Below are 50186 nucleotides of genomic sequence, written 5' to 3' on the forward strand. Positions count from 1 at the left end.
AAAAACTCCATCTAACCAAATTGCTTCTCCATACTGTGTATCCACTGCCATGTGTTTTCCTCCTCTTCGACGTCAATCAGAGTGAACGTAAATCATCCACCAATTGCGTCTTCTCTTCTGTTTTCGCATCTTTCTGTTTGATGACACGTGCAGGTGTTCCAGCAACGACACTTCCAGCAGGTACGTCTTCTGTGACGACACTACCAGCAGCGACGACGGCATCTTTACCGACTTTGACGCCTTCAAGAATGACTGCATTTGCACCAATCAAGACACCGTCTTCAATGATGACAGGTGTTTTTGAAGGTGGTTCGAGGACACCCGCGACCACGGCACCTGCGCCAACATGAACGTTTTTCCCAATCGTCCCACGTGCACCGACGACAGCGTTCATATCAATCATTGTACCATCTCCGATTGATGCACCGATATTGATGATGGCGCCCATCATGACGACCGCGTTATCACCGATAACGACATGATCGCGAATCCAAGAGCCTGGCTCGATGCGTGCATTCAGGTGACGTGTATCAAGCATTGGTACCGCACTGTTGCGACGATCATACTCCACGTGAACATCCGTGATGCGATCTGAATACTTTTCTAAGAAAGTAGCCGCAAGTCCTGCATCTGCGAAGAAAATCTTTGATTCATCTGATCCGAATGCTGTTGCACCTTCGATCGTCAAGCCAGCCAAATCGCCGTTGACGTAAAGTTTAACCGGTGTTTGTTTTTTAGCATCTTTAATGAATTTAGCAATTTCGTAAGCATCAGTGAGTAACATGTGAATCCTCCTGTGTGTAGAGCGTCTCTAATGTATAGAGTCCCGCTGTTTTTTGAATGAGTGCTTCAGCTGCTTTGATTGCACCAGAAGCAAATACTTTTTTCGATAACGCCGTATGTTTGATTTCAATCAATTCGTCGACACCGGCGAATAAGACTTCGTGTTCTCCAAAGATCGTTCCGCCGCGCATCGCGTGCATCCCAATTTCGTTCGTCTCCCGCTTCTGCCGCGTTTGCGACCGGTCATACACCGGTGTCACGTCACGCGCTGTCTGAATCGTTTGCAACAGCAACTCGGCCGTTCCGCTTGGCGCATCGACTTTTTGATTATGGTGTTTCTCGAGCAATTCGATGTCATACGCCCCTGCTAATGGTACGAGTGTCTTTAACAGTTGCTGCACCATCGCGATACCGTAAGACATGTTGTACGACTGAAAAATCGGGATTTCTTTCGCAGCATCTTGGATCGACGCAAGTTCTGCTTCAGAAAAGCCAGTCGTCGCGATGACGAGTGGCGTTTTTGTCGCCAACCCGTAAGCGAGTAAATCCGGTAACAAACTCGGATGTGAAAAGTCGATGATCGCATCAACTTTCTCTGACATCTCTGTTAGCTCCGCGTATGAAGAAATCGTATCGGATGACTTCGTCCGGTCAACGATTGCAACAATACTTTGTGGCGCTAGTTCGACGACATACTGTCCTGTCGCACCATAACCGTGTAACGCGAGTTTCATCGAACCACTCCTTTGTAAGCATGCATCGTTTCGAGTAAATGCGCGTGACCCGCTTCCGATTGACGGACGAGCGGCAAGCGAGGCGCACCAACTGCAAAACCAAGTTCTTCAAGCGATGCTTTGACTGGAATCGGATTGACGTCACTGAACAAAGCACCGATGACCGGTAACAAGTCGGCTTGAATCCGACGCGCCGTCACGAGATCTTGTGCGAGTAACGCCTCAGCCAGCGCTTGTGTCTCTGCCGGGTACGGATTCGAGAGGACTGAGATGACACCTTGTGCGCCCCATGCCATGTACGGCAGGATTTGATCGTCATTTCCACAGAAGACCGCGAAGTCTTCCGGAATCGCTGCCATCAGTTCTCCCATGAAGCTGACGTCTCCACTTGCTTCCTTAAAGGCTTGAATCCGTGGATGACGTGCTAACGTCACCGCTGTATCGACAGCGATTGCGACGCCAGTTCGTGATGGAACGTTGTATAGCATAATCGGCAATTCTGTTGCATCGGCGACTGCCGTGAAGTGCGCGACGAGACCGGCTTGTGATGTTTTATTGTAGTAAGGTGTGACGAGCATCGCTGCGTCCGCACCGAGACGTTCTGCAAGTAATGTCTTCTCGATCGTTGCTGCCGTGTTGTTCGAACCCGTTCCAGCAATGACCGGTACGCGTCCTGCCGTGATTTGAACGGCAGTCGTCAGAAGTTGCTCGAATTCAGCATTCGTTAAGGTCGACCCTTCTCCTGTCGTACCCCCGACGACAAGCGCCTGAATACCTGCTGCGAGTTGTTGCTCGATCAAGCGTTTAAATACGTGTAGATCTAACTCGCCTGCTTCATTAAATGGTGTAACGAGCGCTGTACCTGCTCCTTTGAACATGAAGAACTCCTCCTTTGTTATGAATGAATCGACTGTTCGATCGCTTGACGTGCGACTTGCACGGCATTTGACGCAGCACCTTTTCGGATGTTGTCAGCCACACACCAGAGATGGAATGTGTTCGCAAGACTATCATCTTGTCGAATCCGTCCGACGTAGACATCGTCCGTTCCACTTGCATCGAGTGGCATCGGGTAACGCGTGTTTGCGACATCATCAACGAGGACGACGCCTGGTGCACCTTCTAACGCTTCACGGATGGCTTCAACCGTCGTCGGTTGCGTAAACGTAACGTTAATCGCAACCGAGTGAGAATTCGTGACTGGAACACGAACACACGTCGCACTGACCGGTAATGCTGGAAGATTGAAGATTTTCCGTGTTTCGTCAATCATCTTCTGCTCTTCTTTCGTATAACCGTTTTCTAGGAACACATCGATATGCGGCAAGATGTTATCGTGAATCGGGTGCGGATAATTGACGGGTTCTTCTCCGCGTGCCCCGCGTGCCAAGTCCTCGATCCCTTTTTGACCTGAACCAGATACAGCCTGGTACGTCGTATAGTTAACACGCTCGAATCCCAGTGACTGGAGCGGCGCTAATGCGACGACCGATTGAATCGTCGAACAGTTCGGATTCGCGATCAAACGGTCCGTTGCTTGAATCGCTTGTGGATTAACTTCTGGTACGACGAGTGGAATCGTTTCCTGCATCCGGAAGGCACTCGAGTTATCGACGACGAGCGTTCCGTTTTCAGCTAATAACGGTGCATATTGCTCACTGATCGTCCCGCCCGCCGCGAACAACGCGACGTCGATCCCGTCTTCCGTGATACTTGGTGTCAATGCTTGGATCGTAATGTCTTCTCCTTTGTACTGTACCGTGCTCCCTGCTGAACGAGCAGAAGCGTAAGCGGATAAGCGGCTGACCGGGAAGTCCAGTTCTGCTAGTACTTGTAACATTTTTTGACCGACCGCGCCGGTTGCTCCAATGACTGCTACATGATACATCCTGTTCTCCTCCTTATAACTCGAACGCGTTTGCAATCGCTGCAACCGTTCGTTCAATGTCTGCTTGTGCAATCGTGTATGAGATACTAATTTCTGAAGTCGTAACTTGATAGAATGGAATGTTCTCTGCTCGGAAAATTGCGAACAACTTCGAAGCAACACCTGTTGCATCCCGCATCCCGATTCCGACGACAGATAATTTTGCGTGTTGGTTATGGCGGTCGACCTTCACTGTCGTAAAGCGATCCATGATGTCTTTTAAGGCTTCATCGAGGAATTCTTCTTCATCGAGTGGACATGAGAACGATAAGAAAATGTCACTGTCGAACGTCGTTTGACTGATCATGTCGATGTTGACGTGGCGATTGGATAACAGTTCGAAGATATCAGCTACTGCTGCATTTGTTTGCGGTACGTGTTTGATTGACACCGTCAAGACGTTCTTCGTGACGCTGACACTCGTTACCGCTTTTTGTTCCATTGTTTCCGTCGCTTCCATGATCCATGTTCCCCTTTTCGATTCAAGTGTTTTCCCGACGAAGATGTGTACGCCGTATTTTTTTCCTAACTCGACACTCCGCATTTCCATAACCTTCGACCCGAGGGCGCTCATCTCCATCATCTCGTCATATGAGATGTGGGGGATCGGCTGAGCCGCGGCATGGATTCGTGGATCAGCCGTGTAGACACCGTCGACATCGGTATAGATTTCGCACCGTTTATCGAGCACTGCCGCAAGAGCAACTGCCGTCGTATCCGATCCGCCTCGTCCGAGTGTCGTCACGTCACCGAGTTCGTTGACACCTTGGAACCCAGCAACGATGACAACATCGTACGTTTCGAGTTTTTGTCGTAACAGATCTCCATCGATCTGTTTGATCTTACTTTTCGTATGCACGCCCATCGTGCTGATTCCTGCTTGTGCGCCAGTTTGCGATAACGCTTTGACGCCGAGCGAGTTAAGGGCGATGCTGAGTAATGAAATCGTCTGTTCTTCTCCGATGGCAAGCAGACGATCGAGTTCTCGCCGCTCGGGGCGATCCGTAATGGCTTGCGCCTGAGCGATTAAAGAATCTGTCATCTTGCCCATCGCCGAAACGACGACGACGAGTTTTTCACCTTCGGCTGCGCGACTCTTCAAATAATTCGCAATAGACTGAATCTGTTCGACAGTCGCAACCGAGCTTCCACCAAATTTAAGTACAGTTGTCACAATCCTATCTCCTTTGTCCCGATACAGAAAAAAACGACGGGCCGGTAGGAGCGTTCCTACGGCCCGTCGTTATCACGATCGGACAAACGAAGACAAAGTCATTCGTTCTTTTACGTAAGATAGCGCTCCGAAACATCGGTTTCGGCAGTACAACGGATCTTAACCGTTGTACCAGCAAACAAGAGTAAGCATCTTCTCGTTCACTTCGGCGGACTTCCCCTTTCACATCATTCGGCATGCTTGCCTTCAAGAATGATGCTACTCATGTCATCCGCGCCTCTATCTGTCGGTTGTTAGTTACAGTTATAGCAGACATCTTTTGTTAAATCCAGTCATTTGGCTGATTTTTTTCAAAATTCGTCAATTTGCAAGATGTTGTTTCGCGAGTTCGAGTTGCTCTGAAACGGCAGCAAACCCTGTACCGCCGTAGCTAGTCCGGCGCGCTACTGCTTGAACCGGATCGAGAAGCGGATAGACGTCGTCTGTGATATCAGGATGGAATGTTTGATACGTCTCAAGGTTCAAATCTTTTAGGAAACAGTCATTCTGTACACAATAAAGGACGGCTTTTCCCACGATCTCATGCGCTTCCCGGAATGGTATGCCTTTCGTCACAAGGTAGTCAGCGAGTTCCGTTGCATTCGAGAAATCTTGCATTGTCGCCTTCTTGAGCGCTTCTGTCTTAAACGTCGCAGATTCAATCATTCCGGTGAAGATTTGAACGGACTGAAGGACGGTATCTGCTGTATCGAAGACCCCTTCCTTATCCTCTTGCATGTCTTTGTTGTAAGCGAGTGGTAATGCCTTCATCGTCGTCAAGAAGCCCATTAGATTGCCATAGACACGCCCTGTTTTCCCACGAATCAATTCCGCGAAATCAGGATTTTTCTTTTGTGGCATCATGCTCGACCCTGTCGAGAAGGCATCGGACAACTCGATGAAGCCGAATTCTTGCGACGCCCAGATGATGATCTCTTCACAAAAACGAGATAGATGCATCATGACGGTCGAGGCGATCCCGAGGTATTCGATGACGAAGTCCCGGTCAGAGACCGCATCGAGGCTGTTCGGATAGATCGACTCAAACCCGAGCAACTCCGCAGACCGGAAACGATCAATCGGAAATGTCGTCCCAGCGAGCGCTCCTGCTCCAAGCGGTGATTTCCGAATCCGTTTTTGGTTGTCCGTCAACCGTTCGACGTCCCGTTCAAACATCCAGAAGTACGCAAGCAAGTGATGGGCAAGAGAGATCGGTTGCGCCCGTTGCAAATGGGTATAGCCCGGCATGACCGTCTCAATATGTTGCTCAGCTTGTTCCGTGATGACCAATTGAAGCTCACGTAATGCCGTCGTCAATGCTTCGACATGTTGCTCCATCCATAAATGCAAATCGGTCGCGACCTGGTCGTTTCGACTCCGTGCCGTGTGCAGTTTGCCTGCGACTGGACCAATCTGTTCCGTCAATAGACGCTCAAGATTCATGTGAATGTCTTCATCCGCTAGCGTATACACATGATCCGCTACTGTCGCTTCCAGTTGCTTTAATCCTTGCTCGATTTGCGTCCATTCGTCTTGAGCGAGGATTCCTTGTTCAAATAACATCTGCGCGTGAGCAAGACTCCCTTTCAAGTCGACACTCGCTAACTTTTGATCGAACGTGATCGATGCTCCGAAGGCTTCCGCTTGAGCGGAAGCACTTTCCGTAAAACGTCCACCCCAGAGTTTGGTCATTTCGTCACACCCGCCTGACGATGAACGCTCGCATGCGTCGAAACGGCAAGACCGTGTAATTTGATGAATCCTTTTGCAGCTTCATGATCGAACGCATCTTCTTTCGTGTACGTGGCAAGCTTCTCATCATAAAGTGAGACCGCAGACTGACGACCTGTCACGGTTGCATTTCCTTTGAACAACTTGACCCGAACTTCTCCTGTGACGTCCTGCTGTGTTGCTGTCAAGAACGCTTTCAGACCTTTCGTCAATGGAGCGTGGAAGAGACCGTTGTAAATCGTTTCTGCATATTGTTTGCTGAGCAACGGTTTAAAATGCGCGACGTCTTTCGTCAATGTGATCGTCTCGAGTGCGGCATGTGCTTTCAGTAGAACAGTTGCGCCAGGGCACTCGTACACTTCACGTGATTTGATACCAACGAGACGGTTCTCGACGTGGTCAATCCGTCCGACACCGTGCGCTCCAGCGATGATGTTCAGTTCCGTGATCAGTTTCGCGAGTGGGTACGTCGTGCCGTTAATGGAGACTGGAACTCCTGCTTCGAAGCCGATGATGACTTCTTCCGCCTGATCTGGAGCGTCTTGTGGTGCTACCGTCAACGCGTAAGCGTCTTGCGGTGGTTCTGTCCAAGGGTTTTCTAGGACGCCACATTCATTACTCCGTCCCCAAAGATTCATATCAATCGAGTATGGGCTGTCAAGGTTGATTGGAATCGGCACATTGTTTTCTTTCGCATAGGCGATCTCTTCTTCCCGTGACCACTTCCACTCCCGAACTGGTGCGATGACTTCGAGTGATGGATCAAGTGCTGCGACCGAAACTTCGAACCGGACTTGGTCGTTCCCTTTTCCGGTACATCCGTGTGCGACAGCCGTTGCACCATATTCATGCGCGACTTCGACGAGCTTTTCTGCGATCAACGGACGCGAAAGCGCTGAAATCAACGGATAGGCATTTTCATAATGCGCACCATATTGAAGGGCTGGTAAGACGAAATCTTTTGCAAATTCTTCTTTCACATCGAGAACGATCGATTCAATCGCACCGACGAGAAGTGCCTTTTCCTTGATAACGGTTAAATCTTTTCCTTCACCGACATCCATACATAATGCAATGACGTCATAGTCCTTGCTCAACCATTTGATGGCTACCGATGTATCGAGTCCCCCAGAGTACGCTAAGATTAATTTTTGTTTCGACATGTATAATTCCCTCCTGGTTTTAAATTCATCTGTCTGTATAAAAATTCATTATGAATTATATATATACATAGAAAACAAAAAAAAGAAACCCTTTTTGCAGGATTTCTTTCAAAATTGATTACATTTTCTTCTCCATCGTCCGGTGCGGGATGCCTGCATCGTCGAATTCATCGGAGACGATTGTATAGCCAAGCCCTTGATAGAACGGGATCGCTTGGACTTGCGCACCGAGTGTTAGTAATTGTTTGCCTTCACGACGTGCGACACGTTCCATCGCCTGCATCAACTCGCCACCGTATCCTTTTCCTCGTGCTGTCGACAGCGTCGCGACACGCTCTACCTTCATGCGTTGGTCGTCATATGGACGTGTGCGACCCGTCGCGACTGGACGGCTCTGCTCATCTAAGACAAGCAGATGAATCGCTGTCTCATCGTGTGTATCGTATTCAAGATGGCGTGGTACACCTTGTTCCTCAACGAAGACACGTTCACGAATCATCCGAACGGCTTGATGTTGTTCTGCTGTACGTACTTGAATAACTGTCATAACTGATATTCCTCCCGTAATCGATCGACATATGCCATCGCATCATCCCGATTCGTAAATTGTGCTTGTGCTTGGATCGCACTTCCACCGCCACGTCCATTAAATGATTGGACATGTGCTTTGGCGAATTTTCCGAGATGTGGTTCGCCCGGACTACTCATTAATAACTTATTCGACGTTTCGTTCCAGACGACACCAATGCGTCCCGCCTCTTGAATCGCTTTAGCGAGTTGCTCAGAAACCTTGATCTCTTCATCCAGATGTTCAAACACAAGAATCCCTTCTTGTTGTTCTAGAGCGTTCGCAAGTGTGAGCGCAGCGAGCTGCTCTTGCGCTTGTTCGACTTGTTTCGTTAATCGTTTCTGATCGTCCTGTAACGCTTGGACGGCTTCTACGATCTGAACTGGTTTAATAGATAAGGCTTGCGCCGCTTCCCGCAAGGCATGGCGTTCTGCCTGCAGAAGTTGATAAGCCCGTTCCTTTGCAACATAAGAAAGACGAATGTTCCCACGAATCCGTTCGACTCCAGTAAAGAGAATTAACTCGAGCTGTGCCGTTGAATCAAGATGCGTCCCACCACAGGCACTATAATCGAGTGTGCCGATTTGAACAACTCGAATCCGCCCCTCGACTTGTGGTGTCTTCCGTAATGGTAATTGAAGTGCTTCCGCCTCATCATACTCTGTCGCCGTGATCGGTAACCCTTGTTCAATCACTTGACGTAATCGTTGATCTAACTGTTCTTGTTGCACAGTTGTCCATTCGGGTGTCTTGATATCAAGCGTTGAGACCTCACTTCCCGTCCGAAAGCTGAGTGTTTTGATCTGAGACTCATCTTGTAAAATCGCAGAGATGACATGCTGTGCTGTATGCTGAGCTGCATGGTCGATCCGAGTGGCATCATCCACGATCCCTGTGACGTCACCTGTAAGTGGAGTCGCCAGTTGATGCCAGACGATACCATCTTCGATTTGAACGTCAAGGATAGGCTGATCGTTTAAGGTACCACGATCCGCTGGTTGTCCACCACTCTCCGGATAAAAGTAACTTTTCTCTAAAGCAACCCAATATCCATCTACTTGTTTTGTTGCGCGAATGGATGTCTGAAAGGTCCGGACATCGGATTCTATTTGTTCGGGGCGCATGCCTCGACCACCTTTCTCTGTCAGTTTCACTCTGTATTATGCCATATTTCATCCAGAATCGTTTGTCGGCTTGGCTTTTTCCTAGTACACTAGATGAAAGACTACCGATCGCGAAGGGACGAAATGCCGTGATTCAGCATATCAATAAAAATTCACCACTCCCCATTTACTATCAAATCGAAGCAGCCTTAAAACAACAAATCGAAAGCGGCGCCCTTCAACCTGGCGATTTGATTCCGTCCGAACGCGAATTTGCCGAGGCGCATCAAATCAGCCGAATGACGGTTCGCCAAGCCATTTCGAACTTAGTCAATGCGGGTTACTTGATTCGTCAAAAAGGACGAGGAACATTTGTCGCGAATAAAAAAATCGTCATGCAACTATCGGGATTAACGAGTTTTTCAGAAGAGATGGAACACCTCGGACTTGAGCCGACAAGTGTGCTCCTATCGTATCAAATCATCGACGCCTCGATGACGATCGCGAATAAGCTCCGGATTCGCGAAGGCGCATCCGTATATGAATTGAAACGTTTACGAATCGCCGATGAGCAAGCGCTTGCTCTTGAAACCGTCTACATTCCAGAACAACTCTTACCTGGACTCGATCAAGACGTTGCGACCGCTTCGTTATATGCATTTGCTGAAGCAAGCGGATTAAACCTTGGACGCGCAAGTCAAACGTTCGAATCACGCCTTGCTACGAAAGAAGAAGCTGGTCATCTTGGCTTATCGACAGCTTCGCCTGTTCTATCTGTTGAACAACTGACCTATCTTGCAACGGAGCAACCATTCGAATACGTCATCTCTGCTTATCGGGGAGATCGTTATACCTTCACCGTCGAAATGGAACGACAACGCTAAAAATCCCTTTGTATCGTCGTACAGTGACGATGATACAAAGGGATTTTTAACGTTAATTACCGTGCAGGAACCGCTTCTGTCTCCGTCACCGGTTCTTCTGTCGTACTTTGTGCAGGATCCGTCTCTTCCTTGATTGGTTCGACTTCTTGACCTTGCATTGCTTTTGCTAAGTTACTCTTCACTTGCTCTAGTTGATTCGGTTCGAGATGATATTCCCATTTCCCACTAATTCCGATATACCCTTCTCCAGCAAGTTGATATTCTGTCGTATTCCGTAGGGCTGCCGTGAAGTCTGCTAAACGTGTATAATCATTTGGACCTAAGTTCGTTTCGACGTTATCGCCAACAGCATCTAAGATATCACGGTACGCACTAAGTGAACGGAAGCTTGCCGCTTCTTTTGCGACCGCTTGAATAACTTGCATCTGTTTTTGACCGCGACCGATATCACCGAGCGGATCGTCATGGCGATTCCGGACATAAGCGAGCGCCTGTTCACCTGTCAGATGTTGCATGCCTTTATCCACAGTGACAGTACCTGCTTTACGTTTGGAGTCTTGTTCCTTAAACGCATATCGTACATCAATATCCACACCATTCAATGCATCGATCAATTGAACGAATCCTTGGAAGTTGACTTTGACGACGTGATCGATTTGAATCCCGAGCAAATTCTCTGTCGTTTCACGTGCTAATTTAATCCCATTGTAAGAATTTGATTTATCCATCGAACCGAAATAATGGGCATGGGTGATTTTATCTTGCTCTACCCCTGTTTTACCGTACGGTACATCGTATTTCGAATAATCAATGTTGACAAGTGAATCGCGTGGAATACTCGTCAGTACCAATTGTTCCGTTTTTTTATTCAAAATTCCGACGATCATGACGTCTGATCGCGCCGGTTCATTGCGTTCTTTACTTTTTTTCGTTTCATCCGTTCCAAGAATCAAGAATGATTCGGACGGTACATCATCATATTTAGAGCTCACTTTTGAGCCAGGAATCTTAATCTGCGTCTTTGCCAATGTTTCTTGCGTTTTAATAAAAACAGCTCCAGCGTAACCAGAACCGATGATTGTGACAAGCAGGACGAGTGCAGCGACGACTTTCATGAACATCTTGCCAGCACTTGGCTGTCTCTTTCGTGCGGATCGCGTTTCCATCATGTAAACCCTCATTTTCATGTAAATTTTCCGTAAAGTTCGCTAATCTCCATTATCCGGACATTTAATGAAATGTCAATTTACGTTTCTATTAAAGAAATCGAATAGAATCGCTACATCAAAAAAATCGTGAATTGCGTGTTCTTCGCAACATGAGAATGAGTGAACCCGGTAAACGTCTCATTCATGCCTCTCTGTCCAAATAACAAATCGCATGAGACTAGGCTCAACAGAATCAAAAAAAAGGATCGAGTCAATCCGCTGATTGTCTCGATCCCTTTTGATCCATCACTTTTTCATCGTCATACTTTCATGAAATTCAGATAAGCTGCTCGTCCTGTACGTTTAGCGTCATCTGACAATAAAGAAGCGGCTTCTTCATCTAGGATCACCATGACATCCGCATGACGTTTGAGAACGGTCGCCGGACAATCCGTTGTGGCGATGCCTTCCATCATATCGCGGACAGCTTCTGCCTTTCGTTCGCTTGAGGCGACGAGAAGGATCTTTTTCGCCTCCATGATCGTACCAATTCCCATCGTGATGGCTTTTGTCGGTACTTCTTCGAGTCGATCAAAGAAACGTTTGTTCGCTTCTCGCGTCGATTCCGTTAACTCCGTTACGTGTGTTTTAGCATCAAAGGGTGTTCCCGGTTCATTAAAGGCGATATGTCCATTCGCGCCGATTCCAAGCAATTGAATATCAATTCCCCGCTCTCGGACGAGTGCTTCATAACGTTTACTTTCTTGGGCAGAATCTTCCGTATTCCCGATTGGTACGAACGACTCCTTAAACGCAACATCCTTAAATAGATGCTCTTGCATAAACGTATGATAACTTTGAGGATGCTCTGGGCTGAGACCGACATACTCGTCTAGATTGACCGTCGTCACATGCCGACAGTCAAGAGAATCCTTCCGCCATTCTTCATAAACACCAACTGGTGAACTACCTGTTGCCAGTCCTACTGTTAAACCTTCCGGGTGCCGCTCAATTTCCTGTTTTAAAAATTGATATGCCACCTGCGCTAATTCTTCTCCTTTTTCTACAATCATCCATTTCATGAGGTAGACTCCTTTCCGTTCGTGATCCGATGACGCGTACCACGATGAATCGTTTCTTGAATCTGTAATGCTTCGTTGAGCAAGACAATATCTGCATCTTTGCCTACTGCAAGACTTCCCTTTTGATTCAATTGAAGCTCTTTTGCCGCATTGACCGATGTCATACGAACGGCGTCTTCAAGCGAACAGCCGGTATAGGCGATGATATTTCGTAATGCGGCGTCCATCGTCAAAACACTTCCAGCTAAACTACCGTTTTCAAGACGTGCCGCACCATCTTGAACGAATACAGCCTGACCACCTAACTCATACTCACCATCAGCTAATCCTTTTGCACGCATCGCATCCGTGATGACGATCAATCGGTCTGCACCTTTCATTCGGTAGGCGAAATCTACCATCTCCGGAGCACTATGAATTCCATCCGGAATGATTTCTGCATAAACATCCGGTGTTAGGAGACAGTACCCGACCGTTCCCGGTTCTCGATGATGTAACGCCCGCATTTGATTATAGAGATGAGTACCATGAGTGACGTGACCGGCTTGATTTTGTGCATACGTCGCGTCGGTATGTCCGGCTGACGGAATCGCACCCGTCAATCGCACTGCTTCCTCAAACGCACGCGCTCCCGGACGCTCCGGAGCGTAAGTCACGAGCTTGATCGTGCTTCCAGAAGCTTGTTGCCATTTTAAGAACTGCTCGACATCCGGTTCGACGATATGTTCATGCGGCTGCGCGCCCGCATAATCTGGATTGATGAACGGTCCCTCGAGATGAACACCAACGATCGTTGTATCGTCTTGCGCTACGACTTCTCGGACCGTCTCAAGCGCTTGCGTAATGTTTTCCCAGTCCTGTGTAATTGTCGTCGCTAAAAACGAGGTCACGCCTTCTTGTAACATCTGCTGGCTGAAATGACGCAAGCTCTTGGCATCCCCATCCATGACATCGACATCATATCCGCCATGAATATGCACATCAATCATTCCGGGAATGAGCGATTGATGGTGCGCATCAATCGTCTCCTCTCCTGCAACTTCTTCGAATGCAGTCATCGGACCAATCGCCTCAATCGTCCGTCCGAAACGAATGAATCCATCTTCGATCGTCTGCTCTCCCGTATAAATTCGGGCATTGATGATTACTGTCATCTGTCATCATCCTTTCTCTGACCGTACCATTACTTGCTTCCGTATTTAGTATAACGCGATTAATTCTAGTTGTATAGACCTTTGTACATTTCATCATAGAATATAAAAGGACGACCTCACTCGTCTCTAGACAAGTGGTCGCCCTTTGTATACCCGTCGACTGTCATCTTTATGCGTCAGTCGATCACGGTAATAAAATCCGGTCTTTTTTTCGGGAAATCAGACGCGTTGCTTTTAAGATCGCCATCGGTAAAGATTGACGCTTCCGGTACGCCAGGTATCGTCCTTCCCATTTTGGATCATACTTTTCTTTGTAACGTCGTAGACCCGTAAAACTGTACATGTAGCGAATATTATTGAAGACATCCGCTGCCACACGCTCTTGCCAGAAGGAAGTCTCATCCTCACCGACGGACGAGAGTGGCGCCATTCCCATGTTGAATGTCCGGTATCCTTCTTCCTTCGCATACTCAAACAATCGAATGAACATCGCATCCATGATTCCGTTCGGTCCGTCTGGTCGAAAACGCATTAAGTCGATCGATAGAACACCTTCTTGGTAAGCAGGCATGAATGTCATGAACCCAATCAATCGTCCTTCCGCTTCACGCATGACGCCAATCGGTGCCCGGTTTAAGTACGGCTCATGAAAATAACCGAGCGAGAAGCCTTTTTCCGACTTATCCCCCAACCACTCATCAGAGACTTCCTGAAGCTCTGCTAACAATACATTCGAGAAAGGTGGCTCGATCACTTCAAACGTCATGCCTTCTCGTTCAAAACGATTTTTGATTGATCGAAGTCCAGCCCGCTTCTTTCCTGAAACGGTGAATGATGGAATATCAACAATCGCCTCTTCTCCGAGTTTAAAGAAGTTGAAACCGAAATCATGATAGAGCGACATGTTTTGCGCTTGAATCTGGTAGATGTTCGGAATATAGCCGAGATCTTCAACTCGACGCAAGAAAGACGCAATGACTTGCGAGTGTTCCTTTGGATCTCCACTTGGATCACCAAGCATCATAATTCGATTACCGGTCTGACTAAACTGGATGAACGAACGACCTGTCTCTGAAAAGAAGAAGCGCTTATCTCCGAGAAACGCCAAATGGCTCAAATAGTTTCCACCTTGTTCGGTTAAGACGGATTGAATTTTTTCACCATCGAACAACTCCCCGAGTACCGGTTGATTGAATGTATTAAATAAACGAATGAATACTAGTCCGTAAACGAGCGCAAAGATAGACGCACTCGCAGCGAACATGAAAATCTCATGAGCCGGGTAAACTTTTGTTCCGTCTGCTGATCCCAGTGTGTAGAACGCATATCCGAAAAAGACGAAACCACCGATGTAGAGGAGTCCAACGAATGCAACACGAATGAAACGTGTCGTTGTAATGAGCGTCCGTTCTCGGTGAAATGCCTTGCGTGACATGAGTAACAAGATGAGAACAATCACAACTGCAAGGAACGAAATCAGGTTAAATCCGCGAAGTACCATCCCGACCAATGCAAAGAAAGATGCGCCATACATCATGTATAACGAACGTTTTGTTCGACGATAGAGAGCCGTCGATAAGAGGACGAATAATAAGCCACCCATTAAGAAGAAACTGTTCGCAAGTAACAGCGCTTCATGTGGTAATTTCGATTCCAGATATTCATATTGCGTAGAGACGGGTGGTAAAATAGCGATTCCCCAAATCGTGATACCGGCAACAAGCGTGATCAATGCTAAGGTGAAGTGACGAATTTTACTGAGGAATCGCAGTTGTAAGCGCCAAATGACACCCCCAACCTCAACAGACGGACCGACAATCGGTTTGTCTTCAATCATCTTAACGACCGGACCACTGAATTCTCGTGCTGAGAAGATAACCCCGATCAAGAATGGAATCAAGTAGTAGACGAGGCGATAGATCAGTAGGCCTGTCAAGACAATACCTTCCTCAACACCCGCACGTTGCATACCAATTAAAAATACTAAGTCAAATGAACCGAATCCGCCAGGTACCATTGAAATCAATCCTGCCGTGGCAGCAATGATGAAGACACCGATGACTTTTGCAAAACTAACATCTGTCCCAAGTGATGCCAAAATGAAATAAACGACAACACCGGCACTGAACCATTCTGCTAGCGATACGATGGAGTACAAAGCAATCGATTTCGGATGAATACTGCTGTTCCCACGCCGAAACGAGAACAATAAGTACAGTGGGAAGAATAAAGCGACGCCGATGATGACCGGCCATAGCCATTTCTTCATTTCAAGCACTTCAAATGCCGGGAAGATGTGCAGGAGTGACAATGTCGACAAGATTGATAAACCACTAATCAATGTCGGTGCCATCCAGCCGATCGCCTTCAACAAACGACCACCTTCGACGAATGGTCGATAGAGGGCAGACCGGATAGCCATTCCTGCGAGACCTCCAAAGCCGATGATCCCGTTAAAGGAGTTTGCAATCCAGGACGCCCGGAAAATCAGTCCGACCGGTGCTTTTGCTTCTAGCGAGCGCAACAGGAAGAAGTCATAAAAGAACATCGTCGAGACTGCCGCGAGACCTGAAAGAATCAACAGGATGAACTGCCAAGAAGGCACTTGACGGATGGCTTGAATCGATTCCTTCAGAGACAGACTTCGCAATTCGTTTTGTCCTTGATAAAAAATGAATCCAATCAAGACAATCGGCAAGATGATCTTCGCAATCGTCATGATTCGTTGTTTTGAGAATTTCAAGTTGCCAGCCTCCTTGATTTACGGATTAAGTACATTAAACGAACAAGCAAGAGGGTTGCTCCGACTGCAAGACCGATGATCAATCCCCACCAGTAACCATCTGGTCCGAGCGCTGTGTAGCGTTCGAGATAAAAACCTAATGGTAGTCCGATGACCCAGTAGGCTGCGATCGTCAACAAGAAAGTAACGTTAACGTCCTTAAATCCGCGTAGTGCACCTTGCGTTGGTGCAGCGACGGCATCCGACAGTTGGAAGAAAATCGCTAGAATCATGAAGTGTGCGGCTGCTTCGATGACTTGTGGGTCTCGACTATATAACGCCGCCAGTTCTTCATTCTTTAAGTACAACAAGATCCCGGAGAACAAAGAGACGGCAACACACATCGTCAATCCAATGACGACATACTGGACAGCATCCTTGATTCGTTTGGCTCCGACTTCAAAACCGACTGTGATTGTCAACGCAGACGCAGCGGATAACGGGATCATATAGACGAAGGAAGCGAAGTTGATCGCGGCTTGATAGGCACCGATGATGACATCACCGTATGCTCCAAGCAACAATGTGACTGCTGAAAAAATACTGACTTCAGAAAAAATAGCGAGACCAATTGGAGCACCCAGTAGAATCAACTCTTTAATCCGCTTCATGTCTGGACGATAAAAGCGCCGGAGAATACCAAGACGTTGGAACAACTCTCCTTTAAAGACAACAGCGATGATTGCTAGACAGAGAATCCAGTACGTGATGGCAGTCGCAACTCCCGCACCTACTCCACCGAGTTCTGGAAAACCGAAGTTGCCGAAGATGAATAGATAATTGAAAAGGACGTTAATGGGTAAAGAGATTAGTAGTAAGACCATCGTGATGTTTGATTTCCCTAACGAATCGACAAGTGTTCGTAAGACAAAGAAAACGAACATCGGCACGATTCCTAGCGCTAGCATCACGAGATAATTCCGTGCAACTTCACGTGCTTCTGCCGATAACTCCATCCGTTCGAGAATTGGATTGACGGCGAGGAGTCCGATGACTACTGTCAACCCAATGATCACGACAGCGACATACAATGCCTGCATGACGATTCGTTTGACTTCTCGTTCTCGTTTTGCGCCCATCGCTTGAGAAACGAGCGGTGCGACAGCAAGTAGAATACCGGTCAACCCTGTGTAGACAGGTGCCCAGAGACTGGCCCCGACACCGACACCAGCTAAATCAGCAGAGCCATATCGACCGGCCATGACCGTATCGAAAAAACTAATTAAATAAAACGCGACTTGCGTTACGAGAATCGGAAAGAAGATTTTCATGAACTGTTTCATCTTTCCTGAGAACGTAACTGTTTCTAACATGTTTCCACCACATTTCAGGAGGGATCCTCCTTAATTTTAAACCATTTGATTCTTACTCTCTTACGAAAATTATCCAAGGAGGGATTCATCTCATGAACCATCGAGATACTGAAAAGTTAACCTTCGAATTGCTCGAGACGTGGTCTACCTTTAATCATTATGCGAAAGAAGCACAGACGTTTGAAAATCCAGAAGACGTCCATCAAGCTCGGATTCGCTTACGAAAACTGATCACATTTGCCCGATTAGTCGATTTAACGGAAGAACCCGTCTATTTGATTTGGAAGCGGCTGATGCATGCGTTCGGTGAAGTCCGTGACCTCGACGTACAGCTTGAAGCGACTTCAAACAAAACAGAAATGGATCAGTTATTCGCGAACCATGTTGCCCTGCAACTCCAAGGAAAACGGTCGACTTTAATCGAGACGATGCATCTCTTGATCTCAAATGAGCTCGATCGATCCGTTCGTCGTTTTTTAGCAGGTCCGATGACAAAACGTCTCAAGCGGATGTCAGAAAAAGAACTGATTCATGCCGCGGAGAAACGCTATGAAAAAAAACGCGAACAATTTGAAAAAGTGCAACGAAAGGATGGAACGAAGCGTGTTGAACGGATGCATGAATTACGACTCGCTACAAAAGCATACCGTTATACGGTCGAGTATCTTCGTCCCTACACGCATCAACCGAAATCTGCTGTTGATCGACTAAAAGCAACCCAGACGCAACTTGGAAACATTAATGACACGTATCAGCGATTAGAAAGATGGCGATCATTCGAGGTCCCAAGCATTTATCAAGAGGAACGTTTGCGTCAGATCAAGCGCTTAGAGGACGAACTACGTTCTGCGCTTGATCAGATTGAAATCGCTCATGGATGACGTTGAACGAGTAATTCAAGCATCTTTGTTCCAGCAATCGAATTCCCTTTTGCGTCAAGCGATGGTCCAAAGACACCGATTCCGAGATCAGCCATATCGAAATCACTTCGACCACAAGCAACAACTGCACCGGAAACACCACTTTTTCCTGGAAGCCCGACTTGGACGGAAAATTCTCCTGATGCATCGTACATGCCACACGTCGTCATGATCGCTCGAATGATTCGTGCGTTCCGACGTGAAATGACTTGACGTCCTGATGGTGTTTTTCCAGATGTACTCAGAATTTTTCCCATCATAGCAAGTCCTTTACAGTTCGTCAAAATCGCACATTGTTTCGTATAGACGTCGATGATTTCTTCGACATTGCCTTCGATGACACCATGATAGCGCATGAAATAGAGCAGCGCCCGATTCAAATCCGTCGTTTCGAATTCTGATTCAGCAACATCTGCGTCATATTTTACCATTTCCACTTCAATATCCAATAGTTTTGCGATGAATTGACGCAATTGAAGTAATTTATCCGCAGCATCCGTTCCCGGTAACATGCTCGTTACGGCTAATGCCCCTGCATTGATCATCGGGTTCAACGGTTTTGTTGGAATCGTTTCTTCGAGCTTGGCAATGGAATTGAACGCATCACCGGTCGGTTCCATACCAACTTTTGAAAAGACGTAGTCTTCTCCAAATGTCTCGAGGACGAATGCGAGCGTAATGATCTTCGAAACACTCTGTAGTGTAAACATCGTGTCGGCGTCACCTGCCGAAACGAATGTTCCGTCAGCATTACAGACAGCGATCCCGAGTTGTGTCGGGTCGACTTTCGCAAGCTCTGGAATATAACTGGCAACTTGTCCAAGCACCGTATACGGACGGCACTCTTCAATCAACTCCTCGAGTTGGGCTTGTGTAACATTCATGGCGTTCCCTCTTTCTCTTTTTTTCTAGCTTATCACGCATCGATTGAATCCGGATATGGTTCTTCCGTAAACGCTAAAAGGAGTCGACTCGTTTCAGCCGAGTCGACTCCTTTTTCTAGCATCTGCTTCATCCGTGTATGACTAGTTCGCCGTCTTCTACGTCAATCGCAATCCGGGCACCATCTTGAATCGCTCCACTGATCAAGGCACGCGCGAGCTTCGTCTCAATTGTTCGTTGGATATAACGATTGATTGGACGCGCACCGTACTGTGGTTCGAATGCTTCGTCAAAGATAAGCGTCTTCGCAGCATCTGTGACATCAATCGTAATGCCACGTCCAGATAAGCGCGAGGTCATCTTCTCGACCGCTTTATCGATGATTCGTTCAATTTCCGTCCGGTGGAGCGGATGGAATAAAATCGTGTCATCAATCCGGTTCAAAAACTCGGGTCGGAAGTGACGCTTCAATTCTTGTCGAACAGCTTCTTCTTCCGCCGCATCAATGACACCATCTTTGGCTGCTTCAAGCAGGATTGGTGCACCGATGTTTGACGTCATGATGACGATCGTATTCTTGAAGTCGACGACACGTCCTTGAGCATCCGTCAAACGACCATCGTCGAGCAACTGTAGCAAGATATTAAAGACATCCCCGTGAGCCTTTTCGATCTCATCGAACAGGAGTACCGAATATGGGCTCCGTCGGACAGCTTCCGTCAATTGACCGCCCTCTTCGTAGCCGACGTATCCTGGAGGCGCACCAACAAGACGAGAGACATTGTGTTTTTCCATATACTCCGACATATCAATCCGGACGATATGATCTTCACTATCGAACATCGCGGCTGCTAAGGCTTTTGCGAGTTCTGTCTTCCCGACTCCTGTCGGACCGAGGAATAAGAAGGAGCCAATCGGACGATTCGGATCCTTGATTCCCGCTCGCGCGCGAATGACAGCGTCTGCAACAAGACGGACCGCTTCGTCTTGACCAAAGACACGCTCATGAAGCGTATCCTCGAGATAGAGCAATTTTTCTCGTTCGCCTTGCGCAAGACGTGCCACCGGAATGCCAGTCCATTTGGAAACGATATCGGAGATTTCTTCTTCCGTCACCGCTTCCCGGACAAGTTCATGTGAGATGTGTTCAGATGATTCTTCCGCGACTTTCAGACGTGCCTCAAGATCCGGAATTTGACCGTACTTGATTTCCGAAGCGCGGTTTAAATCATAACGCCCTTCCGCTTCTTGTAACGCCAGTTTCGCTTTCTCAAGATCCGCACGTAACTGCTGGACACTTTGCGAACTCTCTTTTTCCCGCTCCCACCGTGTCCGAAGTGCGCTTTCATCTTCTCGGACAGAACTGAGTTCTTGCTGTAAGACGGCAAGTCGTTTCCGGGATGCCTCATCCGTTTCTTTCTTCAATGCCGCCTCTTCGATTTCGAGCTGCATGACCCGACGCACGAGCGAATCGAGTTCAGCTGGCATTGATTCCATATCGGTCCGAATCATCGCACATGCCTCATCAACAAGGTCGATTGCTTTATCCGGCATGAACCGATCCGTAATGTACCGATCAGACAACATCGCTGCCGCGACAAGCGCATTGTCATGGATTCGTACACCATGGTGAATCTCGAAACGTTCTTTTAGTCCACGCAAAATCGAAATCGTATCCTCGACATCCGGTTCAGCGACCAGTACTTGTTGGAAACGTCGTTCGAGCGCTGGATCCTTTTCGATGTACTTCCGGTACTCGTCAAGCGTCGTCGCACCGATACAGTGCAATTCACCACGCGCAAGCATCGGCTTGAGCATGTTTCCAGCGTCCATCGCTCCGTCTGTTTTCCCAGCACCGACGATTGTGTGTAATTCATCGATGAATAAGAGGATCTGACCTTCGGCTTCTTTGACTTCATTCAAGACTGCTTGCAAACGCTCTTCGAACTCACCCCGGTATTTCGCACCAGCGACGAGTGCACTCATGTCTAAGCTGAATAGCTGTTTATTCTTCAGACTTTCCGGTACATCTCCCCGGACGATCCGTTGTGCTAACCCTTCAACGATAGCCGTTTTCCCGACACCGGGTTCTCCGATCAAGACGGGATTATTTTTCGTCTTCCGACTCAAAATCCGAATGACGCGTCGAATTTCATCATCTCGACCGATGACCGGATCCGTTTTACCCGAGCGGAAATCGGCTACAAGATCACGTCCATATTTTTTCAGCACATCAAACGTCTCTTCAGGATTTTTCGTCGTGACCTTCCGATTTCCCCGCATGCTGACGATTGCTTCTCGCAGTGTTTCTTCTGTGATACCTTGACGGCGTAAATACTGCGCTGTTGGACTCGATTGTTTGATCAGTGACAATAACAAGTGTTCGACGGAGACATAATCGTCCTGCATGAGACGGGCTTCCGTCTCCGCTTCCGTCAATACGTTCAGCAACGAGCTACCAATCCGTGGCGTCGTCGCTTGTGACAAAGCCGGAAGTTTCCCAATCGCATCGTCAATCGCTGCATTCAATGTATCAATCCGTTGATTTAGCTTTTCAAAAACGACCCGTGCGATTCCCTCTTCTTGAGCAAGTAAGGCAAGTAGCAAATGCCACTCTGTGATTTCACTGTGACGACGTTGTTTCGCAATCGCTTGGGCAGAGACGATTCCCTCATGTGCCCGATCCGTTAAACGTTCAAAATCCATCTTTGATCACTCCTTCACTGCAAGTTGACGTTCCCACTCTTCATAAAAGGCGCGGTCCATCTCCGGTAACTTCACTTCGAGTTGGACAAGTAATGCCCCACGATGACCATTTGATTGACTGAGACCACGATTTGGAATGCGTAATCGCGCCCCTGGCTTTGTTCCTGGTTTGACCTTCAGTTTGATTCGTTTTCCTTCGAGTGTGTCCGCGACGACTTCTCCTCCGAGTACAAGTGTCGTCGGATGAACACGGACGGTTGAGATGACGTCTTGATCGACCCTTCGGAACTGATCATCATCCTTCAGATGAATCGTCACGTAAACATCTCCGGCAACACCTTGCCGGTTACGCATCGAACTTTTTCCACGTAATCGTACTTTTTTACCGTCATAGACGTCTTTTGGAAGGGTCAGTTGAATCGAACCGGTCGCAAGACGTACCGTAACTTTTTCATTTGTACTGAGATGACTCAGTGGTACCGTCAATTCAAGCTCTTCATCCGTTGAAGCCTCTTCCTGACTGAAGAACGAACCGAACATGTCTTCAAATCCGAACGATTGACCAGGTCGTGTCCGTCCACCACCGCCTCCAAATTGTCGGAATAGATCTTCGTAATCTCCAGCGCCACCGGCTCCAGCACCTGCCATCTGATCGAAGTTACTGCCATATCGATCGTACTTTGCTCGTTTTTCCTCGTCTCCAAGCACATCGAAGGCTTCTTGGATATCTTTGAAACGCTGATCCGCACTCGCTTCTTTATTGACGTCTGGGTGATATTGTTTCGCCAATTTGCGGTACGCACGTTTAATATCTTGATTCGATGCATCTTTTGCGACACCGAGTGTTTGGTAGTAATCTTTAGCCATTCGAATTCACTTCCTTTTCCTATACTTCATTACCTTAATTATAAAAGTCACGCCTCAATTGGTCAAATATAGTCAAACTTTTTTCTGACATTCTGTTCTCTTTTCACTTTACGTCCTTGCGACAAACAAGTTTCACCGACTGAACCATGTTATACTGATAGCCAAACAGGAAATGAACGATGGGAGGATCTACAGATGGATGGTAAAACACGTAAAAATATCACGCCTGGTCTTAAAGTCAGCATCGTGCTGAAGCAAGATCAACGATCAGGGAAACGAACAGAGGGGATCGTCAAAGATCTTCTTACGAAATCACCGCAGCATCCGCACGGGATTAAAGTACGCTTAGAAGACGGACAAGTCGGTCGTGTGCAAGAAATTTTAGGTTAAGCAGAACAACAATCGCTCGTCCTGAGTCCTTTTCGGAATCAAGACGAGCGATTTTTTCATACTTCAGTAGCTTGTTCTAGATACCGCCACGTTGCTTCGACGAGAATACGTGCGGCGTCGAGCATCGCCGGCTCTTTAAAATCAAACTGTGGGTGATGATGCGGTGGATACGACGCATCGCCGGCTCCTGTGAAGAAGAAAGCGCCCGGTACGTGTTGCAAGTAATAAGCGAAGTCCTCACCACTCATCGTCGGTTCGATTTCAAACACATGATCGTCCCCTAATACATCACGCGCAACGGACTCGATCAATGCGGTGGGTGCAGCATGGTTAACGACAGCCGGATATCCTTTTTCGTATGTAAATTGATACGTCGCTCCGACCGCCTCACAGATTCCTTTGATCGTCCGTTCCATCCGCTCAATGATCTCATCCGCTGTAGCTTCATTAAATGTCCGGACCGTTCCTGTCAACGTCGCTTGGTCCGCGATAACATTAAACGTATTCCCAGCATGTAACGTTCCAACGGTCACGACTGCTGGCTCGAGTGGATTGAGTTGGCGACTGACAATTGATTGTAATTCCTTGACGACCGTCGCTCCGAGTAAGACAGCATCAATCGTCTCGTGTGGCTTTGCACCGTGTCCACCTTTTCCATAAAGGGTCAGCTCGAACTTATCAGCTGCCGCCATGATCGGACCCGTCCGAACACCTACGTGTCCCAGATCGATCGTTGACCAAAGATGCGTTCCGAAGATGACATCGACGCCTTCGAGACAACCATCGGCAATCATATCACGCGCCCCACCTGGGACGACTTCCTCCGCATGTTGATGAATCAAGACGACATTCCCCGGTAACGATTCCTGTTGCTGCATCAATATCTCTGCGACGGCAAGTAACGTCGCTGTGTGACCATCATGACCGCATGCATGCATCACACCTGGAACCGTCGAGCGATACGAAACATCTTTTCCATCCGTAATCGGTAACGCATCAAAGTCAGCCCGTAATGCGACTGTTTTACCTGGCTTCCCTCCACGAATATATCCAACGACACCACGTCCGCCAACCTCTGTCTTGACCTCGACTCCAAGTGCTTCTAAATGTTGTGCAATATAGCGAGGTGTCTCGACTTCTTGAAACGATAACTCTGGATGCTGATGGAGATAGCGACGTCGCTCGACCATCTCCGGATACAAAGCGTCTAGTCCAGCTGTTCGTTCTGACATATATGTATCCCCCTTATTTCTTTTGATGCAATGTCTTGACGCTCTCCCGTGTATATTGAAGACGTTCGAGTGTGTCTTCATAATGTCCCGCAGCATACGATAAGAACAAGACATCGATCGCAAACAATTGGGCAAGTCGTGAGCTGAGCGCTGCACTACGAAGCGGTGCTTCCGGTGCACGTGACGTCCAAAGGGCGATATCCGCTAGTTGACTGATTCGGTTGTCCCCGAAACGTGTCAGACTGATGACTTTTAGTCCTTGGATTTTTGCCAAACGAATTAACTCGACGACCTCTTCCGTTTCTCCACTGTAGGAAATCGCAAAAAAGACATCTTCCGGACGCGCATTCGCTAAGATGGTCGCAAGCAGATGCTGATCTGTTTCTTGAATCGCTAGTTTTCCGACACGCGTCCATTTTTGAGCGGCATCTTCTGCAACGACATGTGATGCTCCGATTCCGTAAAAATAAATCGCCCGTGCTTGATCGATGACATCAATCGCATCGGCAATCCGTTCATCATTTAGTTGCTTCGCTGTATCCTGTAAGGCTTGAATGCTGTTACTCAGCGTTTTTTCAATCAAGTCAACCGGACGTTCATCCTTTTCGATGTCATGATAGCCTTTTAGATCCGTCCGTGCCGTATCAGCAGAAATACGCATCCGTAGCTCCGGATATCCCTTTAATCCGAGCGCACGGCAGAAGCGGACGACTGCAGCGGCACTTGTATCCGACTCCTCTGCGAGTTGGTGGATCGTCATACGCGCGATTTGGTTCATATGCGTCAATACATAGTCTGCAACTTTTCGTGAGGACGATGGTAGTTCCTCTCGAACTGCACCGATTTGTGAATAGATACCGCCTTTCATCTAAATCTCCCCTTTATGATCTTCTTTTTTGAAAGAACTGACGATTCATCAATTACCGCGTCGTCCCTGTATATAGAACTGTTCTTCTTCCATTATGCTCTCTCCTACTGACTTTCGTAAATCTAAAAAATGGGAAAGTAAAATAAAATTCCATCCTTCTTCCATATTCCTCCTTCCCCATTCATCTATTTTTCTCTTAATAGCGTTTATCATACAAAAAAGCGACATTCCTCTAAACGGGAAATGTCGCTTCGTAAAGTTGATAGAGACTAGCAAAAATAAAGGAATCAGCGAATCTTAACGATCGGTTTTTTTGTATCCGGATCGAGGAACAGCATCGCTTCTGTGTCACCATTCAAATTCGTCACGGTAATCGTCGTCGGAATGTTTCGGTTGTACTCCCAACGGTTTTCAAGCAGATAAGTCACGTACTGAACGAACGCGACGAGCTCTGCTTTCCCGTAAAATTGAACGGGAATTTTCATCTCAAGCTTTTTGAGTTCATCTTCTTGGTAGAATCCTTCTCCCATCATACCAGTGTAATTCGGGAAGTAGTCTTCTAATCTGTCTTTAAACAAATCAAATTTCGCGGCATCGTCACGCACGTCGTTCGTTGCACGCGCTGATGGATAGTAGTAATACCGCTCATTGTAGTTCTTCCAGTCGTTCGCGCTGATTTGATTCCCGCGACCGATGAAAGCAGACGAGAGATAGTGACCGGAAACCGGTGAACCTTCTTTTTCCTGGAGGTAAAGCGCAACATGAATCGGTGTCGTCTTCATCCCTTGTGTCTTGCGCATCTTCTTGACTAAATCATTCGCCATCCGCTTGCCTTCAGCGACGACTTTCTTTTCGTCGAGTTTAACGGTATACGTTGGTCCATAGTTTTCATCTTGGAAGACATATTCACTGTTTAGGACAAGCGCAATCGATGTGCCACCGAGTTCAAGTTTCTTATCTTCTTCCAGCATATAGTCTTGTTCTAAGATATGCGATAGAATCATAGGTGACTTTTGGTTTTTCTCTTTATACGACTTACCAGACGTATAGGCAGGGTTCAGACCTTCTGGATCGCTGACCCCATCGCCTGCTTTTCCTTTTCGTAACAACCATTTCGCGATTTGGTCAGCTTCGAGTAACTGACCTTCTTGATAATAGTATTTTTCCGGATCAAAAAACTGTGTCGAGTGACGCATTAAACCCGTTTCAATTTCATCGAGTTCAAGACGTGAACTGACACGTTTTTGCGTCATTCCACGTGCGACACTCGGGCGAAACGGTAAAACAGTACGGTAATACGAATCCGTTGTATCAATGGCTGGACTGACGACGGCTTGGACTTCCTTACCTTGTTCACTTTCAGTAATGACTTCTTTTGTATCGCTCGTTGGCGAAAGGTCGAACGAACAAGCACCTAAAAATAACGTACTTGATAACGTCAACGCTACTGCTGTTTTATAGTTCATCTCTATTTGCACCTCATGTTTTCAAATCGTTCTCTTTATCATAACAGAATCGTTTTCCATCGGGGAAGGACAAGTTTTTCCCTGATTTTCAAAAAAGATGATGCGCCCTTGCGTATTCGAAAGGACTTTTTCTCATGACACGTCGTAAATTCATCGGTCTGCTTTTTCTACTCGCAGGCATCGCTCTGATCGCTTGGCCCTTCATCAGTGACTATCAGCGCGAACAGGAGGCAGCCAATTTAAAAGAACAATGGACGAAAAGTCTAAAGACCGTCGATGCGAAGGAGACGAAACAACCGCTCGCGAAATCAGGTGTTGGACTGCTCTCGATTCCAAGCATTGATTTCGAACAAGTCATCTTAGAGGGCTCGACAACAGCGGTCCTAGACCGAAGTATCGGTCATATTCCAAAGACTGGCTCACCCGGGAAAGGCAATTACGCACTCGCCGGACATCGAAGTTTTACAGAAGGTCTCCACTTCAATCGTCTGCCTGATGTCAAGAAAGGTGATACCGTCATCGTCACGACAAAAACGCATCGCTATACGTACCGGATTACATCCAGTCGCCTCGTCACACCAACGACGTTGTCCGTCCTCGACCAATCCGTCGCTTCTCCAACGATTACATTGATCACGTGTGATCCTCCGGAAACAGCAACGAATCGTCTCATCAAACAAGGTACTTTGATCCGGAGCGAGACGGTCGCTTCGTGACAAGTTCTCTAACACGAAAAAAGGAAGGCGGAATCCCGCCTTCCTTTTTTATTTGATCGTTCTCATTCATTCTTCTCACACTTCGTGTTTCGCTAGTTCTTCTAACAGACGGGCTTCATCCCAAATTTCAATGCCAAGAGATTCCGCTTTCGTCAGTTTAGAGCCTGCCTTTTCCCCTGCGACGAGGACATCCGTCTTTTTACTGACGCTTCCTGTCACATCGGCTCCGAGTGCTTCGAGTCGTTTCCCGGCCTCTGACCGTTTTAAGCTCTCGAGCGTCCCCGTCAAAACGATTGTTTTTCCGCCGAGCGGTGCATTCGTCTGATCGACCCGTTCACCAAGGAAACGTTGATTGACGCCGAGTTGTTCCAAATCACGAATCAAAGCCTGTGCTTCAGGATGCTCGAAGTACTTCACGATCGAATCCGCGATTTTCCCACCGATGCCATCAATTGCCACAATATCATCGTAGCTCGCTCCAGCAATCCCTGCTAACGAATCAAAACGTTCCGCTAAGAGATATGCCGCTTTTTGTCCGACAAGTCGGATTCCGAGACCGAACAGGAGACGCTCGACCGAGTTCTGCTTCGAAGCATCAATCGCTGCAAGCAACTTATCAACGGACGTCTCACCCATTCGGTCAAATGTCAATAACTCCTCGCGGTCGAGTCGATATAAATCGGCAATCGTCCGGATTGCTTCATGATCATACAATTGACGAACGACTTTTTCTCCGAGACCATCGATGTTCATCGCTTGACGCGAAACGAAATGAATGATGCCTTCCATCAATTGTGCTGGACATTCCGGACTGACACAACGAATATCGACTTCGCCTTCGAGACGGACAAGTTCCGATTGACAGGCCGGACAATGCGTCGGGAAGACGATCGGTGTCTCTTCCCCCGTTCGCTCTGCTGTGACGACTTGTACGACTGCCGGGATGACATCGCCCGCTTTTTTAATGATGACCGAGTCCTGAAGGCGAATATCTTTTTCCGCGATGAAGTCAGCGTTGTGTAGTGTTGCATATGTCACTGTCGAGCCCGCAACGACGACCGGTGCAAAACGAGCGCGTGGTGTGACTTTTCCGGTCCGACCAACACTGAAATCGACATCTTCGACTGTCGTCATGACTTCTTCCGCCGCGAACTTATAGGCTGTTGCAAAGCGGGGACTTTTTGCTGTAAAGCCGAGTTCTTCCTGATCATCATAGCGATCGACTTTCAAGACGATTCCATCGATCTCGTACGGTAGACTCGCACGTGCTTCTGTCCAGTGTGTAATGTAAGCAAGAATCTCTTCCACCGTCTCACACGTCTGCATATGTTGATTGGTCGGCAGTCCTAGTGAGGCTAGTTGTGCCATCGCTTCGCTATGCGAGCGAGCCGTCAACGTATTGACGCCGACGCCATAGACGAATAACGACAGGTTACGCGACGCCGTGATCGATGAATCAAGCTGACGCAGACTACCTGCTGCTGCGTTACGTGGATTCGCGAACAACGTCTCTTCTCGACTTGCACGGTCTTCATTCAGTCGTTCGAAGGATTGCTTCGGCATGTAAGCCTCACCACGGACCTCGACCGTCTCTTCTGCTTGCAAACGAAGTGGCAGGGCTTTAATCGTTCGTAGATTCTGCGTGATGTTTTCGCCGACCGTTCCATCTCCCCGCGTTGCTCCACGGACGAATCGACCGTCTTCGTATTTCAACGAGATGGCCAGTCCGTCGAATTTCAATTCGGCGACATAAGTCGTCGAACGTCCAAGCGACCGCTCAATCCGAGCGACCCATTCGCGAATTTCTGTCTCATCAAAGACGTTTCCGAGCGACAGCATCGGTAAGTCATGCGTCACCTTCTCGAACGCTTCAAGCGGTGCTGCTCCGACGCGTTGCGTTGGCGAATCCGGTGTAATCAGTTCCGGATGCTCTGTTTCTAACTCCGTCAGTTCACGAAGCAATTGATCGTACGTCGCATCCGGTACCGTTGGTTGATCCAGTACGTAATATTCGTAGCTGTATCGGTTCAATGTTTGACGAATCTCATCTATACGCTGGCTTGCGTCCATCTGTGGACCTCCCATCATACCTTTTTAATCGGTGCGAATTTCGCAAGCAATCGTTTAATGCCGACTGCTGGGAATGCGATATCAATTTCAAGATTATCCCCTTCACCACGAGTCTGGACGACTGTACCGAGTCCCCATTTCCCATGCTCTGCCTTATCTCCGACGGACCAACCAAGTGCCTCAGCACCTGACGTCTTCATTGCTGTTGGTTTGCTAATCGAACGACCAATGACCGCTTTGCCTTGTGGAACAGGACGGTCTTCCCATGGGAGTGGCTTCGCTTTTTTACCTGTCCGCTCAATCACGACTTCCGGAAGTTCTGCTAAGAACCGTGATTCTTGGTTCGCATTCGTCCGTCCGTACAGAGAACGCATCCGTGCATGTGACAAGTAAAGACGTTTCTCAGCACGTGTAATTCCGACGTAAGCGAGACGACGTTCTTCTTCCATCTCGTCTTCATCCTGAAGCGAACGACTATGTGGGAATAATCCTTCCTCCATCCCGATCAAGAAGACAACCGGGAACTCGAGCCCTTTTGCCGAGTGGAGTGTCATCAACGTGACTTGTTCTTCCGGATCTGCCTCATCGAGTGAATCAACATCAGCGACGAGTGTCAAATCGGTTAGGAAGGCGATGATCGTCCGGTCTTCCGGATCGGCTTTTGCCGTTTCCTTCTCGAAGTTTTGCGCAACGGTAATGAACTCGTTGATATTCTCAAGACGACTCTGTGCTTCAAGCGTCTTATCTTCCTTCAGTACTTGACGGTAGCCTGATTTCTCGAGTACTTCTTCGACCAGTTCTGAAAGACTGATGAATTCTTGCATTTGACTAAGTCCGAGAATCATCGTCCGGAAATCCGTCAGTTTCGCTGCCGTTTTCGGTGCGATACTCGACAATTCGATATCGCGAATCGCTTCCATCAATGACACTCCTTGTAGGTCAGCGAAATCACGCAGCTTATCAATCGTCGTTGCGCCGATACCTCGTTTTGGTTCATTGACGATTCGCGCAAAGGACAGGTCTTCGTTCGGATTCGAGATTAGACGGAGATAAGCAAGCACGTCCTTGATTTCCTTACGATCGTAGAACTTCGTGCCGCCAATCATTTTGTACGGAACGTTCGACTTAAGAAGCGTTTCCTCGATCGCACGCGATTGTGCGTTCGTCCGGTACAAAATCGCGATATCGCTCAGTTTCATTCCGTAGCGAAGTGAATTCCGAATCTCTTGGACAATATAAAAGGCTTCTTCCCGCTCATTCTCTGCCGTATGGACGACGAGCTTCTCGCCTTCGTCATTATCCGTCCAGAGTTTCTTATCTTTACGGGTCGAGTTATTTTGGATGACATGGTTGGCTGCTTCCAAGATCCGTTTGGAAGAACGGTAGTTTTGCTCAAGTAGAATGACGGCTGCATTCGGATAATCCTCTTCGAACGAGAGGATGTTCGCGATGTCAGCACCACGCCAGCGATAGATCGACTGATCCGAGTCACCGACGACACAGAGATTCTGATGTCCCGATGCTAACAAGTTAACGAGGTCGTACTGGGCTTTATTCGTATCTTGATACTCATCGACGTGAATGTAACGAAACTTCTTCTGATAATATGCCAAGACATCCGGACTCTTCTTGAATAGTTCTGTTGTTTTTTCGATCAGATCATCAAAGTCGAGCGCGTTGTTTCGGCGTAAGACTGCTTCGTATCCTTTATAGATTTCAGCAACCGTCTTCTCATACGGGCTCGTCACGATTGAGGCGTAGAATTCAGCACTGCGTAATTCATTCTTTTGCGACGAAATGATCGTCAGCATCGAACGTGGATCCCATTTTTTCGGATCCAAGTTTTGTTCTTTTAAGACGAGCTTAAGCGCCGATTGTTGATCACTCGAATCAAGAATCGTGAAGTTCCGATCATATCCAAGCTGATCGATATCGCGGCGTAACATCCGAACACACATCGAGTGGAAGGTCGAAACCCAAATATCATTTGCGACGCCACCGACCAACCGACCAATCCGGTCCCGCATTTCTCGAGCGGCTTTGTTCGTGAACGTAATCGCAAGGATATTCCACGGTGCGACTTGTTTAGCCGCCATCAAATAAGCGACCCGATGTGTCAGGACGCGTGTCTTCCCGGAACCCGCTCCTGCCATGATCAGCAGTGGTCCTTCCGTATGCTTGACTGCTCTCGCTTGCTCGGGGTTTAGTCCGCTGACGAGCTGTTCACTCAAATTAAACATATTAATAGCCTCATTTCTCATATTCCGAACTTTTGTTCCTATATTTTATCGTGTCGCTGCGACTGTCGCAAGCGCTGCTTTTAAATCCTCATAAATGATGTTCCCGACGACGATCGTATCTGCATATTTCAACATCTCACGTGCTCGCTCCTCGGAATCGATGCCTCCACCGTAAAACATGCGTGCCTGCTTCAACACATCACGGACGGCTGCTACTCGTTCCGGTTCCCCGTAAACGCCGCTGTATTCTAAATACACGACCGGCAAACGGAAAACGCTATCGGCTAGCTGTGCATAAGCGACAGTCTCATCTAATGTTAACGGTTTTGCTTGCGTCACACTCGCGACCTTCGCATCAGGATTGAGGACGATATACCCTTCCCCGACAAGGTCAGCATGCGCGAGCATATGACCGACTTGTTCTAATGCCTCGACCTGTTTTTCAACGACATACTCTAACGTACCGGCATTCAGGACCGTTGGTGTCAAATACGTATCGAATCCCATCGTTGCGGCTTCGAGTTCTGAAATTTCGAGTGCTACTGCAACGGGATACCGCCGTAAGCGCATCAAGAGATCAAGCGTCGCATCGAGGGTGATATCATCTGTTCCACCGACAAGGATCGCATCCGTCCCGGACGTCGCAATCGCCTGTAGGCTAGCGTCATCGATTGGTTTTGCTGGGTCTAGTTTAAAGACATGTCGCCATTCATTAAAAGGTAATAACACGGTTCGTCCCATCCTCTCTTTCTCATTCCACATTCAGTATAAAACAAAAAACCATCTCGCGCAGGGCGAGATGGTCATACGTGTGTCCGTCGTTTCGTCAAGAGTGACGCCAGTAACAGGGCAAAGATAGCATATACCGGGACGAACGCCCACGGTTCTGCTAAAAAGAAGCCCAGTACCGGAACATCCAGTAACGGAGAATCAGGTGAGCAGAGTGCTCGTCCGTTGACGAGCGCCAAAAACGGTAAGACAGGAACAGCAAAGATGTACGCGAAGTTGATCCAAAAGGCACGTTTCATAAAAAGAGCCTCCTTATCCGATGATGACAGATTCCTTCGGATAGTTGTAATTTCGTTTCGGCTGGTTCGCTTTTAAGAGCAAGACGAACGAGATGACACCGATTCGACCAATGAACATCAGGACAGACAACGTCCACTTCCCGATATCCGATAGTTGATCCGTAATGCCAAGCGATAAACCAGTCGTTCCGAACGCCGAACACGCCTCAAAAAACAGCACAAGGAACGGTGCATCCTCGACAAGTAACAAAACGATCAATCCGACCATCGTCACCCCAGTTGAAACAACGATGACGACGAACGCTTTCCAAATATCCGATTGACCGATTTCCCGACCGAAGATTTTGATCCCGTATTCGCCTCGAATGAAGGCAATAACACTCAAGACAGCAACGGCAAACGTCGTCGTTCGAATCCCCCCACCGACGGAAGACGGTGATGCTCCGATGAACATCAAGAGCGATAGGACGAAAATCGAGGCTTGTGAGAAGGACGTGATGTCGACCGTCGTCAATCCTCCATTTCGGGTCGTGACGGATTGGAATAAGGCATCGACGAGCTTCTCATCGATTGGTAAACCTTTAAACGATTGATTCCATTCAAATAGCAACAATGCTACCGTTCCGAATAGGACGAGAATAAAGAACGTCGAAGCCGTCAATTTCGTAAAGAGTGAAAAATGATACGGTTGACGTGTCGCCTGACGTGTTGCCCGGTACGAAATATAACGACGGACTTCAACGAGTACCGGAAAACCGATCGCGCCGAGCGTCAAAAGCATAATTTGCATGAAGACGACGAATAAATCACCGCGAAACGGTAGTAACGATTCACCGGTGATATCAAAACCGGCATTCGTCGTCGCACTGACCGAACCGAACAGTCCTTGGAGCATCGCTTCACCTAGCGTTGGAAAATACTTTGTGTAATATAGACCGAGAATCAAAGCTCCAATCAATTCGATCGAGACGATGATCAAGATGACTTCCCGAATGTATTTGACGACACCTTGCATCGTCGTCTGGTTCTGATCTCGAACGACGAGTTGGCGTTCCCGAAAGCCAATTCGTTTTCCGAGAATGACCCACATCGCGATATGAAGCGACATCAAACCAATCCCACTGACTTGAACTAAAATCATGATCATGAAGTAGCCGAATGTCGTGAAGGTTTCCGAAACCGAGACCGTCGTCAGACCGGTGACACTGACACAACTGACCGCCATAAAGACGAGATCCGTGAAATCCCAGTTATAATCCCCTTTTGTCGACCACGGCAGACCAAGCATAATGATTCCGATGATGACAGCAACGAAGTAGATGATGACGAGTGACTGGATGGGCGTCAGCCTTCGAATGAAATGTTGAATTCTTTGTTGTAACGCAAAATCCATATCGGTGCGCCCCCCTTCATAGAAGTAGCGGATAACATTAGTTATCCGCTACTTCTTGCTCGATAAGACCTAGACGGGCGAGTGCTAAATCATAACCACCAGAACCGTAGTTCAAGCAGCGTTTGACACGCGAGATCGTTGCAGTTGAAGCACCGGTCGCCTTTTCGATTTTGTGATACGTATTGCCTTCACGTAATTGACGTGCGACTTCAAGACGTTGGGCGAGCGCCTGGATTTCGTTGACGGTCGCTAAGTCTTCGAACAACGTATAACAATCTTCTAATGAATCCATCTTCATGATGGCTGTAAATAACTGATCTAATTCTTTTCCACGCAATTTATCGAGTTGCATCTTGTGACTCCCTTTCCCATTCAATTGCTCTTTAATAGTTTAAAGCGCGACGTTTTAAAATTCAAGCGTCATCGCAAAATCGCTGGGAAAAGGACTTTTTTCCGAAGGACTTCATATATTCCCTGCGGTGTAATCCGCACATATGGCAAGTGAGTTGACGCTAGGAATAGCAACGTATAGACAGGATCTTCAAACGCATAACCGCGTTCGAACAAGGCTTCCCGTAAAGCGGTTTCCTGAACGATCAAATCTTCGAGTGGCAAGTCGGACGTCTGCCCCATTAAGGTCAATGGAACTTCAGCGATGACTTCCCCGTCTTCAACGAGAACGATTCCACCGCCGAACGCTTTCATTCGATCAAACGCGACTTGCATATCTCGTTTCGATTTACCAATCATTAAAATATCACCACTGATTGAGTACGAACTGACAAGACCGCCGACTTGTGTCGCAAAGTTTTTCAGAACGGTATTTAAACGCCACTTTCCTTCCCGATCGAGTAACATCAAGAATGATTCATCGCAACCTGCTGGTAACACAGGCACACTCGTATCGTGCTCGACTTGGTACAGCTTCATGATGACGGAATTGACCATCTCAAGACCAACCGGCATGCTGAACGAAAAATCCTGTTCCGTTAACGAAACCTGGACTTCCGAGCGTGGCATGAGTGCATAGACAGCATCGAGCGCTTCTGCCGGGTAACACGGAATATCCGCTTGGCGCACCCACGTTCCGCGTGCAAGGACAGCGACTGGTGTCGGAGCATCTTTTGCTTCGAGGAAGTTGAGATGGGCAATCCGTCCTGGTGCGATACTTCCGAGTAGATGATCGAGATTAAAATGACGTGCTGCATTGTACGACGCAATTCGGTATGCTTCTTCGACGGGAATTCCTGCCTCAAGCATCAGTCGGATCGTCTCATCCATCATTCCTGCTTTATAGAAGGACGGTGTCGAACCATCCGTCGTCACTAGCACTTTATCGAACTGCGTCAATCCTGCTTCTACGAGACCTTTAAAGATATCCGGTAGATCTGGACGAATCGACGAGTACCGAATCGTCGTCGTATAGCCGAGTTCAAGACGCGTCATCGCCTCTTCGACGGTCATCGATTCATGATCGCTCGTCACGCCGTAAAGCGCCATCTTCGTCAATGTCTTCGCTGAAGCACCAGGGAAATGACCCTCGATTGGTTTTCCAAGTTTGATCGCATCCTGCATCCAGTGAAGCAGTTCATCATCTCCTTGCGAGAGACGTGGCCATCCCGTCAACTCACCCGCTTGGATGACTTGTGGATGCTTGAGCCACGCTTGAATCCGGCGATTATCAATTGAGATACTATCGGCATCAAGTTCCGTCTGCGCATCAAGACGTGCCCACCAGTACATCGAGGTCGGTAAGTCCGCTAACGCTTCAACTTGAGCAAACGCTTGCTCCGTCGGCTCTAGTAACAGCAACATGTTATCGTTGACGAGTGTCGATGTTCCCCGCTCCGCCGCAAACTTCGCAAGACTCGCTGGATTATACAGCTGGAATGGATGAGCATGGGGTTCAATGTAACCAGGTACGATATATTGACCTGTTGCATCATGGTACGCATCGGCTTGTTCCGGCATTTCTGGACCGACATAGACAATCCGGTCGCCGCTAATCCAGATGTTCGCCGTCCGCCAGGCTTTGACTCCATGATTCAGGTAGGTGGCATTCTGTATGACAAGTGTCGGTGCAAGCTTTCCGCTGATGACCGCTTGGTGTGTCCGTACTTCAGATTTCGTCCAAGGGGATCTTCCACAATTTTTTTTCACGAAAGCTCGACCTCCTTTGTTTTATTGAAAACGCTTTCTTATAGTTCTTATACTAAAATGTTACTAAGTAAGTTTCAAGAAGTTTTGCCCCGTTCCGGATTCATTTGGTCAAAATAACACAATTTCGCCATGGAAGACAAATCTTTTCGTGCACTTCGCCAAGAAACAAAAAACCAGACGCGACTCTTTCGAGCACGTCTGGTTCAGATATTACGATTCATATGAGGTACGAAAGGCTTTTTGCGCGATATCAGTTCGGTAAAAGAATGGTTGATCCGTCACGTCTGGCAAGTTCGCATAGACCTGTTCGACCGCTTGCTCGATCGTCTCAGCACGGCTGACACAAACGAGGACACGTCCACCGGCTGAGACAAGTTGATCGTCTCGTTCTGCCGTTCCGGCATGAAAGACGAGAAGGTCGTCCCCAATCTGATCAAGTGGAATCACTTGCCCCGTTTTCGGCGCTTCCGGATATCCTTTTGCTGCGACGACGACACCAACAGCTGCTTGATCTGTCCAAACGACTTCCGGCGTCTGTCCGTCCATTAGTGGCATGATGACATCAAGCAACGGTGTCTCTAAACGCGGGAGAATGACTTCCGTCTCCGGATCACCAAAGCGGGCATTGAACTCGATGACGAATGGTCCTTGTTTCGTCAGCATCAGACCGGCATAGAGGAAACCGGTGAACGGAATCCCTTCACTAGCCATCTGATCGACGAGTGGCTGAATGATTCGTTCGACAGCTTCTGTCGTCAACGCTGCTTCGTCCCACTGAGGAAGCGGTGAATACGCGCCCATTCCTCCTGTGTTCGGACCTAAGTCACCGTCAAACGCCCGTTTATGATCTTGTGATAACACCATCGGGATGACCGTCTCTTCGTGCACGAATGCCATCAACGAACACTCTTCCCCGACTAGACACTCTTCGATGACGACACAGCTTTGCTGCCCGTATTCCCCAGCAAACGTATCGTGGATTGCTTCGAGTGCCTGATCGATCGTTTCTGCGACCGTGACTCCTTTTCCGGCAGCAAGTCCATCGGCTTTGATGACGATCGGTGCACCCGCTTTGCGAACATACGCCTCTGCATCTGCTGCTGAAGTAAAGACGGCGTGAGCAGCGGTCGGAATACCGGCACGCTCCATCAATTCTTTCGCGAACTGCTTACTTCCTTCGATCGCTGCTGCTTCCCGTGTTGGTCCGAAGATCTGCAGTCCCGCTGCCTGAAAGGCGTTAACGACTCCGAGAACAAGTGGTCCTTCTGGTCCAACGATTGTCCAATCGATCTGTTCGTCTTTTGCGAACGTTACGAGTTCATCGATGGCATCTTCGGCGATTGGAACACATGTTGCTTGTGTCATCCCGGCATTCCCGGGCGCAGCATATACCGTCTCGATCCGTTCATCCTGTGCCAGCTTCCAGACGAGCGCGTGTTCACGCCCTCCTTTACCAATCACCAATACCTTCATTCAAATCGCCTCCGCTTAGTGTTTGAAATGTCGAACGTTCGTAAAGATCATCGTAATGCCATGTTTGTTACACGCATCGATCGACTCTTGATCGCGAATCGAGCCACCTGGTTGAATGATTGCCGTAATGCCAGCTGCTGCCGCCGCTTCGACTGTATCCCCCATTGGGAAGAAAGCATCGGAAGCAAGGGATGCGCCAACCGCTTTTTCTCCGGCTTGCGTAATCGCGATGTTTGCCGAACCAACACGGTTCATCTGTCCTGCACCAACACCGACGGTTACTTCGTCTTTCGCGAGAACGATCGCATTCGACTTGACGTGTTTAACAGCGCGCCATGCCAGTTTCAAATCTTCCCATTCCGCCGCTGTCGGCTTGCGGTCTGTGACGACGCGTGCTGCCGCATCATCAAGCGTCTCATCGTCACTGTCTTGGACGAGCATGCCGCCGGCAACTGCTGTATAGCGGATCGCTTGGACACGTTTGACGTCAAGTTCGAGCAGACGAATGTTCTTTTTCGCTGACAATAAGTTGAATGCTTCTTCTGTGAAGGACGGGGCAATGATGATTTCAAGGAAGATGCCGCTTAGTTGTTCTGCTGTTTCAAGATCGACTTCGCGGTTCAAGGCGACGATCCCACCGAAGATCGAGACAGGGTCTGCTGCATGCGCGCGACGGAATGCCTCTCCGATCGTTGGACCGACGGCAACGCCACATGGGTTCATGTGTTTGACAACGACGGCTGCTGCTTCGCGGAACTCGTCGAGAATTTCGAGGGCTGCGTTTGCATCTTGAATGTTGTTATACGACAACTCTTTACCATGCAACTGCTTCGCGGAAGCAAGAGAAGCCCCACGGTAAATCGGTGTTTTATAAAAGGCTGCTTCTTGGTGCGGATTTTCTCCGTAACGGAGGTCTTGGACCTTCTCAAGCGTGATCGTCAACTGATCCGGGAACTTCTCCCCTGTTTGCGTCAAGAAATAATCCGCAATCAACGCATCGTACGCCGCTGTATGACGGAATGCTTTTGCAGCAAGACGTTGGCGTGTCTCAAACGTCGTTCCACCTTCACGAACCTCAGCAACGACTGTTTCGTAATCGGCTGGATCGACGACGACCGTCACAGCTGCGTGGTTCTTCGCCGCTGAACGCAACATGCTTGGACCACCGATATCGATGTTCTCGATCGCATCCGCATACGCAACGTCTTCTTGTAAGACTGTCTGCTTGAACGGATACAGGTTGACGACGACGAAATCGATCGGTTGAATCTGTTGCGCAGCCATCTGCTCACGATGAGATTCAAGGTCACGACGACCGAGTAATCCACCATGAACCATCGGATGGAGCGTCTTGACACGTCCATCGAGCATCTCTGGGAATTGTGTGACTTCACTGATACCAATGACCGGAAGCCCAGCTTCCTCTAATGCTTGATGTGTTCCTCCTGTCGAGACAAGCTCGATACCTGCTTCGTGAAACGCTCGTCCCAGTTCGACGATCCCTGTTTTGTCCGACACACTAATTAACGCTCTCATACGTTTGCCTCCTCTTTCATCCACTCTTCGATGACTTGCGGATACAGTCTATGTTCGACACGCTGAATCGCTTGTTGCAACGTTTCACGCGTCATCTCTTCTGTAATCCGAACGGCTTCTTGAGCCATGATCGGTCCTGTGTCCATTCCTTCATCGACTATATGAATTGTAACACCTGTGATTTTAACTCCGCCACGAAATGCTTGTCCGATCGCATCTTTTCCTGGAAACGCTGGAAGCAGCGACGGATGAATGTTAACGATTCGCCCTGCGTATCGTCCGAGCAACTCTTCCCCAATCAAACGCATGTAACCGGCAAGGATGATCCGTTCAACACCTTTTGCTTCAAGACGAGCGATGATTTCCCGCTCAAAACTTGGTTTATCAGGATAGTCCTTCGCCCGAAAGACGAAGACGTCACATCCGCGTCGTTTTGCCCGTTCAATGACCGGTGCGTCCGGTTGATCACAGACGATCAGTTCGATTGAGGCATGTAACGTCCCTGCCTCGATTGCTTCAAAAAGTGCTTCGACATTACTACCGCTTCCTGATGCAAAACAGGCGATCTTCATGCGTCGACTCCTTGAATCCGGACACCTTCTTGATCGGTCACGTGACCAATCACGTACGCTGTCTCATTTTCACGAGCGAGGCGTGCTGTTACTTCCGCAACATCTTCCGGTTTGACGATCAACATGAAACCGATGCCCATGTTGAAGACGTTATACATATCATGTCGTGGCAGATCACCTGCTTGTTCAAGCCAGTCAAAGACCGGTAACGTCGGCCACTTTTTCGGATCAAACGATGCACCAAGACCCTCTGGCAAGACGCGTGGTACGTTTTCGTAGAAACCGCCACCTGTAATATGCACCATCGCTTGAATTTTTTCCGTCTCAAGGGCTGCTTTGACCGCTTCGACGTAGATGCGTGTCGGCATGAGCAGCGCATTGCCGAGCGTATGACCGAGCATCATGACTTCATCTTCGTAGCTAAGGCCACTCTCAGCGACGATTTTACGGACGAGTGAGAACCCGTTCGAATGGACACCAGACGAAGCGAGACCAAGAATGACATCGCCTGCTGCGACCTTGTCACCGGTGATCAACTTTTGTTTCTCAACGGCACCGACGGCAAAACCAGCGATATCGTATTCGCCATCTGCGTACATACCTGGCATTTCTGCCGTCTCGCCACCGATCAACGTACATCCGGCTTGGACACATCCTTCAGCAACACCGGCGACGATGCGTTCGATCTTCGCTGGAATCGCCTGACCGAGCGCGATGTAGTCGAGGAAATAAAGCGGTTCTGCACCTTGGACGATGATATCGTTCACGCACATCGCGACACAGTCGATCCCGATTGTATCGTGTTGTTCGAGTGCGAAGGCAAGCTTGAGTTTCGTACCGACCCCGTCCGTTCCGCTGACGAGAACCGGTTCTTTCAACTGCAATTGGCTGAGGTCGAACATCGCACCAAAGCTACCGAGTCCCGTTAATACTTCTTTGCGCATCGAACGGGCGACGTGTTTTTTCATTCGAGTGACGGACTCATATCCTGCCGTCAGACTCACACCTGCTGCTTCGTAATGTTTGCTCATGTTCTTCCCCCATCTATCAAAGTTTAGCTTCTAACTCGAGCGAACCGAGTGGTGTCGGATACTCTCCTGTGAAGCAAGCGGTACATTGTCCTTTTAATGGTCCTTCAAATGGGCGATCGATTGCATCGACCATCCCTGGTACAGTTAGGAACTCAAGTGAATCAGCACCGATTTCTTGACGGATCTCTTCCGGCATCAAGCGGGCAGAGATTAACTCGTCTTTTGACGATGTATCAATCCCGTAATAACATGGATTCGTAATCGGTGGTGCCGTGATACGAACATGAACTTCCGTTGCACCGGCTTCACGTAATAAACCGACGATCCGGCGACTCGTCGTTCCCCGGACGATCGAATCATCGACCATGATGACACGCTTGCCTTGTACGACGCCGCGTAACGCAGACAACTTCATTTTGACCCCACGTTCCCGTAACTCCTGTGACGGCTGGATGAACGTCCGTCCGACATAACGATTTTTGATCAATCCCATTTCATACGGAATACCACTCGCTTCCGCGTAACCGATCGCTGCCGAGATACTGGAATCCGGTACCCCTGTAACGACGTCTGCTTCGACCGGTGCTTCTTCATACATCTTTTTCCCGAGTGCTTTCCGGGCCGTATGGACGTTGACACCATCAATGATTGAATCCGGACGTGAGAAGTAGATATATTCCATCGAACACATTGCTCGTTCGCGTGGTTCCATGTATTGACGAGACGACATACCCTGTTCTGTGATCGTCACGAGCTCCCCCGGCTCAATATCACGAATGAACTCTGCACCGACGATATCAAAGGCACATGTCTCTGATGCAAATACGATGCCGCCGTCCGGTGTCTTCCCGAGTGACAGTGGACGAAGTCCGTGTGGATCAACCGCCACGAATAACGTATCTTCCGTTAAGAACAGAAAGGCAAACGCCCCGACGAGACGAGCGAGACTATCAGCAATCCGGTCTTCGAGTGTGTCGAGCTTACTACGTTTGACAAGGTGAGCGACGACTTCCGTATCACTCGTCGTCTGAAAGATTGCACCTTCTGCTTCTAGTAGATGTTTCAGCGAATCGGCATTGACGAGGTTTCCGTTATGTGCGAGGGCAAGATCTCCCGTCCGCGATTTGAAATGAAGCGGTTGGGTATTCTCAAGCGTGTTTCCCCCTGCTGTCGAATACCGGACGTGTCCGATCGCGTGATGTCCTCTAAGATCTGTCAGTGTCTCTTCCGAAAAGACTTCTGTCACGAGTCCTTGCCCGCGGTGCGGGAAGAGGTCGTCGCCGTCACTCGTGACGATTCCTGCCCCTTCCTGTCCCCGGTGTTGCAAACTATGCAAGCCATAATAGGCGAGTTGCGCTGCATTCGGTTGTCCGAAGATCCCGAAGACGCCACATTCCTCATTTAGTCCTTTGATGTCATATAACACGCGATTGCTCCTTCCCAGTCTCCCTGTAAGGTCGAACGGTCTGCTTCGATCCGTGTGTCTGTCGTCTCGATGACAAGAAGCTCATCGTTCGTGACGACACCGATCGCTTGAGCACCGGTCCGTTGTTCGAATGCTGCAGCGTGTGCTTGTGGCACAGTAACGACGAAACGTGATTGCGATTCACTGAACAGGTGTAACGTTGGTCCATCAAACTGAACCGTCAACCCGAGGTTCGTCCCAAATGTCATCTCAGCGAGGGCGATCGCGAGACCACCTTCTGAAACGTCATGCATCGCATTGACTTCACCTGCTTGTACTGCTTGTTGTAACAATTGTAAGCGTGCGTGTTCGACTGCTAAATCGATTTGTGGTGCGCGACCGAATGATTTACCGAATTGCATATATTGAAGCTCACTACCACCAAACTCGGCTGTTGTTTCGCCTAACAGATAAATCTGATCACCTGCTTGTTTGACGTGTTGTGTCGTAATCCATTCTGTCTGCTCGTGTAATCCGACCATTCCAACGACCGGTGTCGGGTGAACCGCTTGACCAGCTGACTCATTGTAGAGCGAGACGTTCCCACCGATGACGGGTGTCTCAAGAACACGACATGCTTCCGCCATACCAGCTGTTGCTTGCTGCAACTGCCAGAAGCCTTCTGGTTTATCCGGATTTCCGAAGTTCAGACAATCCGTGATAGCAAGTGGTGTCGCACCACTCGCGACGATATTACGGGCTGCTTCCGCAACGGCAATCTGTCCACCGACGTATGGATCCAAGTAGACGAAGCGACTGTTACAGTCGGTCGTCATCGCGAGTGCTTTGTTCGTACCGCGAACGCGGATGACAGCTGCATCTGATCCCGGTGCGACGACCGTTGATGTCTGGACCATATGATCGTACTGATCGTAGACCCAGCGTTTCGAAGCGATCGTCGGCTGACGAAGTAGTGCTCGCCATGTCTCAACAACGTCCTCGACGACTGGAAGTGTCTCTTCCATCGCTTGGAATTCTTCATAATACGCAGGAACGCGGGATGGTTTTTCATAGACTGGTGCTTCTTCCGCTAATGCGTCAACCGGAACTTCCGCTACGATATCCCCATGATGGATCAAACGTAAGACTTTCTCTTCAATGACTTCTCCAACATGAACGGCATGGAGTCCCCATTTGCTGACGATTGCTTCAATCTCTGCTTCGCGCCCACGTTTGACGACGAGTAACATTCGCTCTTGTGATTCTGAAAGCATCATTTCGTAGGCAGTCATCCCTGTCTCCCGTTGCGGGACGTCATCGAGATGCATCTCGATGCCCATGCCTGCTTTTGAAGCCATCTCTGCTGAAGAAGATGTTAGTCCAGCAGCGCCCATATCCTGCATCCCGACAAGTGCTGGATGACCAACGATTTCAAGACAAGCTTCAATCAATAGCTTCTCCATGAACGGATCACCGACTTGAACAGCTGGACGTTTTGCTTCCGTATCTTCTCCGAGATCCTCCGAGGCAAACGTCGCACCATGGATGCCGTCGCGCCCAGTAGCTGCACCGACGTACATGACTGAGTTCCCGACACCTTTTGCCTGACCTTTTTGAATATCCGCATGGTTGATCAAACCGATACACATCGCGTTGACGAGTGGATTGCCTTCATATGAGCGATCAAATCCGATTTCGCCACCGATCGTTGGGATACCGACACAGTTGCCATAACCCGCGATCCCAGCGACGACTTGTTCGAACAGTTGATTGACACGTGGTGTACCGAGATGACCGAAACGGAGCGAGTTCATGAGCGCGACCGGGCGTGCCCCCATCGAGAAGATGTCGCGAATGATTCCGCCGACGCCTGTCGCAGCACCTTGATACGGTTCAACAGCGGATGGATGGTTGTGACTTTCAATCTTAAAGACGACAGCTTGCTCATCGCCAATATCAACAACACCTGCTCCTTCCCCTGGTCCTTGTAAGACACGTGATCCAGTCGTCGGGAATTGACGAAGGACGGGTTTAGATGTCTTGTACGAACAATGCTCAGACCACATGACTGAGAACAGTCCTGTTTCTGTGTAGTTCGGTTGGCGTCCCAGTAAATCGACGACCATCTGGTATTCCGCATCACTTAAGCCCATCGTGGCATAAACGCGTTGCTCTTGAATCAATTCTGGTGTTGGTTCAGACTGTTGTTTTAGCATGATGTGCCCCCTGTTTGACGAGTGAAGTAAAGAGTTTCAATCCATCTGTTCCGCCAGTCAATAGCTCGACTGCTCGTTCTGGGTGTGGCATCATCCCAAGAACGTTACCCGCTTTATTCGTGATCCCGGCGATATCGCCGCGCGAACCGTTTGGATTGTCGACATACGTGAAGGCGATTTGCCCATTTGTTTGGAGCATCGCGTAAGTCGCATCATCGCAGTAGTAGTTGCCTTCGCCATGTGCGATTGGAATCGAGATTGTCTCGCCTGGCGTATAATCCGATGTAAACCGTGTCTTCGTATTTTCAACCTTCAGTTCGACCGTCCGACACATGAACTTCAAGCCATTGTTCCGGTGTAAGACACCTGGCAAGAGCCCCGCTTCGACAAGGATCTGGAATCCATTACATACCCCGAGGACCGTTTTCCCTTCTGCCGCGAAGCGTTTGACTTCTTCCATGATTGGTGAGAAGCGTGCGATCGCACCGCAACGGAGGTAATCTCCGTAAGAGAAGCCACCCGGTAACAGGACACCATCATAGCCTTCAAGTGAGGTTTCGGTATGGAAGACGTATTCAGCTTCTTCTCCGAGCGCATCCTTAACCGCATGGTACATATCTAAATCACAGTTCGATCCCGGAAAGACGATGACCGCGAACTTCATGCTGGCGTCACCTCTTCGATCGTAATCTGGTAATCTTCCATCACCGTGTTAACGAGTAGTTTTTGACACATCTCATGAATCATCGCTTCTGTCGTTTCCGTTTCAACGAGCAGTTCAATCTGTTTTCCGATTCGGACACTCTCGACACCGGTAAAACCAAGCTGTTGTAATCCGCCTTTTACAGCAACTCCTTGTGGATCTAAAATGCTTTCCCGTAATGCGATCGATACGATGACTTTTTTCATTGTGTGTTTCCCCCTAGGCGATTGAATAGTGTTTGGTATGTCTCTGTCAGTGAACCGATATTGCGTCGAAAGACATCTTTATCGAGATGTTCTCCAGTTTCCTGATCCCACAAGCGGCATGTATCAGGTGAAATCTCATCAGCCAGTAGAATCGTTCCATCTGCCGTTTTGCCGTATTCCAATTTAAAATCAATCAACGTGATTCCGTTTTGACGGAAGTAAGGTTGCAAGACTTCATTCACGCGAAGTGCTTTGTCCGACAGCTCTTCTAGTTCCTCTGAAGTCGCAATCTTCAGTAAATTGATGTGTGATGAGGTGACGAGTGGATCGCCTAACGTATCATCTTTATAGTAGAACTCAACGATTGGTGCTTCGAGCACTGTACCTTCTTCGATACCGAGCCGTTTACTCAAGCTTCCCGCGACGACGTTTCGGACGACGACTTCGAGTGGAATGATAGTGACACGACGTACGAGCTGTTCGCGCTCCGAGACACGCTCAATGAAATGTGTCGGAATGCCCGCTTGTTCGAGGATTTCAAAGAAATGACTCGTCAATCGGTTGTTCAATTCGCCTTTTCCAGCAAATACTTCTTTTTTCTCGCCGTTGAATGCCGTGGCCTCGTCTTTATAGACGATCCGGAGCACATCCTGCTCCTGCGTCGTGTACAATCGTTTTGCTTTTCCTTCATAAAGTGGTTGCATCGCTTTCGTCCCCCATGATCCTAAGATGTAGACGGGGCAAGTGCCCCGTCTCAGGTTGATTAGTTCAAGCCACACCGTTCAAAAATTTCATCGACACGACTCGTATGGTACGTCGGATCGAAACAAGCATCGAGCTCTTCTTCTGTGAAAAGCTGTTGAATGTCCTGTTCTTGCCACAATAAGTCACGGAACATGATTTGCTCTTCCCACGCCTGCATCGCACGCGGTTGAACGAAATCATACGCTGCTTCACGTGACCAGCCTTTTTCGATTAAAGCGAGTAAGACATGTCCCGAGAAGATGACCCCAAACGTCCGGTCCATGTTCCGCTTCATATTTTCCGGGAAGACTGTCAAGTTCTTCACGATGTTTCCGAAACGATTCAACATGTAGTTGAGTAGTCCTGTTGCGTCCGGGAGAATGATGCGTTCTGCCGAAGAGTGCGAGATATCGCGTTCGTGCCAGAGTGAGACATTCTCGTACGCTGTCACCATGTGTCCACGGATGACTCGGGCAAGACCTGTCATGTTCTCAGAGCCGATCGGATTCCGCTTGTGCGGCATCGCCGATGATCCTTTTTGACCTTTAGCGAAGAATTCTTCGACTTCACGCGTTTCTGTCTTTTGTAGACCGCGGATCTCCGTTGCCATTTTTTCAATCGATGTCGCGATCAGAGCAAGCGTCGACATATAGTGTGCATGACGATCCCGCTGTAACGTCTGTGTTGAAACCGGTGCTGGTTTCGTCCCTAATTTTTCGCAGACATACTTTTCAATGAACGGATCGATATTCGCGAATGTTCCGACGGCACCTGACATCTTGCCGTATTCGACCGTCTCACGCGCTGCTTCGAAACGAACCTTGTTCCGTTTCATCTCTTCATACCAAAGCGCTAGTTTCAGACCGAACGTCGTCGGTTCTGCATGTACGCCATGTGTGCGTCCCATCATGACCGTATATTTATGTTCGTTCGCTTTGACTTTTAATATGTCGATGAAACGATCGAGATCCGCAGCGAGAATATCGTTCGCTTGTTTTAACAGATACGAAAGTGCTGTATCAACGACGTCCGTTGACGTTAATCCGTAGTGGACCCATTTGCGTTCTTCTCCGAGCGTCTCAGAGACGGCACGCGTGAAGGCGATGACATCATGGCGTGTCTCTTGCTCGATTTCAAGGATCCGGTTGACATCAAAAGAGGCATTGTCCCAAAGTAATTGAACGTCCTCTTTCGGGATGACTCCTAGTTCACTCCATGCTTCACATGCAAGAATCTCGACTTTTAACCAAGCCTCAAATTTGTTTTGTTCGGTCCAGATCGCTTTCATCTCAGGACGTGTATACCGTTCGATCATTGAACTGTCTCCTTCCATATCGACAGGCGTTCGACTTCTGCCAAAGCATCGTCGACGGTGTCCGCAAGGATGTTTAAATGTCCCATCTTGCGACCTGTCTTGGCTTCTGCTTTTCCATATAAGTGAACTTTCGTCCGAGCGTTTAGTCTCGGCAGTTCCTCGTATAATGCTGTGACATGCTGACCCAGGATGTTCGCCATGACGACCGGTGTCGTCAGACGGGTATCACCGAGTGGGAGACCACTGATGGCACGGATATGTTGCTCGAATTGGGATGTTTCGCAAGCATCGATTGAATAGTGACCCGAATTGTGTGGTCGGGGTGCTAGCTCATTGACGATCAGTCGAGATCCAACGACGAACAACTCGATGGCGAGTGTACCGATTAGCCCGACAGCATCCGCGATCGATTCAGCGAGAGCAATCGCTTCTTGTTCGAGCGATTCCGAAATGCGAGCCGGTACGATCGATAGATGCAAAATGTTCTTCTGATGAATGTTCTCGCTAACAGGGAAAACGCGAGTCTCTGTTGCGCTTCGAGTCACGATGACGGAAATTTCCTGATCAAACGGTAACCATTGTTCTGCGACATACTCAGTCGGTTCGAATTGTTCGATTGCCGCTTGGAACTCTTCTTCCGTCCGAATGACGGTCTGTCCTTTTCCGTCGTATCCGAATCGTGCTGTCTTCAAGACGAATGGTAATCCGAGTTGTTGCTTCGCTTCTTCTAAATCAGAAGAATCTGTCACCGGGTAGTATGGAGCGACGGAATGTCCGATGCGTTCAATCATCTCTTTTTCTCGTACTCGATGTTGCGTTTGAAAGAGGAGATCGGTTCCGTGAATCAATTTCGTTCCGATCGCTTCAGCGACTTCCGTCGAGATGTTCTCGAATTCGTAGGTGACGACATCCGATTCAGCTGCAAGTTGCTTCGCTGCTTCAACATCCGTGAAAGCCGCTTGAATGTGTTGATCCGCCACTTGCGCACACGGTGCGTTGTCTGTTGGATCAAGCGTCAGAATCTCAAAGCCCATCTCACGGGCGGACAGTGCCATCATTCGACCGAGTTGACCGCCACCTAATATTCCGATTCGCTTCATAGTAGGTTCCCTCCGGATGCAATGACGTCCCCTTCGAGTTCAACACGCATATGATCAAGCTTGCGGGCAAGCCGTTCATCTTGAATCGACAAAATTTGAGCAGCTAGTAATCCAGCGTTTTTCGCGCCTGCTTCTCCGATGGCAACCGTTGCGACCGGCACACCACCTGGCATTTGAACAATTGAGAGCAAGGAGTCGATTCCTTGTAGTGCTCTACTCTTCACAGGAACACCGATGACCGGTAAGGTCGTTTTAGCAGCGACCATGCCTGGTAGATGAGCGGCACCGCCTGCACCAGCAATGATGACTTTTAATCCTCGTTCACGTGCTGACTCAGCATAACGAAACATTAGATCCGGTGTCCGATGTGCGGAGACGACCTTCTTCTCAAACGGAATCTCGAGTTGCTCCAACACATCACATGTATGTTTCATCGTTTCCCAATCCGATTGACTTCCCATGATGACGCCGACTTCTATATTTCCCATCGCTGTTTCCTCCTTTGTACATAAAAAAAGCCCAAACCACAGCTAAAAGGGTGGCTTAGGGTATAAAAAGGTACGCCAAAGAAATATCGACGAACATCCATATACCCCATAGTCCAACGATTTAGGGTCGTTGGGTAGAAACTTGCAAGCCATATCCCTGCTATTATACGAGGTGTTTATATTCAATCATCCTGTCACGACTTCATCTTAACAAGTCCATCCCAAGGCGTCAACCAAAGACGAACAATTTAATTGTCTGAAAATTTATCGTTCGGTTTTAAAAGCTGTTTTTCTGATTTCATCTCGTGTCCATTCGGAGTTTATTTTTTTGATATACCTCAGACGCGTTCAAACAAAAAAAAGCACCCTCCAGTTATCTTGGAGGATGCTCGCGACGTAGTTATTCGCTTTCTTTCACTTTACAATCGAAGACGATTTGTTGACGGATTGGATATGGTTCGCCATTGGCGTCTAATCCAAAGATCGGCTCTTCTCGTCGGACCGTCGGGCGGTATCCCATGGCATCGATACGATCCAAACAAGCACCAATCGTCTCGTTCTCTTCGACGGCTACGCGTAGTTTCGTTTTTTTCGCCATATCCCTGTTCAGTCCCTTCATTAAAGTAGATACATGTCTTTCTACAAAAAGACACAAAAAAGCGGCGGCCCTTGAGCGTATGCTCCAGAACCACCGTTTGCCTGGCAACGTCCTATCCTCACAGGGGGAAGCCCCCAACTACTTTCGGCGTTCAAGTGCTTAACTTCCGTGTTCGGCATGGGAACGGGTGTGACCACTTGGCTATCGTCACCAGACGACGGGCTCGCGCCCTCAAAACTGAAGTCATCAACAATGCATCTGCTAGAACAAGGCCTC

Annotated in this window: 45 protein-coding genes, 1 rRNA gene and 2 riboswitches (1 of these 48 cut by a window edge); of the genes, 4 read left to right on the forward strand and 42 right to left on the reverse strand. The window is 48.5% G+C overall.

The genetic code is table 11. The features are described 5' to 3' along the window. The 10 genes from ADM98_RS03705 to ADM98_RS03750 form a co-directional block, all read right to left on the reverse strand. Positions 1–51 carry the 5' end (the start) of a branched-chain amino acid transaminase gene (locus ADM98_RS03705; protein WP_029340775.1) on the reverse strand. 882 nt of this gene lie to the left of the window's left edge, so the window shows 51 of its 933 coding nt (coding positions 1–51); its start codon is at positions 49–51; the stop codon falls past the left edge of the window. Positions 52–76: 25 nt separating this feature from the next. Beyond that, positions 77–784, reverse strand: coding sequence for a 2,3,4,5-tetrahydropyridine-2,6-dicarboxylate N-acetyltransferase (dapD, locus tag ADM98_RS03710; protein ID WP_029340774.1), 708 nt, complete (start codon positions 782–784; stop codon positions 77–79). Beyond that, positions 771–1517, reverse strand: coding sequence for a 4-hydroxy-tetrahydrodipicolinate reductase (gene dapB, locus ADM98_RS03715; RefSeq protein WP_053452317.1), 747 nt, complete (start codon positions 1515–1517; stop codon positions 771–773). Before dapB ends, dapD begins: the two co-directional genes overlap by 14 nt. Next, positions 1514–2395 carry a 4-hydroxy-tetrahydrodipicolinate synthase gene (gene dapA, locus ADM98_RS03720; protein ID WP_053452318.1) on the reverse strand — a complete coding sequence of 294 codons (882 nt, stop codon included), beginning with the start codon at positions 2393–2395 and terminating at the stop codon, positions 1514–1516. The genes dapB and dapA overlap by 4 nt, the downstream gene beginning before the upstream one ends. Positions 2396–2412: 17 nt before the next feature. Further along, the gene (locus ADM98_RS03725) at positions 2413–3405 is read right to left on the reverse strand and encodes an aspartate-semialdehyde dehydrogenase (RefSeq protein ID WP_053452319.1); all 993 of its coding nucleotides are present in this window, start codon (positions 3403–3405) and stop codon (positions 2413–2415) included. A 13-nt stretch (positions 3406–3418) separates the two neighbouring features. After that, entirely contained in the window at positions 3419–4618 is a 1200-nt protein-coding gene (locus ADM98_RS03730) for an aspartate kinase (RefSeq protein ID WP_047395005.1), read from the reverse strand. A gap of 112 nt (positions 4619–4730) precedes the next feature. Next, positions 4731–4908: riboswitch (Lysine riboswitch) on the reverse strand. Between the two features lie 70 nt (positions 4909–4978). Continuing rightward, on the reverse strand, positions 4979–6349 hold the full coding sequence (gene argH, locus ADM98_RS03735) for an argininosuccinate lyase (RefSeq protein WP_053452320.1): 1371 nt from the start codon (positions 6347–6349) through the stop codon (positions 4979–4981). Then, entirely contained in the window at positions 6346–7551 is a 1206-nt protein-coding gene (locus tag ADM98_RS03740) for an argininosuccinate synthase (RefSeq protein ID WP_053452321.1), read from the reverse strand. The genes argH and ADM98_RS03740 overlap by 4 nt, the downstream gene beginning before the upstream one ends. A gap of 118 nt (positions 7552–7669) precedes the next feature. Continuing rightward, a complete protein-coding gene (locus ADM98_RS03745; protein ID WP_029340768.1) occupies positions 7670–8098 on the reverse strand; it encodes a GNAT family N-acetyltransferase in 429 nt (142 codons plus the stop codon). Continuing rightward, on the reverse strand, positions 8095–9243 hold the full coding sequence (locus ADM98_RS03750) for a DHHA1 domain-containing protein (RefSeq protein ID WP_053452322.1): 1149 nt from the start codon (positions 9241–9243) through the stop codon (positions 8095–8097). Before ADM98_RS03750 ends, ADM98_RS03745 begins: the two co-directional genes overlap by 4 nt. Positions 9244–9371: 128 nt before the next feature. Between ADM98_RS03750 and phnF the strand changes: the two genes are divergently transcribed. Then, positions 9372–10106, forward strand: a complete 735-nt coding sequence (gene phnF, locus ADM98_RS03755) for a phosphonate metabolism transcriptional regulator PhnF (protein WP_082318488.1) — start codon at positions 9372–9374, stop codon at positions 10104–10106. A gap of 56 nt (positions 10107–10162) precedes the next feature. Here phnF and ADM98_RS03760 read toward each other — a convergent pair whose 3' ends face one another. The 5 genes from ADM98_RS03760 to ADM98_RS03780 form a co-directional block, all read right to left on the reverse strand. Next, positions 10163–11275 (reverse strand): LCP family protein, encoded by a 1113-nt coding sequence (locus ADM98_RS03760; RefSeq protein WP_235504826.1) that lies wholly within the window; start codon positions 11273–11275, stop codon positions 10163–10165. Between the two features lie 299 nt (positions 11276–11574). After that, positions 11575–12336 carry a glucosamine-6-phosphate deaminase gene (gene nagB, locus ADM98_RS03765; protein WP_053452324.1) on the reverse strand — a complete coding sequence of 254 codons (762 nt, stop codon included), beginning with the start codon at positions 12334–12336 and terminating at the stop codon, positions 11575–11577. Then, entirely contained in the window at positions 12333–13490 is a 1158-nt protein-coding gene (nagA, locus tag ADM98_RS03770; protein ID WP_053452325.1) for an N-acetylglucosamine-6-phosphate deacetylase, read from the reverse strand. Before nagA ends, nagB begins: the two co-directional genes overlap by 4 nt. 184 nt (positions 13491–13674) lie before the next feature. Continuing rightward, positions 13675–16233 (reverse strand): bifunctional lysylphosphatidylglycerol flippase/synthetase MprF, encoded by a 2559-nt coding sequence (gene mprF / locus ADM98_RS03775; protein ID WP_053452326.1) that lies wholly within the window; start codon positions 16231–16233, stop codon positions 13675–13677. Then, entirely contained in the window at positions 16230–17585 is a 1356-nt protein-coding gene (locus ADM98_RS03780) for an MATE family efflux transporter (protein ID WP_053452327.1), read from the reverse strand. The genes mprF and ADM98_RS03780 overlap by 4 nt, the downstream gene beginning before the upstream one ends. 92 nt (positions 17586–17677) lie before the next feature. Here ADM98_RS03780 and ADM98_RS03785 point away from each other — a divergent pair, with 92 nt between their 5' ends. Next, positions 17678–18466, forward strand: coding sequence for a CHAD domain-containing protein (locus ADM98_RS03785; RefSeq protein WP_053452328.1), 789 nt, complete (start codon positions 17678–17680; stop codon positions 18464–18466). Here the strand turns inward: ADM98_RS03785 and glsA are convergent. The 3 genes from glsA to ADM98_RS03800 form a co-directional block, all read right to left on the reverse strand. Next, a complete protein-coding gene (glsA, locus tag ADM98_RS03790; RefSeq protein WP_023467099.1) occupies positions 18457–19389 on the reverse strand; it encodes a glutaminase A in 933 nt (310 codons plus the stop codon). The two genes, ADM98_RS03785 and glsA, sit on opposite strands and share 10 nt — an antisense overlap. Before the next feature lie 127 nt (positions 19390–19516). Then, a complete protein-coding gene (clpB, locus tag ADM98_RS03795; protein ID WP_053452329.1) occupies positions 19517–22093 on the reverse strand; it encodes an ATP-dependent chaperone ClpB in 2577 nt (858 codons plus the stop codon). 6 nt (positions 22094–22099) lie between these two features. Then, complete coding sequence (locus ADM98_RS03800; protein ID WP_053452330.1) at positions 22100–22960, reverse strand: DnaJ C-terminal domain-containing protein; 861 nt, start codon at positions 22958–22960, stop codon at positions 22100–22102. Between the two features lie 195 nt (positions 22961–23155). Here ADM98_RS03800 and ADM98_RS03805 point away from each other — a divergent pair, with 195 nt between their 5' ends. Further along, positions 23156–23350 (forward strand): YwbE family protein, encoded by a 195-nt coding sequence (locus ADM98_RS03805; protein WP_053452331.1) that lies wholly within the window; start codon positions 23156–23158, stop codon positions 23348–23350. 56 nt (positions 23351–23406) lie between these two features. On the opposite strand, the gene ADM98_RS03810 is transcribed toward ADM98_RS03805, so the two are convergent. The 3 genes from ADM98_RS03810 to ADM98_RS03820 form a co-directional block, all read right to left on the reverse strand. Then, positions 23407–24582: a M20 metallopeptidase family protein gene (locus ADM98_RS03810; protein WP_053452332.1), complete on the reverse strand. Its 1176-nt coding sequence runs from the start codon at positions 24580–24582 to the stop codon at positions 23407–23409. Between the two features lie 13 nt (positions 24583–24595). Continuing rightward, positions 24596–25450 (reverse strand): MurR/RpiR family transcriptional regulator, encoded by an 855-nt coding sequence (locus tag ADM98_RS03815; RefSeq protein WP_029340757.1) that lies wholly within the window; start codon positions 25448–25450, stop codon positions 24596–24598. A 287-nt stretch (positions 25451–25737) separates the two neighbouring features. Next, positions 25738–26916 (reverse strand): CamS family sex pheromone protein, encoded by a 1179-nt coding sequence (locus tag ADM98_RS03820; protein WP_023467087.1) that lies wholly within the window; start codon positions 26914–26916, stop codon positions 25738–25740. Positions 26917–27050: 134 nt separating this feature from the next. Here ADM98_RS03820 and ADM98_RS03825 point away from each other — a divergent pair, with 134 nt between their 5' ends. Then, complete coding sequence (locus ADM98_RS03825; RefSeq protein WP_053452333.1) at positions 27051–27632, forward strand: class D sortase; 582 nt, start codon at positions 27051–27053, stop codon at positions 27630–27632. 75 nt (positions 27633–27707) lie between these two features. On the opposite strand, the gene ligA is transcribed toward ADM98_RS03825, so the two are convergent. From ligA to rrf, 21 genes are all read right to left on the reverse strand, one after another. Then, entirely contained in the window at positions 27708–29702 is a 1995-nt protein-coding gene (ligA, locus tag ADM98_RS03830; RefSeq protein ID WP_053452334.1) for an NAD-dependent DNA ligase LigA, read from the reverse strand. A 14-nt stretch (positions 29703–29716) separates the two neighbouring features. Next, complete coding sequence (gene pcrA / locus ADM98_RS03835) at positions 29717–31942, reverse strand: DNA helicase PcrA (protein WP_053452335.1); 2226 nt, start codon at positions 31940–31942, stop codon at positions 29717–29719. Positions 31943–31987: 45 nt separating this feature from the next. Then, complete coding sequence (locus ADM98_RS03840; RefSeq protein ID WP_053452354.1) at positions 31988–32671, reverse strand: heptaprenylglyceryl phosphate synthase; 684 nt, start codon at positions 32669–32671, stop codon at positions 31988–31990. Positions 32672–32745: 74 nt separating this feature from the next. Beyond that, positions 32746–32970 (reverse strand): hypothetical protein, encoded by a 225-nt coding sequence (locus tag ADM98_RS03845; RefSeq protein WP_053452336.1) that lies wholly within the window; start codon positions 32968–32970, stop codon positions 32746–32748. Between the two features lie 13 nt (positions 32971–32983). Beyond that, the gene (locus ADM98_RS03850; protein WP_053452337.1) at positions 32984–34363 is read right to left on the reverse strand and encodes a TrkH family potassium uptake protein; all 1380 of its coding nucleotides are present in this window, start codon (positions 34361–34363) and stop codon (positions 32984–32986) included. A 37-nt stretch (positions 34364–34400) separates the two neighbouring features. Then, positions 34401–34715, reverse strand: coding sequence for a YerC/YecD family TrpR-related protein (locus ADM98_RS03855; protein ID WP_023467078.1), 315 nt, complete (start codon positions 34713–34715; stop codon positions 34401–34403). Positions 34716–34783: 68 nt separating this feature from the next. Beyond that, positions 34784–36523, reverse strand: coding sequence for an adenine deaminase C-terminal domain-containing protein (locus ADM98_RS03860; protein ID WP_053452338.1), 1740 nt, complete (start codon positions 36521–36523; stop codon positions 34784–34786). Between the two features lie 210 nt (positions 36524–36733). Further along, positions 36734–37996, reverse strand: coding sequence for a phosphoribosylamine--glycine ligase (purD, locus tag ADM98_RS03865; RefSeq protein WP_053452339.1), 1263 nt, complete (start codon positions 37994–37996; stop codon positions 36734–36736). 15 nt (positions 37997–38011) lie between these two features. Next, positions 38012–39532, reverse strand: a complete 1521-nt coding sequence (gene purH, locus ADM98_RS03870; RefSeq protein WP_053452340.1) for a bifunctional phosphoribosylaminoimidazolecarboxamide formyltransferase/IMP cyclohydrolase — start codon at positions 39530–39532, stop codon at positions 38012–38014. Beyond that, positions 39529–40104, reverse strand: coding sequence for a phosphoribosylglycinamide formyltransferase (gene purN, locus ADM98_RS03875; protein ID WP_053452341.1), 576 nt, complete (start codon positions 40102–40104; stop codon positions 39529–39531). Before purN ends, purH begins: the two co-directional genes overlap by 4 nt. After that, positions 40101–41135: a phosphoribosylformylglycinamidine cyclo-ligase gene (gene purM / locus ADM98_RS03880; protein WP_035412289.1), complete on the reverse strand. Its 1035-nt coding sequence runs from the start codon at positions 41133–41135 to the stop codon at positions 40101–40103. Before purM ends, purN begins: the two co-directional genes overlap by 4 nt. A 16-nt stretch (positions 41136–41151) precedes the next feature. Further along, entirely contained in the window at positions 41152–42561 is a 1410-nt protein-coding gene (purF, locus tag ADM98_RS03885; protein ID WP_053452342.1) for an amidophosphoribosyltransferase, read from the reverse strand. After that, positions 42537–44756 (reverse strand): phosphoribosylformylglycinamidine synthase subunit PurL, encoded by a 2220-nt coding sequence (gene purL / locus ADM98_RS03890; protein ID WP_053452343.1) that lies wholly within the window; start codon positions 44754–44756, stop codon positions 42537–42539. The genes purF and purL overlap by 25 nt, the downstream gene beginning before the upstream one ends. Next, a complete protein-coding gene (purQ, locus tag ADM98_RS03895; protein ID WP_053452344.1) occupies positions 44737–45420 on the reverse strand; it encodes a phosphoribosylformylglycinamidine synthase subunit PurQ in 684 nt (227 codons plus the stop codon). Before purQ ends, purL begins: the two co-directional genes overlap by 20 nt. Then, a complete protein-coding gene (purS, locus tag ADM98_RS03900) occupies positions 45417–45665 on the reverse strand; it encodes a phosphoribosylformylglycinamidine synthase subunit PurS (RefSeq protein ID WP_023467069.1) in 249 nt (82 codons plus the stop codon). The genes purQ and purS overlap by 4 nt, the downstream gene beginning before the upstream one ends. Continuing rightward, positions 45662–46369, reverse strand: coding sequence for a phosphoribosylaminoimidazolesuccinocarboxamide synthase (gene purC / locus ADM98_RS03905; protein ID WP_053452345.1), 708 nt, complete (start codon positions 46367–46369; stop codon positions 45662–45664). Before purC ends, purS begins: the two co-directional genes overlap by 4 nt. A gap of 59 nt (positions 46370–46428) precedes the next feature. Beyond that, positions 46429–47724, reverse strand: coding sequence for an adenylosuccinate lyase (gene purB / locus ADM98_RS03910; protein ID WP_053452346.1), 1296 nt, complete (start codon positions 47722–47724; stop codon positions 46429–46431). Then, positions 47721–48824 carry a 5-(carboxyamino)imidazole ribonucleotide synthase gene (gene purK / locus ADM98_RS03915; RefSeq protein WP_053452347.1) on the reverse strand — a complete coding sequence of 368 codons (1104 nt, stop codon included), beginning with the start codon at positions 48822–48824 and terminating at the stop codon, positions 47721–47723. The genes purB and purK overlap by 4 nt, the downstream gene beginning before the upstream one ends. Then, complete coding sequence (gene purE / locus ADM98_RS03920) at positions 48821–49312, reverse strand: 5-(carboxyamino)imidazole ribonucleotide mutase (RefSeq protein WP_053452348.1); 492 nt, start codon at positions 49310–49312, stop codon at positions 48821–48823. The genes purK and purE overlap by 4 nt, the downstream gene beginning before the upstream one ends. 89 nt (positions 49313–49401) lie before the next feature. Continuing rightward, positions 49402–49503: riboswitch (purine riboswitch) on the reverse strand. Between the two features lie 209 nt (positions 49504–49712). Next, positions 49713–49910: an NETI motif-containing protein gene (locus ADM98_RS03925; RefSeq protein WP_029340738.1), complete on the reverse strand. Its 198-nt coding sequence runs from the start codon at positions 49908–49910 to the stop codon at positions 49713–49715. A 99-nt stretch (positions 49911–50009) separates the two neighbouring features. Beyond that, positions 50010–50125 (reverse strand): 5S ribosomal RNA (gene rrf, locus ADM98_RS03930). Between the last annotated feature and the right edge of the window lie 61 nt (positions 50126–50186).

This window comes from Exiguobacterium sp. BMC-KP (assembly GCF_001275385.1).
Classification (GTDB): Bacteria; Bacillota; Bacilli; order Exiguobacteriales; family Exiguobacteriaceae; genus Exiguobacterium_A.

Excerpts from the sequence above, each read along its gene's own strand:
- purL (WP_053452343.1), bottom strand. The coding sequence starts at position 44,756 with ATGCTAAAACAACAGTCTGAACCAACACCAGAATTGATTCAAGAGCAA.
- ADM98_RS03725 (WP_053452319.1), bottom strand. The coding sequence starts at position 3,405 with ATGTATCATGTAGCAGTCATTGGAGCAACCGGCGCGGTCGGTCAAAAA.
- dapD (WP_029340774.1), bottom strand. The coding sequence starts at position 784 with ATGTTACTCACTGATGCTTACGAAATTGCTAAATTCATTAAAGATGCT.
- ADM98_RS03780 (WP_053452327.1), bottom strand. The coding sequence starts at position 17,585 with ATGTTAGAAACAGTTACGTTCTCAGGAAAGATGAAACAGTTCATGAAA.
- pcrA (WP_053452335.1), bottom strand. The coding sequence starts at position 31,942 with ATGTTTAATTTGAGTGAACAGCTCGTCAGCGGACTAAACCCCGAGCAA.
- ADM98_RS03810 (WP_053452332.1), bottom strand. The coding sequence starts at position 24,582 with ATGTCAGAACGAACAGCTGGACTAGACGCTTTGTATCCGGAGATGGTC.
- argH (WP_053452320.1), bottom strand. The coding sequence starts at position 6,349 with ATGACCAAACTCTGGGGTGGACGTTTTACGGAAAGTGCTTCCGCTCAA.
- ADM98_RS03800 (WP_053452330.1), bottom strand. The coding sequence starts at position 22,960 with ATGGCTAAAGATTACTACCAAACACTCGGTGTCGCAAAAGATGCATCG.
- purD (WP_053452339.1), bottom strand. The coding sequence starts at position 37,996 with ATGAAGGTATTGGTGATTGGTAAAGGAGGGCGTGAACACGCGCTCGTC.
- purQ (WP_053452344.1), bottom strand. The coding sequence starts at position 45,420 with ATGAAGTTCGCGGTCATCGTCTTTCCGGGATCGAACTGTGATTTAGAT.
- ADM98_RS03845 (WP_053452336.1), bottom strand. The coding sequence starts at position 32,970 with ATGAAACGTGCCTTTTGGATCAACTTCGCGTACATCTTTGCTGTTCCT.
- ADM98_RS03785 (WP_053452328.1), top strand. The coding sequence starts at position 17,678 with ATGAACCATCGAGATACTGAAAAGTTAACCTTCGAATTGCTCGAGACG.
- nagA (WP_053452325.1), bottom strand. The coding sequence starts at position 13,490 with ATGACAGTAATCATCAATGCCCGAATTTATACGGGAGAGCAGACGATC.
- purK (WP_053452347.1), bottom strand. The coding sequence starts at position 48,824 with ATGAAGCGAATCGGAATATTAGGTGGCGGTCAACTCGGTCGAATGATG.
- glsA (WP_023467099.1), bottom strand. The coding sequence starts at position 19,389 with ATGAATGTTACACAAGCCCAACTCGAGGAGTTGATTGAAGAGTGCCGT.
- ligA (WP_053452334.1), bottom strand. The coding sequence starts at position 29,702 with ATGGACGCAAGCCAGCGTATAGATGAGATTCGTCAAACATTGAACCGA.
- purC (WP_053452345.1), bottom strand. The coding sequence starts at position 46,369 with ATGCAACCACTTTATGAAGGAAAAGCAAAACGATTGTACACGACGCAG.
- purN (WP_053452341.1), bottom strand. The coding sequence starts at position 40,104 with ATGAAGATCGCCTGTTTTGCATCAGGAAGCGGTAGTAATGTCGAAGCA.
- ADM98_RS03740 (WP_053452321.1), bottom strand. The coding sequence starts at position 7,551 with ATGTCGAAACAAAAATTAATCTTAGCGTACTCTGGGGGACTCGATACA.
- ADM98_RS03760 (WP_235504826.1), bottom strand. The coding sequence starts at position 11,275 with ATGATGGAAACGCGATCCGCACGAAAGAGACAGCCAAGTGCTGGCAAG.
- nagB (WP_053452324.1), bottom strand. The coding sequence starts at position 12,336 with ATGAAATGGATGATTGTAGAAAAAGGAGAAGAATTAGCGCAGGTGGCA.
- ADM98_RS03820 (WP_023467087.1), bottom strand. The coding sequence starts at position 26,916 with ATGAACTATAAAACAGCAGTAGCGTTGACGTTATCAAGTACGTTATTT.
- purS (WP_023467069.1), bottom strand. The coding sequence starts at position 45,665 with ATGAAAAAAGTCATCGTATCGATCGCATTACGGGAAAGCATTTTAGAT.
- dapA (WP_053452318.1), bottom strand. The coding sequence starts at position 2,395 with ATGTTCAAAGGAGCAGGTACAGCGCTCGTTACACCATTTAATGAAGCA.
- ADM98_RS03855 (WP_023467078.1), bottom strand. The coding sequence starts at position 34,715 with ATGCAACTCGATAAATTGCGTGGAAAAGAATTAGATCAGTTATTTACA.
- dapB (WP_053452317.1), bottom strand. The coding sequence starts at position 1,517 with ATGAAACTCGCGTTACACGGTTATGGTGCGACAGGACAGTATGTCGTC.
- purE (WP_053452348.1), bottom strand. The coding sequence starts at position 49,312 with ATGGGAAATATAGAAGTCGGCGTCATCATGGGAAGTCAATCGGATTGG.
- ADM98_RS03825 (WP_053452333.1), top strand. The coding sequence starts at position 27,051 with ATGACACGTCGTAAATTCATCGGTCTGCTTTTTCTACTCGCAGGCATC.
- purB (WP_053452346.1), bottom strand. The coding sequence starts at position 47,724 with ATGATCGAACGGTATACACGTCCTGAGATGAAAGCGATCTGGACCGAA.
- ADM98_RS03815 (WP_029340757.1), bottom strand. The coding sequence starts at position 25,450 with ATGAAAGGCGGTATCTATTCACAAATCGGTGCAGTTCGAGAGGAACTA.
- ADM98_RS03805 (WP_053452331.1), top strand. The coding sequence starts at position 23,156 with ATGGATGGTAAAACACGTAAAAATATCACGCCTGGTCTTAAAGTCAGC.
- purM (WP_035412289.1), bottom strand. The coding sequence starts at position 41,135 with ATGAGCAAACATTACGAAGCAGCAGGTGTGAGTCTGACGGCAGGATAT.
- purH (WP_053452340.1), bottom strand. The coding sequence starts at position 39,532 with ATGAGAGCGTTAATTAGTGTGTCGGACAAAACAGGGATCGTCGAACTG.
- ADM98_RS03750 (WP_053452322.1), bottom strand. The coding sequence starts at position 9,243 with ATGCGCCCCGAACAAATAGAATCCGATGTCCGGACCTTTCAGACATCC.
- clpB (WP_053452329.1), bottom strand. The coding sequence starts at position 22,093 with ATGGATTTTGAACGTTTAACGGATCGGGCACATGAGGGAATCGTCTCT.
- ADM98_RS03745 (WP_029340768.1), bottom strand. The coding sequence starts at position 8,098 with ATGACAGTTATTCAAGTACGTACAGCAGAACAACATCAAGCCGTTCGG.
- ADM98_RS03925 (WP_029340738.1), bottom strand. The coding sequence starts at position 49,910 with ATGGCGAAAAAAACGAAACTACGCGTAGCCGTCGAAGAGAACGAGACG.
- ADM98_RS03850 (WP_053452337.1), bottom strand. The coding sequence starts at position 34,363 with ATGGATTTTGCGTTACAACAAAGAATTCAACATTTCATTCGAAGGCTG.